37 protein-coding genes, 1 tRNA gene and 1 pseudogene are annotated in these 43,021 nt (G+C 69.9%); 16 read left to right on the top strand and 23 right to left on the bottom strand.

Annotated features, from left to right (window positions below; all coding sequences use genetic code 11):
• Positions 1-133 precede the first annotated feature (133 nt).
• The 4 genes from ACFU6I_RS30890 to ACFU6I_RS30875 all read right to left on the bottom strand — a co-directional run bounded on the left by ACFU6I_RS30890 (position 134) and on the right by ACFU6I_RS30875 (position 5,471).
• Positions 134-811, bottom strand: a complete 678-nt coding sequence (locus ACFU6I_RS30890; protein WP_384372594.1) for a CAP domain-containing protein — start codon at positions 809-811, stop codon at positions 134-136.
• A 704-nt stretch (positions 812-1,515) separates the two neighbouring features.
• Positions 1,516-2,784: an ATP-binding protein gene (locus ACFU6I_RS30885; RefSeq protein WP_384372598.1), complete on the bottom strand. Its 1,269-nt coding sequence runs from the start codon at positions 2,782-2,784 to the stop codon at positions 1,516-1,518.
• A 221-nt stretch (positions 2,785-3,005) separates the two neighbouring features.
• The gene (locus ACFU6I_RS30880; protein WP_384372592.1) at positions 3,006-3,794 is read right to left on the bottom strand and encodes a DUF72 domain-containing protein; all 789 of its coding nucleotides are present in this window, start codon (positions 3,792-3,794) and stop codon (positions 3,006-3,008) included.
• Positions 3,795-4,046: 252 nt separating this feature from the next.
• A complete protein-coding gene (locus ACFU6I_RS30875) occupies positions 4,047-5,471 on the bottom strand; it encodes an ATP-binding protein (RefSeq protein ID WP_384372590.1) in 1,425 nt (474 codons plus the stop codon).
• Positions 5,472-5,638: 167 nt separating this feature from the next.
• On the opposite strand from ACFU6I_RS30875, the gene ACFU6I_RS30870 reads away from it, so the two are divergent.
• Positions 5,639-6,379 carry a PP2C family protein-serine/threonine phosphatase gene (locus ACFU6I_RS30870; RefSeq protein WP_384372588.1) on the top strand — a complete coding sequence of 247 codons (741 nt, stop codon included), beginning with the start codon at positions 5,639-5,641 and terminating at the stop codon, positions 6,377-6,379.
• 154 nt (positions 6,380-6,533) lie between these two features.
• Here ACFU6I_RS30870 and ACFU6I_RS30865 read toward each other — a convergent pair whose 3' ends face one another.
• The 5 genes from ACFU6I_RS30865 to ACFU6I_RS30845 all read right to left on the bottom strand — a co-directional run bounded on the left by ACFU6I_RS30865 (position 6,534) and on the right by ACFU6I_RS30845 (position 13,002).
• The gene (locus tag ACFU6I_RS30865; RefSeq protein WP_384372586.1) at positions 6,534-9,485 is read right to left on the bottom strand and encodes a trypsin-like peptidase domain-containing protein; all 2,952 of its coding nucleotides are present in this window, start codon (positions 9,483-9,485) and stop codon (positions 6,534-6,536) included.
• Between the two features lie 10 nt (positions 9,486-9,495).
• Positions 9,496-9,807, bottom strand: coding sequence for a trypco2 family protein (locus ACFU6I_RS30860; protein WP_158719168.1), 312 nt, complete (start codon positions 9,805-9,807; stop codon positions 9,496-9,498).
• A 272-nt stretch (positions 9,808-10,079) separates the two neighbouring features.
• A complete protein-coding gene (locus ACFU6I_RS30855; protein WP_384372584.1) occupies positions 10,080-10,907 on the bottom strand; it encodes a glutaminyl-peptide cyclotransferase in 828 nt (275 codons plus the stop codon).
• Between the two features lie 332 nt (positions 10,908-11,239).
• Positions 11,240-12,334: a CU044_5270 family protein gene (locus ACFU6I_RS30850; RefSeq protein WP_384372582.1), complete on the bottom strand. Its 1,095-nt coding sequence runs from the start codon at positions 12,332-12,334 to the stop codon at positions 11,240-11,242.
• The gene (locus ACFU6I_RS30845; RefSeq protein WP_384372580.1) at positions 12,331-13,002 is read right to left on the bottom strand and encodes an RNA polymerase sigma factor; all 672 of its coding nucleotides are present in this window, start codon (positions 13,000-13,002) and stop codon (positions 12,331-12,333) included. Before ACFU6I_RS30845 ends, ACFU6I_RS30850 begins: the two co-directional genes overlap by 4 nt.
• Before the next feature lie 142 nt (positions 13,003-13,144).
• Here ACFU6I_RS30845 and ACFU6I_RS30840 point away from each other — a divergent pair, with 142 nt between their 5' ends.
• Positions 13,145-14,710 carry a serine protease gene (locus tag ACFU6I_RS30840; protein ID WP_384372578.1) on the top strand — a complete coding sequence of 522 codons (1,566 nt, stop codon included), beginning with the start codon at positions 13,145-13,147 and terminating at the stop codon, positions 14,708-14,710.
• 342 nt (positions 14,711-15,052) lie between these two features.
• Here ACFU6I_RS30840 and ACFU6I_RS30835 read toward each other — a convergent pair whose 3' ends face one another.
• From ACFU6I_RS30835 to ACFU6I_RS30825, 3 genes are all read right to left on the bottom strand, one after another.
• Entirely contained in the window at positions 15,053-15,451 is a 399-nt protein-coding gene (locus ACFU6I_RS30835) for a DUF4440 domain-containing protein (RefSeq protein ID WP_384372576.1), read from the bottom strand.
• A 269-nt stretch (positions 15,452-15,720) separates the two neighbouring features.
• A complete protein-coding gene (locus ACFU6I_RS30830) occupies positions 15,721-20,325 on the bottom strand; it encodes an HAD-IC family P-type ATPase (protein ID WP_384372574.1) in 4,605 nt (1,534 codons plus the stop codon).
• A 70-nt stretch (positions 20,326-20,395) separates the two neighbouring features.
• Positions 20,396-20,935, bottom strand: a complete 540-nt coding sequence (locus ACFU6I_RS30825; RefSeq protein WP_384372572.1) for a hypothetical protein — start codon at positions 20,933-20,935, stop codon at positions 20,396-20,398.
• Between the two features lie 353 nt (positions 20,936-21,288).
• Here ACFU6I_RS30825 and ACFU6I_RS30820 point away from each other — a divergent pair, with 353 nt between their 5' ends.
• From ACFU6I_RS30820 to ACFU6I_RS30810, 3 genes are all read left to right on the top strand, one after another.
• Complete coding sequence (locus ACFU6I_RS30820; protein WP_384372570.1) at positions 21,289-21,615, top strand: hypothetical protein; 327 nt, start codon at positions 21,289-21,291, stop codon at positions 21,613-21,615.
• A 309-nt stretch (positions 21,616-21,924) separates the two neighbouring features.
• On the top strand, positions 21,925-22,590 hold the full coding sequence (locus tag ACFU6I_RS30815; RefSeq protein WP_384372568.1) for a class I SAM-dependent methyltransferase: 666 nt from the start codon (positions 21,925-21,927) through the stop codon (positions 22,588-22,590).
• Positions 22,587-22,877, top strand: coding sequence for a sulfurtransferase TusA family protein (locus ACFU6I_RS30810; protein WP_384372566.1), 291 nt, complete (start codon positions 22,587-22,589; stop codon positions 22,875-22,877). The genes ACFU6I_RS30815 and ACFU6I_RS30810 overlap by 4 nt, the downstream gene beginning before the upstream one ends.
• 137 nt (positions 22,878-23,014) lie before the next feature.
• On the opposite strand, the gene ACFU6I_RS30805 is transcribed toward ACFU6I_RS30810, so the two are convergent.
• The 5 genes from ACFU6I_RS30805 to ACFU6I_RS30785 form a co-directional block, all read right to left on the bottom strand.
• Complete coding sequence (locus tag ACFU6I_RS30805; protein WP_384372564.1) at positions 23,015-23,446, bottom strand: SRPBCC family protein; 432 nt, start codon at positions 23,444-23,446, stop codon at positions 23,015-23,017.
• Positions 23,447-23,607: 161 nt separating this feature from the next.
• Positions 23,608-23,904, bottom strand: a complete 297-nt coding sequence (locus tag ACFU6I_RS30800; protein WP_384372562.1) for a hypothetical protein — start codon at positions 23,902-23,904, stop codon at positions 23,608-23,610.
• Between the two features lie 324 nt (positions 23,905-24,228).
• Positions 24,229-24,702, bottom strand: coding sequence for a carboxymuconolactone decarboxylase family protein (locus ACFU6I_RS30795; protein ID WP_384372561.1), 474 nt, complete (start codon positions 24,700-24,702; stop codon positions 24,229-24,231).
• Positions 24,703-24,828: 126 nt separating this feature from the next.
• Positions 24,829-25,035 (bottom strand): hypothetical protein, encoded by a 207-nt coding sequence (locus ACFU6I_RS30790; RefSeq protein ID WP_384372559.1) that lies wholly within the window; start codon positions 25,033-25,035, stop codon positions 24,829-24,831.
• A 38-nt stretch (positions 25,036-25,073) separates the two neighbouring features.
• Positions 25,074-25,502, bottom strand: coding sequence for a hypothetical protein (locus tag ACFU6I_RS30785; RefSeq protein WP_384372557.1), 429 nt, complete (start codon positions 25,500-25,502; stop codon positions 25,074-25,076).
• 145 nt (positions 25,503-25,647) lie between these two features.
• Between ACFU6I_RS30785 and ACFU6I_RS30780 the strand changes: the two genes are divergently transcribed.
• A complete protein-coding gene (locus tag ACFU6I_RS30780; protein WP_384372602.1) occupies positions 25,648-25,884 on the top strand; it encodes a hypothetical protein in 237 nt (78 codons plus the stop codon).
• Positions 25,885-26,148: 264 nt separating this feature from the next.
• Positions 26,149-27,507 carry a phosphatase PAP2 family protein gene (locus tag ACFU6I_RS30775; protein ID WP_384372556.1) on the top strand — a complete coding sequence of 453 codons (1,359 nt, stop codon included), beginning with the start codon at positions 26,149-26,151 and terminating at the stop codon, positions 27,505-27,507.
• Positions 27,508-27,648: 141 nt separating this feature from the next.
• Here ACFU6I_RS30775 and ACFU6I_RS30770 read toward each other — a convergent pair whose 3' ends face one another.
• Positions 27,649-28,923 (bottom strand): LAETG motif-containing sortase-dependent surface protein, encoded by a 1,275-nt coding sequence (locus tag ACFU6I_RS30770; RefSeq protein ID WP_384372554.1) that lies wholly within the window; start codon positions 28,921-28,923, stop codon positions 27,649-27,651.
• A gap of 722 nt (positions 28,924-29,645) precedes the next feature.
• On the opposite strand from ACFU6I_RS30770, the gene ACFU6I_RS30765 reads away from it, so the two are divergent.
• The 3 genes from ACFU6I_RS30765 to ACFU6I_RS30755 all read left to right on the top strand — a co-directional run bounded on the left by ACFU6I_RS30765 (position 29,646) and on the right by ACFU6I_RS30755 (position 32,362).
• Positions 29,646-30,428: a polysaccharide deacetylase family protein gene (locus tag ACFU6I_RS30765; protein WP_384372552.1), complete on the top strand. Its 783-nt coding sequence runs from the start codon at positions 29,646-29,648 to the stop codon at positions 30,426-30,428.
• Positions 30,429-30,672: 244 nt separating this feature from the next.
• Positions 30,673-31,242, top strand: coding sequence for an endonuclease/exonuclease/phosphatase family protein (locus ACFU6I_RS30760; RefSeq protein WP_384372550.1), 570 nt, complete (start codon positions 30,673-30,675; stop codon positions 31,240-31,242).
• A gap of 280 nt (positions 31,243-31,522) precedes the next feature.
• Positions 31,523-32,362 (top strand): DUF5707 domain-containing protein, encoded by an 840-nt coding sequence (locus tag ACFU6I_RS30755; protein WP_384372548.1) that lies wholly within the window; start codon positions 31,523-31,525, stop codon positions 32,360-32,362.
• 73 nt (positions 32,363-32,435) lie between these two features.
• On the opposite strand, the gene ACFU6I_RS30750 is transcribed toward ACFU6I_RS30755, so the two are convergent.
• The 3 genes from ACFU6I_RS30750 to ACFU6I_RS30740 form a co-directional block, all read right to left on the bottom strand.
• Positions 32,436-32,648 carry a hypothetical protein gene (locus ACFU6I_RS30750; RefSeq protein WP_384372600.1) on the bottom strand — a complete coding sequence of 71 codons (213 nt, stop codon included), beginning with the start codon at positions 32,646-32,648 and terminating at the stop codon, positions 32,436-32,438.
• A 133-nt stretch (positions 32,649-32,781) separates the two neighbouring features.
• Entirely contained in the window at positions 32,782-33,747 is a 966-nt protein-coding gene (locus tag ACFU6I_RS30745; protein WP_384372546.1) for a trypsin-like serine protease, read from the bottom strand.
• A 466-nt stretch (positions 33,748-34,213) separates the two neighbouring features.
• Entirely contained in the window at positions 34,214-34,732 is a 519-nt protein-coding gene (locus ACFU6I_RS30740; RefSeq protein ID WP_384372544.1) for a hypothetical protein, read from the bottom strand.
• A 146-nt stretch (positions 34,733-34,878) separates the two neighbouring features.
• On the opposite strand from ACFU6I_RS30740, the gene ACFU6I_RS30735 reads away from it, so the two are divergent.
• Together ACFU6I_RS30735 and ACFU6I_RS30730 are read left to right on the top strand one after the other, a co-directional pair.
• Positions 34,879-35,604, top strand: coding sequence for a TetR/AcrR family transcriptional regulator C-terminal domain-containing protein (locus ACFU6I_RS30735; RefSeq protein WP_384372542.1), 726 nt, complete (start codon positions 34,879-34,881; stop codon positions 35,602-35,604).
• Positions 35,605-35,697: 93 nt separating this feature from the next.
• Positions 35,698-36,137, top strand: a pseudogene (locus ACFU6I_RS30730) (site-specific integrase); the annotation flags it as partial.
• Between the two features lie 54 nt (positions 36,138-36,191).
• On the opposite strand, the gene ACFU6I_RS30725 reads toward ACFU6I_RS30730, so the two are convergent.
• Positions 36,192-36,265 (bottom strand) — tRNA-Gly (locus tag ACFU6I_RS30725).
• Positions 36,266-36,755: 490 nt separating this feature from the next.
• On the opposite strand from ACFU6I_RS30725, the gene dcd reads away from it, so the two are divergent.
• The 4 genes from dcd (at position 36,756) to ACFU6I_RS30705 (ending at position 41,614) form a co-directional block, all read left to right on the top strand.
• Positions 36,756-37,331 carry a dCTP deaminase gene (gene dcd, locus ACFU6I_RS30720; protein ID WP_037695496.1) on the top strand — a complete coding sequence of 192 codons (576 nt, stop codon included), beginning with the start codon at positions 36,756-36,758 and terminating at the stop codon, positions 37,329-37,331.
• A gap of 9 nt (positions 37,332-37,340) precedes the next feature.
• Positions 37,341-37,850: a phosphoribosyltransferase gene (locus ACFU6I_RS30715; protein ID WP_384372540.1), complete on the top strand. Its 510-nt coding sequence runs from the start codon at positions 37,341-37,343 to the stop codon at positions 37,848-37,850.
• Between the two features lie 502 nt (positions 37,851-38,352).
• The gene (locus tag ACFU6I_RS30710; protein ID WP_384372538.1) at positions 38,353-40,191 is read left to right on the top strand and encodes a glycoside hydrolase family 15 protein; all 1,839 of its coding nucleotides are present in this window, start codon (positions 38,353-38,355) and stop codon (positions 40,189-40,191) included.
• 136 nt (positions 40,192-40,327) lie between these two features.
• Entirely contained in the window at positions 40,328-41,614 is a 1,287-nt protein-coding gene (locus tag ACFU6I_RS30705; protein ID WP_384372596.1) for an MFS transporter, read from the top strand.
• A 199-nt stretch (positions 41,615-41,813) separates the two neighbouring features.
• Here ACFU6I_RS30705 and ACFU6I_RS30700 read toward each other — a convergent pair whose 3' ends face one another.
• The gene (locus tag ACFU6I_RS30700; RefSeq protein ID WP_384372536.1) at positions 41,814-42,710 is read right to left on the bottom strand and encodes a Yip1 family protein; all 897 of its coding nucleotides are present in this window, start codon (positions 42,708-42,710) and stop codon (positions 41,814-41,816) included.
• Positions 42,711-43,021: the final 311 nt, after the last annotated feature.

Here is a 43,021-nt window from a genome sequence, read left to right as displayed (position 1 = left end):
GGCCCGGCGTGCGGGAGAGTCCGCACGCCGGGCCGAGCCGCTGTTCCCTTGGCCGCTCCGTCTCACCCGCGGGTGGGCACCGCCCCCACGGACGTGAGATCCGGGGCACGGAGTGGCCGGATTTCCCGGTCCGCTATCGGGCCGTTCCGAAATCCTGTGTCCAGTAGTGGCCGGGCTGCGCGAGTCCGATGCCGATTTCCTTGTACGTGCAGTCGAGGATGTTGCGCTTGTGGCCCGGGCTGGTCATCCAGGCGTCCATCACCGACTCGGGTGTGGAGTAGCCGTAGGCGACGTTCTCGCCGTAGGCACTCCACTTGTAACCGGCTCGCGTGATCCGGTCGCCGGGCGACGATCCGTCGGAGCCCGTGTGGGACATGTTCCGGTGGTCGGCCATGTCCTTGCTGTGGTCCTGCGCGGCCTTGGTCAGCTTGGCATTGACGGTGAGGGGAGAGCATCCGACCTTGCCGCGCTCGCTGTTGACGAGCGCCAGTACGCGGGCCGTCTCCGCGGATGCGGGGGTGGCGGCGGTCGGGGCAGGTGCCGCCGGTGTGCTCGCAGACGCCGCAGGGCTCGTGGGCGCACTCGCAGTCGGCTTCTGACCCCGGGGGCCGGGCGTCCAGTGGTGCGCGGAGCTCGGGGTCTTCCAGTGGTGCGCGGAGCTCACGGTCGTCCAGTGGGCGGATGGCCGGCTGCCCGTGTCCTCCGGAGAGCCCAGACAGGCCATGGCCGCAGAGGGGATACCCACGGCTCCCGCTGCGACGACAGCGATGGCTATCGGCCGGTAGTACGTCTTCCTGCGGTGCTTCCTCATGCGTGACCTCGCTCGGTGATCGCGGAGTGCCCCGGTAGGGCAGGCTCGGTGCAGTCCTGGGCTTGAGCTGTGGAGATGCTGTGCGGCCGTCATTCTTGGAACTGCCGCGAGGCGGGGCAACACGCCCAATTACTATCGAGCCTCGTAGTGGCGGCCGGCCCTTGCCACGGTCGCCCGGCCGTGCTTGTCCCGCTCCCGGGGCCGTAAGAAGTCCTGTTGCGTCGTCAGGGTTCCCTGCATGCCGAATGAGCGGGCGAGACCACCCGGTCGTTCGGATTTCGGCCCACCTCGCAAGGGGCATGTGACGCCAAGTCGGACATATCTCATTAAGTCGTCGCGGTGATGACTACTATTCGAAGACCCTATTGCCGCACATCGATGTGGCAGATGTCACCGGCGAATGAATGCGCCTTCTCTTTGCATTTCACCCTGCGCAACTTTGCCGTTCATAAGGGCACACGGAATGGAAAGGTGTCCGAAAGGCAATAAAGAAGATCACCCGGTCGGGCGGGAAAAAAAGGGGATCACCTCGGCTGCGGCGAGGCACACCTCCGCGGGCACCGGGGCGCACCCGTCCCGCGGCAGGGCTCGCCGAGCACGGGGTGTTCTCCTGCGGCACCGGGTTTCGTACGACTCCCACGATCACACGGAAACCCCTGCCCGAGCCGTGGGCGCGCCAGGAGGATCACTGCCGGCGCGGGCCTTCAGGTGCGGCCGTAGCGGATGGTGTGGTCGGCGAACTCCAGGGCCATGTCGGTGGTGACGGTGGGACGTGTGCGTCTGATCGTGTGGAGAAAGTCCTCGGTGGTGGGCTGGGCCCTCTCTCCGGTGTCGAGGGTGCGTTCGAAGACGGCCTGGGCGACCGTGCGGGCGGCCTGCTTGATGTCGGCGGGGGTGAATCCCTCGCTGGCCTCGGCCAGCACGGCCGTGTCGGCTTCGGCTCCGGTCTTGGCGATATAGCTGGTCCACAGGGCCTTACGGGCCTCGTGGTCGGGCGGCCCGACGGGCAGGACGTAATCGAATCGGCCATGGCGCAGGAATGCCGGATCCAGGGCGGCGACCGTATTGGTGGCGCAGATGAGGAGTCTGCCGTCGCGGTCGCGGAACCGCACGATCGATTTGAGGAGCTCATTGACCACGCCGACGGACGTGGGGTCGGCGAGGTTGCGGGTGCCGGCGACTTCCTCCACCTCGTCGATGAAGACCAGCGCGTGGTCGAGTTGTGCGATCTCCTCGAAGCGGCGGCTGAGTCCGTTCGCGAGCCCGCCCTCCAGCGCGAGCCGGGAGGGGAAGAGCTCGACGAACGGCCAGCCGAGCCGACTCGCCACAGCCTTGGCGAAGGTGCTCTTGCCCGTACCCGGGGGTCCGAACAACACGACGGCCTGGGGCGGTTCGACGCCGTGCGCGTCAGCGAGTTCCGGGTTGGCCAGGGGAAGCACCAGTCGACGTTCGACGAGCCGTTTCTCGTCCGCCATACCCGAGAGCTTCTCCCAGAGCCCGGCAGCGGGCACCTTCGCCCCGAGCGAGGACAGGATCGCGGAGTCCTGGGCGGTCACCGACTGCACCTTCTCGAAGTACGTCAGCCCTCGATGCTGTCGGAACCCGGAATGGCCCAGCGCAGCGGCGCCCGTCTCCTCCTCGGGCAGAACCGCGGCGACGATCTTGGCTCCGGCGCTCTGCAGGCGCTGCTCCAGTGCGGAGAGCAGCGCCGTGCCCAGCCCCAGGTTCCGCCAGGCCGGGTGCAGGGCGATACGCAGCACCCAGGCCCGGTCGCCGTCCACCCGCCCCACGGCCGCGCCCACGAGATGTCCGTCGGCCACCGCGACGACACCGGGATTCTGCGCCTGCACCGCGGCGACGACCTCGGACAGGCGGAACACCGCGGGCTGGTCGGTCGTGGCGCTCTCGGCGTCGAGCCGCACCACCGATTCGAGATCGTCCGGCGTGAAGTCCCGCACATGCCACACCGCCATGGCCCAGCCTTCGGACGTCGCTCCTTGAACTTCCATCATCAGCCAGGTCCCGCACGGTCGCCAATCAACGGCATGCGGTCGCACCGGGGCGCCGGGCGAAGGTCCCACCGGTGCGGGCCGCCTCGTCGTGACGGGCGAGGTGCGTGCTGCTTCAAGCCACGCCCCGCGTAAGGGAATTCGCGACCCGCACCCGGAACCACCTGAGCCCGGCGGGAAAACCCTCAGGACGTGGACTGCTCCGGCAGGGCCCCGGGAGGCGTGCGGCTCACCGTCCGGCCCAACGCGGCCGCTGCGCGGGCGAATTTCACGGCGTCCACGACGGCCGCACCACCCAGGTCGTTGTTGAAGTACACATACACATCGTCCTCGTCGGGCCAGGCGTCGACGATGCGACGGGCCCAGGACGTCAACGCCTGGCGACCGTAGCGCGGCGGCGGCTCCGCCATGCCGCCGTGAAACCGTACGTACCCCCATGGCGCGGTACGCCACAGCGGCGTCACCGGACGGGACCCACGATCCGCCCAGCACAGCGCGCTGCCATGCCGCTCCAGCACCGTCCTGAGCTCCCGCTCCGCCTCCCACCACGAGGTGTGCCGCAGTTCGACAGCCACCCGAACCCGGTCGGGAAAGCAGCTCAGGCAGGCGTCCAGAGCCCCGATGTCCTCACGGAAGTTCGAAGGCAACTGGAGCAGTACGGGTCCCAGGCGGTCGCCGAGACCCTCGGCGTGATCCATGAGCCGGAGCACCGGCTCCTGGGGATCGTGCAGTCGCTTCAGATGGGTCAGGTAGCGGCTGGCCTTGACCGCCATGACGAACCCCTCCGGCGTCCTCTCCCGCCAGGAGGCGAAGATCTCCGCCGTGGGAAGCCGGTAGAAGGCGTTGTTGTTCTCCACGGTGGCGAAGTGCCGGGCGTACTCCTCCAGCCACAGCCGCTGCGGGTGCCCGGGGGGATAGAGAACGCCGCGCCAGTCCTTGTACTGCCACCCTGAGGTTCCGACGAGCATGGGCATGGTCCGATGCCTGCCCCCGAGGCCGAGGGGCGTAACGCCTCACCCGGCGAGTGCGCCGTGGTGGAGGCACGGGCGGACAGGGCCGGCGTCAGCGGCGCGGCGTGTCCGGCAGCGCGTCTCCGGTTCTGCGGGGCGATCTCGTCGTGCATTGCTCCGGGCGGTCCGAGGACGCTCCCGGCGGCAGCTGTGCAGCGTCCTGCGTGGCACGCAGGGGCACGGGCGACGCGAGGGGTGCGGGTCGCACGCCGTCCCTCATCGGTGCGTGCGCCACGCGGCGAGCAGCTCTTCGGGGCCGTAGACGGCCTGCAGCCCCGAACAGCTGACTCCGCAGCGCGAGACCGCGACGAGTGGCACAGGAGCGTCGGTCACGGCTGCCCGGTGTCTGTGCAGTGCGGCGAGATCGTGCCCGTCGAACGGCGAGGTCTCCAGCCATTTGATCGAGCCGAGGAACAGCAGCCGTTTGGCGACGGGCTGCCGGTCGGCACCCACCAGGTCGATCTCGACGTCGTTGCTGCGCGTCCAGTAGCCGCCGATGGCCGGTGCGGCGGGCAGCCGGTCATCGGGCAGGGCGCGTGCGAGCGACTCGCGGATCAGCGGCTCGACCGCGCGCCCGCGCCAGGTGGTCCAACGGTCCCTGATCCGGGCGAGCGTGAGGTCCCCGCGCAGGCGCTCGATCTCCGCCATGTGGGGTTCGACGAAGGCCAGCCAGAACCGCATGTAGGGGTCTGCCACCCGATAGCGGCGTTCCTTGGACGGGCGCAGGGAGAGCGGGAGTTCGGCAGCCACCGCACGCTTGTCGATGAGCAGTTCCGCGGCCCGGCTGAGGGTGCTGTGCGCGATGCCTCCGGCGGCCCGCGCGATGTTGCTGAAGGTCCGCTCCCCCGTGCCGATGGCGCGCAGGACTTCCCGGCCCATCGCCTGGGGCGGGAACTCCGCAGCCAGTGAGCGTTCCGCGGAGACCAGGAGGGCGGAGGTCGGGTTCTCCAGCGAGGTGGTCAGGAACTCCCACATGGAGGCCCCCGGGAGCCACTCCCGGCAGAGCAGCGGGAGTCCGCCGGTGATCAGCGTGGCGTCGAAGGCGGTGGCGGCGTCCAGGTCGAGCATCTCGGCGATGTCGGCCGGGGTGAGCGGCCCCAGCACCATGTCGCGCCCGCGCTGATGGAAGGGGCGGTCGTAGCTGCTGAGCGCCTCCATCATCGACAGATCGGAACCGATCAGGAGCAGGAACACCGGCTTGCGGCTGAGCAGGCGGTCCCAGGTTCGCTGCAGCATGCCTTCGAAGGCGTCGACGCGGTCCATCAGGTACGGAACCTCGTCGATGACGACCACGCTCGGAGTGTCCTCGGGCAGGATCTCCGCAAGCAGTCTGAAGGCCGCGTTCCATTGGGTCGGTGCTTCTTCGGAGTACAGGCCGCGCCCCGGCAGGGTGGAGGTCGCCACCGCATCGGCGAGCTCGGCGAGCTCGTCCGCGGCCGACCCGCCGGCCGCGGTGAAGAACAGATACGGCACCCCGGCACGCTGCAGGAACTCTTCGACCAGGCTGGACTTCCCGACCCGTCGCCGACCACGCAGAAGCGTGCATTGTCCAGGCTTCGCGGACCCTGCGGCAGCCCGGACCTCGTCGAGCGTCCGCCCCAGAATGCGCATCTCCCGGTCCCGGCCGATGAAGCGGTGCACGGCGGTCCCTCCTGACCATCCAGTCCAGAAGATAGTATCGCAGAAGATACTATCTCGTCCGCTAGTGAAGTCCGGCGCCGCGAAAGCGCGGCCGGAGCGTCCGCGTACCCACGGCGCCACAATGGAGATGCGGGACGCGCCTGCCGTTGCGGAGAGCGGGGCCTTCGATGCCGTACATAGCCGTCACTGCATTGAGCCACACCGGGCTCATTCGCGATCACAACGAGGACAGCCTCGTGGTCGGACCGTGGACGCTGTGCGGCACCGTGACCGAGAACCCGCAGACGCTGTTGTTTCCTCTCGGCACCCCGCTCGTCGTCGCGGTCGCCGACGGGATCGGCGGGCAGCCCGCCGGCGAAGTGGCCAGTGCACTGGTCGTCCGCCGACTCGCTTCGTTCGGTCCTTCATTGGACAGCGAGGAAGCCGTTCGTGACGCTCTGAACGCCTGCAACGATGCGGTGTACGCAGCCGCCGACGGCAATCCGGAACTGGTCGCCATGGGGACCACGGTCGCGGGCGCCGTCGTGCTGGCGGAGTCGCTGCTTGCCTTCAACGTCGGCGACAGCAGGGTGCTCGACGCGACCGGGGACGGACTCCGCCAGGTGAGCGTGGACGACAGCCCGCCGTTGGCGCCGGGACGCCGCACCACATCACTGGTCACACAGGCGCTCGGCGGTGCCCGCCGGTTCAGCGCCATCACGCCCCACGTGACGACGGCGGCGCTGTCCGCGGGTGACCGCTACCTGGTCTGCACCGACGGGCTGACCGACCCGGTGACGGAGGACGCGCTCGACAGTCTGCTGCGCGTGCACAACGACGGCAGGGCCGCTTTCGAGCTGTGGAAGGCCGCTATCGAGGCGGGAGGCCCCGACAACATCACGCTCGCGATGGTACGCATCGGCGAGTAGTGGCGAGCGGGCTGTTGCGGAGCGGGCGACGGGAGGCGAACGCGTCACCCGCTCCGAGCTCGGGAATCAATGACACCCGCAGCGATCGGGAGCAAGAACCTGAGCACGGCGCTCACGGCACCCGTCACCACCAGGGCATCCGGGTCGCCGAGCGTCACGCTTCGCCGCGCAACCGCCCCGCCTCCTCGATGAGCCAGGCCGGACGGACCATCTCGACATTGCCCCCGACGCCGTCGGCGGCCCGGACCAGCGCGTCGGCGGCCGCCTGCGGATCGGGCACCGCCCGGGCGCGGGCCGCCTCGGCGAGCGCCTCCGCCGCGGCGGCTTCCGTGGCCCCGGCGAGCTGCAGGGAGGCGGCTGCTCGCTCGGCCGTCTCGGCGGCCTGTCCGTACCCGCCGTCCGTCCAGTGGGCCCACGCCATGTTGTAGAGGCAGACACCCTCGGTGCGCGGATTCTCCATCGCCGACGCCGCCTGGAGCGCCGCCTCCAGCGATGCCAGAGCTTCCGTCACCCGCCCCGTCGCGAGCATGGCCACACCCTTGGCGTTCAGCGCGTAGTCCGTGGCTTCCTGGATACCCGCGTCCTGGTAGGCGCGCACGGCCCTGTCGCCCGCTGCGATGGTCTCCTCCCAGCGGCCCATGGTCAGCAGGGCGGTGAAGCGGGCGTTCCATGAACGGGCCTCGGTGAGCAGGTCCCCCGACGTACGGGCGAGTTCGCGCAGCCGGTCGGCACCGGCAAGGGCCGCCGCCCCGTCGCCCAGGGTGCTGTGGGCGAGGCTGAGGCTCAGGATGGCATGCACCTCGGCTTCGGCGTCGTTGTTCTCATGCGCCAGATCGCCGGCCCGGGCCAGCGGGCCGATGGCGGCGTCGAGGCGGCCCAGCTGACGGTAGGCATCGCCCAGGCCGAACATGGCGTTCTGCATTGCATGGCGGTCGTCGAGTCGTTCGGCCAGGTCGGCCGCCTCGGTGAAGAGTTCCGTCGCGTGTGCCAACGGGCCGCCGCCCAACCGGACGTGTCCGAAGCTGATGAGATGGGCGAGACGCGCCCGGTCGTCGGTCAACTGTTCCTCCAGTGTCAGGTGCATCGAGTTCGCCGCAAGCACCGAGCCGTGCCAGACCATCCATTCGCTGATGGTGGCGAGGACCAGTGCGGCCCCGTTCATGTCCCCGGCACGCACCCGGTGGTCGAATTCGCGTCGGTACGGCTGTATGTCGTCCAGACCACGCCAGTCCTCGCGGGGCGGGGCGATACTCGCGTACCAGTCGGCCGCCCGCCGCTCCATGGACTGCCGTCCCAGCGTGCCGTCCCGTGGCATGGCGCCGTGCGCGAGGTCGGCGTCCATCGGGTGCAGGGCCAAGGTGCGGCTGGCCCGGTCCACCGACAGCATGCGCATCCGGAGCAGGTGGGACAGGACCGGCATGACGTCGAGGCCCGGATCGAGACCGCCCACGATCCACTCGATCGCCTCCCGTGGCACGGGCGTGCGCAGCACCGCGAGGACGTTCAACACCGTTCGGGCTTCAGGGCCGAGCCGCTGGTACCGGTCCCCGGCGAGGCCGGCGACCACGTCGCCGCGCAGGGTGAAGTCCTCCAGCACGTCCTGCAGCGTCGGCAGCGTCAGCGTGTCGTCGGCCACGGCGCCCACCAACAGCTCCAGCGCGCGCGGGACCCCGTGGACATGGACCGCCGCCTGCAGCAGCTGATCGTCGGACAGCTGCGCCACGCCGAGGCTGCCGTCGTGGTCCAGTTCGCGCAGCAGCGCGACGGACTCGGTGGGCGGCAACCCGTCGGACAGCTCGACTTCCGCGGCGAAACGGCGTAACTCGGGTGCGAGCCGCAACGGAATCTGCGACGTGACCAGCAGCCGTGGCGTGGACCGTGCCCGGAAGAGGCAGTCGAGAAAGATCGCGAGTTCGTCGTCGTCGAGTCGGCCGTCGTCCTGAAGCCGGTCCTCGAGATTGTCCATCAGGATGATGAAGAGCTGATCTCCCATCGCGGCGAACAACTCACTGATCTTGTCCTGTACAGAGCGGTTCGTGGCCCAGATGTCCAGCAGACGCGTCTCGCGATCGGAGCCGAGCGCGCGGGCGCAGTCGAGGTAGAGGCGTTCCAGGGAGACACCGGACGTGCGGGTGCTCAGATGGACGAGTCCGGACGGAAGCGGCGCCCGGGCGTGGCCCGGCCACTCGCCCTGCTCCAGCATCGCCATGACCTTGGCGGCGACCGCACTCTTGCCCATGCCCCGTCGGCCCGTGACGGTCACCATGCGGATGGCCGGATCCGTGAGGTGACGGCCGATCATCTCGCGTGCCTCGGCACGGTCCTTGAACAACTCGAGCCCATGTGTGACGGGCAGCCCGATGACCTTCGCGCCCGCCTGCGGCGGCGGAGAGTCCGAGGCGGGCGGCTCGGCACCCACGTCGGGCAGCGCCTGTGGGTCGTCGATCACCAACAGCTCGGCCAGCTCACTCCGACGTGGCTCACCGACCCTGCGCAGGGTGTGGTCGATGCGGGCTGCTGCCAGCCGGCCCATCCCTTCCCACCGGTGGTGTTCGGCGACCACCCCGACTATGTGGCTCCCGGCCCATACGGCGGCGCCCGACATCCCCGACCAGGGCGACACCTGGGGGTCGGGGTCGGCAGCCGCCACCGGAACGGTGATCTCCAAGGTGCCGGTCCTCAGGTTGGACAGTGCCGCGACGGTCCCGTCCGCCTGGTGCAGTTCCCGGAACTGCCTCCCATCGGGGCTGCGTCGACGCTTCCACAGCGGGAATCCCGCTGCATGCACATCGATGACGGCATGGCGGTCGGCGCCGATACGCCCGAACCGTGCGGGTGTCACAGGAGTGGCATCCGGCTGGGGCGCAAAGGTCAGCACAGCCACATCGGTTCCGGTGTCCGACCAGGCCACCACCGCGGCTGCGGCCCACTGCCCCGGTCGGTCGGCGTCGAAACGCACCTGCACGTCTGCGGCCTCGGCCACCACATGGAACGCGGTCAGCACTGCCGTGTCGCCGACCCGGTACCCCGACCCGCGCCGTCCGCTGCCGGCGGTGGTGGTGACGATGACCTCCGCGATGCGGTGCGGGTCCAGCCCCTCGCTCACGGCCGCCCCCTCAGTCCTCACCGAGCAGTTCGTCCCCGGAGATCAACGCCATCTGGTCCGGCGTGTCCGTGCGCACCGGCTGCAACGTCAAGGTGAGCTTCTGAGTGACCGTGGCCGACCGCTTCGCCGTCGCGCTCGCGTCGAACACCCAGAACCGCACCTTCACCCCCGGCTCATGGGTCCGCTCCACCCCCACAGTCAGCTCCAGCTCCACCCGCTCCGCCTTGAACCGCAGGTCGGCGTCCTCACCGGCTGACATCGCCCGGCTCAGCTCCTGGCGCAGCTGCGCGATCATGTCCGCCAACTCGACCGCATCATTCACAAGGAGGACCCCCAACCGGCTCTTCTGGCCAACTACCCACTGAACTGGGCAACATCATCACGCATCAGCCCCCCGCCCCGTCCACCCCGGCAGCCGGCCCGGCGTCTCGCGCGCGGGGAAAGCGCAGGCGTCGCAGCCCGCTCAGCCGAAGTGTCCGCGTGGCGACGCCTCGTAAGCCCCCGGACAGGCGCGCACCCGGGCGCGCTCCGGGTCGTACCCGGTGTGGGTTTCACCGCGGCAGTCTTCGTGATGCCGGAATGACGGGCCGCAGTTCACCTGGGAACGAAGGTGACCCGGAACATCTTGGGCCACCACTTGCCGGTGAGCAGGAACTGATCGGTTCCGGGAACGGCAGCAATACCGTTCAGGACGTTTGCGTGCCGTCTCTCGGCTGCGCTGAGCAGGGCCGGAACCTGGATGTCTCCGGTCACCCTGCCGGTGGTGGCGTCGATACGTACGATCCGGTCCTCGGGCCAGACGTTGGCGTACACGATGTCGCCGACGCATTCCAGCTCGTTCAGCTGTCCCACAGGCCGCCCATCGGCGGTGACGGTGATCTCCCCTGTCCTGAGGAGTGTTCCGGGGTCCCGGAAGGCGAGCCGGTCGGTGCCGTTGCTCGTCACCAGCCGCCCGCGCCCGCGCTGGTAGCAGATCCCCCAGCCTTCGTCCGGGTAGGGGACCCGGCGCAACTCGGCCAGCGTCCTTGCGTCCCGTTCGACCGCGATGCCGTTCTGCCAGGTGAGCTGCAACAGCGTCGGCCCCATGACGGTGATTCCTTCACCGAAGAGCGGCGGGGGCAACTCGGCCCGGGCCACCGGGGACTTGCCCGGCGGTCCCATCCGGGCGGAGGACTGTCCGGTCAGGCCCGTGCTCTCGTAGAGCATGCCGCCGGTCATCTCCAGGCCCTGGGTGAAGGACTTCGGGTCGTGGGGCAGGATCTCCGCCACCTTGACGGTCAATTGCTCGACCCCTGCCGCCGCCCGCCCCCGCATGCCGGGGCGGCCGGGGTCCTCGGTTCCGGTGCCCGCCCCACACGAACGGACGAGCATGACACCGGCCAGGGCCGCGACCGCGAAAGGGGCGGCCAGCGCACGACGCATGACCTCACACTGGCACAGGTGTCGGGCGGAGCGGCTTTGCCCCGCCCGGCTCGGAGACGTTTGCTCACAGGGCGTTGTTGTCCCGGGGCCGGCTGCGGAAGGGGGCCGGACCCGCTGGGGGACGAGGTCGCCGAACGGCGCGCACACGGGCCGGTGCCATCCGATTCCACGGTCGTGTCCCGGCCGGGACCGGCTCCCCGTCCCGCACCGCTGCCATCGGCCGCCTCAATCGCCCATTGCGGTCTTCTCGGCTTGCCGAACGGATGGGAGCCGGTAGCTTCCGGACCCGGTGGAACCGCGATCCGGCGCGGCCCGTGTGCACGGCTGACCCTCTATGCGGTCATCGGCGCGGGAGTCTCGCCGGCACGGTCGACTGCGGCCTTGGTGAGGACCGCGGAGGTTCCGACAACGGTCCCTGCCGGGCCGGCGTCGCCGGCTTCGGTGAGGACCGTGCGTTCACCGAGGAATGCGTACGTGGTCCGGTCGAAGACCCACTGCGTCTGCTGCCCGTGCGCCGTACGGGCGACGGCAACGCCCTCGCGTCCCGTGGCGTCGGTGGCCGCATGGATCACCGTGACCCCGGGGATCCGCGCAGCGGCCTTGTAGAGCGCGGCGCTGACCTGCGGGGGTGCCCAGGTCTCGGCCAGCAGTTCGCCGATCGCGGTGAATGCGCGCTGGTCCGGGTCCTGGCCCTGCCCGCGGGTCTCGTCCCGGATCAGTTTCAGCAGGGCGTCGGGGTCGGTGGGCAGCGACGCGACGTACCGGTGGGTCGGGTTGCCGACCGACGGGCCTCTCTCGTCCAAGGTGCTCGGCCGCGGTGTCGCTCCTGGGCCGTCGAGGGTGTGGACCGGTGCGTCGGCGTCGAGCGGGGTGTCGGGCCCGCCCCCCTCGCGCAGCAGGCCGGGGCGGCTGCCGTCGGCGGACGACCACACCTGCCGCGTGTGCACGGGAGCCATGGTCACGGGGCCTCCACCGGCGCTCTGCGCGGCGTAGGCGACCTTGCTCTCGATGTACACGAACTGGTCGGCACGGACCGTCGGTTGCTTCCCTCCGGCGGCGGCGAGTGCGATGCGGTCGAGGAGTTGTGTCACTTCGGGTGCGCGGGGGGCGCCGCCACGCGTCACCGCGGTGGTGCCATGCCCAGGCCTGTCCGCGAGGTTCACGGCCACGACGCCGCAGACCGCAACGGTGCAGGCGACGGCCGGCGCCAGGACCCGGATCAGGCGCCGGCGCGGGCGCGAGGTCCGGGTGGTGCGGACGCCGGGCGGTTCGGCGAGGTCGGCCCTGTGCAGCAGTGCTTCCTTCAGCAGCAGTTCACGGTCGGGATCCAGGCCGGGGACCGGTGGCGGGGGCAGCAGGCCGGTGAGTCCGAGGCGTTCGGTCTCCTCGGACCGCTGATGCGTACGGCGCCGCGGGGAGGTGTTCATCCGTGGTTCTCCTGGGTCAACGGCCGGGCAACGGGGGTGCGGCCCGGTACTGGCTTGGCGGGGCTGGCGGAGTGTTCCCTGCTTTCCGCCGCGGCGGGCCGATCGGCTCCGGCCGGCGTGGCCTGCGAACGCGCGGCGCGGGCTTCGGCGTCGGCGAGCTCGCGCAGTCGGGTACGGGCGCGGGACAGGCGTGACCGGACGGTGCCGACCGGCACACCGAGTGCGTCGGCTGCGGCCGCGTAGTCCAGGCCGGCCCACACCACGAGCGTGAAGACCTCTCGGTCGCGGCGCCGCAGGCGGGCGAGTGCGGTGTGTGCGGCGCGCAGTTGCTCGGCATCCGCGAGGTGCGTGACGAGATCGTCGACGAAGTCCGGAATCGAACCGCGCTCCGGCACGCGGGCGAGCGCGATCTCGCGGCGTCGGCGTGCGCGTGCGTTGCGGCGCATGATGTTGGTGGCGATTCCCAGCAGCCACGGGCGCAGACTGTCCCCGTCGGGGCGCAGCTTCTCCCGGCTGCGCCATGCTTCCAGGAAGGTCGCCGAGACGACGTCTTCGGCCTCCGCCCAGTCGCCCGTCACCCGCAGGGCATAGCGGTACAGCACCTGGGCGTGCTCGTCGTACAGCTCTCCCAAGGCGTCGCGGTCTCCGCGGCGGAAGCGATTCCTCATGAGTGATTCCACACTCTGCTCTGCCACGTCCGTTGCGCCGGTTCCGGTGACGTGCGCCACACGTGCCGCCCTGGGCCGCGCCGCCGCACCCGGCGTGACACAGCTCACGGGAACGACGGCGCCCGGGAGCGCAGTGCAGGTCATGAACAGTTCTTCCGTACCCCGCCGGAGCGTCCTGCGCACTCTGGCTCTCGCCGTGGCCCTGGTCGGCAGCGCGACGCCCGCATGGGACACCACCGCCTTCGCCGCGGAGCCGACGACATACGCCCTGACGATCACTCACCTCGACCGCACCGGTCACAGGACGGGGGACTACGCCACCAACGTCACCGGAATCTCCGGCCCGGGTGCCGACGAGGCCGTCCATCCCTACGACGCCTCCGGCACGACCACCGTGCGCCTGCCCCGGGGCCGGTACCTCCTGGACAGTTCCCTGACCACCGGTAACGAAGCGGACGGGACGGACTGGATCGTCCAACCGCGCCTCGACCTCGACCGTGACACCACCGTCACCGTCGATGCGCGGACCACCGTCCCCGTCGACGTAAGGCCGCCCGACCGCTCCGCAGACTTCCTGCACAGCGCGATGTTCGTCCAGGTCACGCACGACGGCGCCACCCGGGACGCCAACCTGATCAGCTCCAGCCCGAACCTGCGCGTCGCGCATCTGGGCCCCGACAGCGAACCCGGATCGGTGAAGCAGTGGTTCGACGCGTACTGGACGACCGGGACCGTCGGCTACGCGCTCGGCTACACCTTCACCGGCCCCCGCGCCCTGACAGGGCTCACCCGGCACCCCTCCCCGGAGGACCTGGCCACCGTGCAGATCCGCGGCGCGGCCCGGCCGGGGACCGCAGGGACCGTGTCCGTCGACCTGCAACCGAGTGCCGGACCGACCGTCGGCGTCGCCCAGATGCTGGCGACCCCCGGCACCGCGACCTACCTCGTGACGCCTGAGCGCGGCACCTGGGACATCACCTGCACAGCCCCCGGTACGCGCGGCGCGGCACCGAACCGCTACAGCGCCAATGGCGTCGCGGTGCGGGCCGGGGGCACGACCACGCACACCTTCGACAACGCCGTCTTCGGCCCCGACCTCACCGGCCGCCCCGGCGTCGTGCGCGACGGCGACCGCGTCACCGTCGATGTCCCGCTGCTCGCCGACGGCGACGGCCACGTGCCGTCGTCACCGCAGTACGACAAGGCCTCGACCACTCTTCACCGCGACGGCGTGCGCGTCGGGACCCAGGCCGGCGCCCCCGGACGAGCCGCGTTCACCGTGCCGCCGGGGAGCGCGGGGTACCGGCTCACCAGCACGGTGAATCGCAAGGGCGCGCCCGGCACCGCCACGCGTGTGACCGCGTCGTGGACCTTCAGCTCGCTCACCACGACCGGCCCGACCCCGGTGCCGGTGAGCGTCGTGCGGTTCTCGCCCGCGCTCAGCCCGACCGGCACCGCGGCGGCGGACGCGACACTCCGTATCCCCGTCACGGTGCTGGGCGCCGCCGCGGACGGACGTGTGCGCTCGCTTGCCGTCTCGGTATCCGTGGACGGCGGCGCCTCGTGGACCCCGGCCCCGGTCGAGGGCGGCGCCGTCACGATCCACAACCCGCGCGCGGAGACCGGCGTCTCCTTGCGCGCGGAGCTGACCGACACCGGCGGGAACACCCTCACCCAAACCGTCATCGACGCCTACCGGACACGATGACCCCGTAATCCGGGCAGGGGAACGGCGCGTGAGACCTTCGGCTTCCGGCGCCCCGGGCGAGGGGGAGCTCCAGGGCAGCCGGCCGGACCTCTTCGACTGTGGGCAAGAGGTGGGGCATCTCTTCCCTGTGGTGTCTGCCGGCAGGCGGAAAGACCGCAGGTGACGCGTGCAGAAATTCCTTACGCGGAAAGGGAGTTGATCGGTCCGTTCCTGCTGTGCGGAGGGGCGTCCCGTCTTCATGCGGCTGCGGCGGCGGTTCGAAGGAGTGATCCGGCGACCGCGAACCGCATGAAGACGGGACGCCCTCTGCCGGACGTCCCGCCCCGACGGGATGCCGACGAATCAGGTTCGGTCGTGCCAGGCGAATGCCGTGATCCGCCAGCCGTCCGCGGTGCGGACGAACTGGATGGTCTTGGTCCCGACACCCTCGAACGGCTCACCGTCCAGGACCCCGGACTTGCGGTATTCGCCGAACCGCGACGCGATATCGCCCGCGACCTCGGTCCGCTCGGAGGTCTCCCACTCGGAGAACTCGACCAGTCGGCCGTCGGACAGCAGCCGCCGGCGGGGCTCGATGAACTCGTCCACGGTGTAAACCGTGAACTTCGGGGCGGTCGTGACGATCACGCCGCTCGGAAGGACCAGCCGCCGGATCCGGTCCACGTCGGCAGCCTTGCCGCCCCGGTTGTCAAAGGCGCCGAAGAACTCGGCGGTCAGTGCGTCGATCTCGGTCTTGGACATGGACGCGACGCTAACACCGAAGGAGCGAGGGCCCGGCTGTCGAGACCACCCGACCGGGGGCGGACGCAGCCCTCCCGACCTGCGGCGGAGCTGCCCGTGATCCGACGCCCGGACAGCCCCGGGCGGGGCTGAACGCTGTCAGTGCCGCAACGACGGCCGGGCAGCGGTCTCGACCCGTTGCGGCCCCGGAGCGTGGCCGCGCGGGTCGCCAGGTGGCTCCTGACTGCCTCTGCCGACTCCCGCCGCCGCGCTGAATCACCTTCAGGTCGTCAGTGGGCGAGCCGCACCACGGGACGCACCCGCGAGGTGAGGTCGGCCACCAGCCGGTCGGCCTGCGGGAGTACGCGGGGTCCGAGGGCGGCGGCGCCGACGGCCACGGCCACACCGGCCCACGCCAGTGGGCCCAGCGGCGTGCACCCGAAGAAGTGGCTGACGCCGGGCGTCTGGACGAGGGCGATGAGTACGGCAGCGGTGCCGAGGACGGTGGCCAGGACCAGTGGACTGTGGCGGCGTCCGACGACGGTCTGGGTGAGCTGGGCGCCGACCACACCGCACAGGGCCATCGTGCTGGTGCGCCGCGCCGAGCCCGGAGTGAGGCTGCCGATCAGCCATGCGATGGCCGCGCCGATTCCGGTGATCAGGCCACGATGGCGGATCTGGCGGGTCAGTGGCCGGCCGAGGACGGCCAGGCCTACGGGTGCGTCGTCGGCCGCGGTGGGCTCACCGGTGGATTCCGGATCGTGGGGGGTGACCGCGACCGCCATCGCCGGGAACATGTCGGTCAGCAGGTTGACCAGCAGCAGTTGACGCGTCGTCAGGGGCGACGTACCGGACAGCAAGGTGCCCAGTACGGAGAAGCCGACCTCGCCGGCGTTCCCTCCGAGCAGAATGCTGATCGCGTCGGCCACGCTCCGCCACAGGGCACGGCCCTCGCCGATGGCGTCGATGAGAACCGACAGTTCGTCGTTGGTGATCACGAGATCCGCGGCGTTGCGTGCGGCGGCCGATCCGCGCGCCGCGATGCCGACCCCGACATCGGCGGCGCGGATGGCGGCGGCGTCGTTGGCGCCGTCCCCGACCATGCCCACGACGCGCCCCGCCTCCCGGAGCGCCTCGACCACCTGAAGCTTCTGCTCGGGTGCGACGCGAGCCACCACGCCGCAGTCCCGGAGCAGGCGCGCCCGGCCCGCCCGGTCGAGTGCGGCCAGCTCGTCACCGGTGACGACCGTGACATCCGACGGCCAGCCCAGAGCGACCGCCACGGAACGGGCGGTCTGAGGGTGGTCGCCGGTGAGCATGACGGGTCGTACGCCGACCTCGCCGAGACCGGACACGAGCGGAGCCGAACTGGCGCGAGGGGTGTCGGCCAGTGCCACGAACCCGATGAGTTCCAGCAGTTCAAGGGGCTTGTCCAGAGCCTCCGCCGCCTCTTCCGCCGAGAGGCGGCGCTGGGCGACGGCCAGCAGCCGCAGACCCTGGGCGGCAAGGGCATGCGCCGTGTCGACGGCTGTCGGATCCGCATCGGGGCAGCAGGGCAGCACGACTTCGGGCGCCCCCTTGACGACCAGCGTGTCCTCGCCGTCGTCGTCGCTTCCGACGGCGGCCGCGTAGCCCCGGCTCGCCTCGAAGGGCTGGGCCCGCACGGTGGTCCACCCGGTCTCGCGCGGGGCGGCTGCCAGGACGGCCTCGTCGGTGGCGTGGGCGTGGACACCCGGCTGCTCGGCGACGCGCGGGCAGGCTCGGGCGGCGATGCGAAGGACCGGTTCCGCTTCGGGGCCCGACGCCGGTTGCTCGGCGCCGGTGGCAGTGACCACGTGGACGACCCGCAACCGGTTCTCGGTGAGGGTCCCGGTCTTGTCGAAGCACATGGTGTCCACGCGGCCCAGAGCCTCCAGGCTGCGCGGCGTGCGGACCAGGACACCCAGCCTGCTGAGCCGCCGCGCCGCGGACATCTGCGCCACCGTCGCCACCAGGGGCATGCCTTCGGGGACGGCGGCCACCGCGACTGCCAGCCCGCCCTGGAGCGCGGTGCGCACCGGGCGGCCGCGCAGCAGGGACAGACCGGCCACCGCGGCGCCGCCGGCGAGGGTGAGGGGCAGGACCCGGCGGGTCAGCCGGTGCAGTCGTGCCTGGACCCCTGCCGAGGTGGGGACCCGGGCGGCGAGGGACGCCGCGCGGCCGGCTTCGGTCTGGTCGCCGGTGCCCACCACCACGGCGCGGGCGTGGCCGGCCACCACCGTGGTGCCCTCGAACACCATGCAACTGCGGTCGGCGACGGGCGCCTGCGGTACGGCGTCCACCTGTTTGCGGGTGGGCAGTGACTCGCCGGTCAACGAGGACTCGTCGACCTCGAAGCCGCTGACTTCCAGCAGGCGCGCGTCGGCCGGCACGACGTCATTGGTGCGCAGCTCGATCACCTCGCCGGGCGCCAGTCGTTCGGCCTCGACGAGGGACGCCTCATCTGCTGACAGGTCGGGGAGGCGCCGGGCTGTCCGCCGTTGCCCGGTGACGAGCTCGGACAGTGCCTGCTCCGCGCGCAGCCTCTGCACTCCGCCGACCAAGGCGTTCCCCGCGACGGCGCCGATGACGAGGAACGCGTCCACAGGGGACCCCAGCAGCGCCGACGCGGTGGCACCGACCAGCAGGATCGGGGTGAAGGGGTCGTCGAGTTCGGCCCACACGGCGCCTGCCAGGCGTGCGCCGACCCGTGTCGGCGCGAAGGCCGGGTGAGCGGCTGCGGCGCCCACGACGTGGCCGGCCCGGGTCCGCACCACCGCCCATGCGGTGGGCGCGGCCCGCGGCGCCCTCGCCAGCCGGGCCATGACCTCCTCCGGATGCAGAGCGTGCCAGGGCACCCGCGGACCGGGGTGCGGGACCGTACGGGCGGCGACACCCAGCGCGGTGAACCAGCCCGACACCAGGGACGCGGCGGTGGCGATGTTGACAGGGCTGATCCGCAGTTCGAGGGGGAAGGGGACCCGTTGTGTCCGGGCTCCGCGGGTGAGTACCAGGAGCTCGGAGAGCGTGGCGCCCGCCTCGGCGAGGAACTTGGACCGTCGGGCGGCCGCCCGTGCAGCGGGCACCGCGGACAGCAACCGCCACGTGCCCTCCAGCCCGCGCAGCGGCAGAATGTCCGCGCCCCAGACGACAGCGCTGCGCTCGTCGGCGACGGCGACGGCGATGTCACTGCGGAGCAGCCCCTTGAGTACGTCGCGGGCGGCCGCTGTCGACGCCCGTTCCGCTGCGGCTCGGTCGTCCGGCACGCGCGCCACCGTCAGGACCGTCCGCCCGTCGCTCTGCAGGCCGGCCACCACCTCGGCCAACGGGATCCCGATAGGGACGAGTTGGTCGGCCAGTGTCCCGAACTCGCCGAGCGAGTGGTCGTCCGGCACAACAACGTGCAGGCCGGCCCGGCGCGCCGCGTCCAACGCGGCCTCGGCCATCGGGTCGACCTCCCAGCCGACCAGGACGGTACCGACGTCTTCGCCGCGCACCGACGCGATCATCAGTCCCGTGTCCGACCGTGCCGTGTGCGACGTCAACTCGTCGGGCACCGGTCGCAGGCCGAGTCCCGCCTCCCCGGACGGCACTGCCCCGCCCCCGAGCGCACTCAGGGCCGAGGTGGACTCCCGCCACAGCCGACGGTGATCCCAGCCGGCCGTGCTGGGGTGGACCTCGAGCACCGCGCGGCGAGTGCCGCGCAGCGCCTCAGGATGCAGGACCACGGTGTCCACAAGCTCCAGCCGGCGCAGCCGATCCGGGCTGCGGACCAGCACGTCCTCGCGCGCCAGGGCACTGCCGAGCGCCGCGGTGAAGGCCGCCGGGCCGTAGCGCGCAGCCTTGGGCGAACCGGCCAGTACGGTCTCGGCCGCCTCATCGAGGTTGCGGGTGAACAGGAGCGTGGCCAGGGCACCGCCCAGCATCCCGTTGATCGCGGCGTCGGCGTACTGCTCGCCGGGGCACGAACGCAGCGGCGGACGTACGACGTCGTCTCCGGCCACGGTCAGCCTGCCCGGAGCGCACAGCGTGTCGTGCAGGGCGTCGAACGTCGCGAGCTGGGCAACGGATTCCACCAACTGCGCGGTCCGCAAAGCCGCGTCGAGCAGCAGCGGACTCGACGACTGCCCGACCCCACAGACAGCCGCATGGGCCGCGGCAAGCACCAGATCGGCCATGTCCGCGCCCAGCGCGCGGCTCAGCACCGTCCGTACCCGGGAGTCCTCACGCATCACGACGACCGTGGCCACGACGACCTCCGGCACCGGCTTCAGAAAGACCGTCCGTGCCACGAGGGAGGTGGCGATGCCCGCCACGTCGCACGCAACGGCGACAGCATTGGCGCGCACACCCCCGGCTGCACCCGGGTGGGCGTGTTCCAGCGTCTGGTCACCGACGTGCACCAGCCCGTGTTCGGCGGCAAGTTCGGACACCCAGTCCATCACATGCTCGCCGATGGCATCCTCGGTGGTCTCCACGACCAGCCGACCCAGGCCGCCGTCCCAGTAAGCGATCAGCACTTCGGGGTGCTCGGCCAGCTCGACGGCCACTTTCTCGGCGGCGGCCTCGAGCCGCTCCGCGGTGGGTTCCTGCGCGTCCGGATGTTGTCGCAGTGCGAGGTGCATGCGGGAGCCGGCGTGCCAGTAACCGACGTGAGGGGTCACGGCGTTGCGGGCGACCCTGCCGACCCGCAGTGCGGTCGCCGACACCGCCGCCGCGCCGCTCACAGCGCCCCGCGCACCGGCGCTCACCAGCTCGGCCACCATCCGGGCCGTGTCGGTGGTCGGCGGGGCGATCCGGCGCGTGGCCTCGACGGGGGCAGCCAAGGCGTTCCGGAGGACCACGGCGGGCAGCCCTGTCAGCAAGCGGAGCAGCATGTTTCACCTTCGTGGGCTTGCCGCACGGGCCGGCGGCGGAACGGTCGTCGGAGCGGATGGAAGGTCGGCGTCAAGGCTTCTTCCGCCCACCTGCCTTGGTGCTCGCGGCGGCGCCCTTGGACGCGCGGGCCTTCGCCGTGCCCGAGGTGCTCGTCGACTTGGGCGCGCGGGTTTTCGCCGTCCCCGACGTGGCCTTGCCCGGACGGGTCTTCGCCTTCCCGGTGGCGGTCGACGCCTTGGCCGACCCGGCGGCGTGCTTCGCCTGCAATGCTTCGGCCCGGGCCTCGCCGGCTGTCCGGGCCGCCGCGACGTCCTTGGGACGCGGCTGCGTGAGCCACACCACGGCGGCGCCTGCCGCGACCACTGGCCACTCGACCACACCGGCCACGCCGAGCAGCCCGGCACCGGTGTAAGCCGCGACCCGCCGTGTCTGGGGCGAGACGATTCCGACGGAGTCCAGGACACCGTCGACGAACCCCTTGACCCGCTCGGCGCCAGGGACCTTCTCCATGGCCGTCGTCATCGTCTGCATGGGGTGCGCCAACGTCTCCTGGACGGGATGCTGCACCTTCGTGTCCCCTGAGCCATGCGCATGGGAACTGTCAGTCATGGTCGCTCTCCCTCCGTAGCGAAGGTGAGGCATACACGTCGATGCCGTGGCACTTCTCACCTTTCCGGCAACCTTGACCAGACCGGGCTGCTTCGGCAACTCTGGAGATGTCCGAATGCGCCGTTCGGCGTAGTCGGCGGTGCAGTCCGCTGCGCTGTGAATTCCCGGCCGAGACAAGTCCGAGAGGACCGGCGTCCCGGTCCCGGCAGAGGCCGCTGCGGATCGCTGACCGACACCCCGCGCGAGACCCGGGCCGTGAGAAGGCGACGGCATGAGTGCCCGGCTCGGTCCCGAGCCGTCATCCCGAACGCCCACCGCAGTCACCGGGCCCAACCTCCTGTGGAGGCCGCTTCATGCGCATCGAACTCACCTGGTCGCGCCCCGACGCCGACGACCGGACCCTGACCCTTGCGCTTCCCGACCTGCCCGCCCTGCGGCACGCGAGCCGACTGTGGACTCCTGCCGTCCTGCGGCGCGCCGTCGCATACGCAGAGCCCGTAGTCGCAGCCACAGCCATCGCCGCCGGTGCCGGCCCGCTCACCCGGGCCGCACTGCCGTACGCCCTCCGATTCGCCCGGCAGGCACTCGACATCGGCACATCCGCCGCCGTAGCGAGCCGGACGGCGCGGGCACTGCCGCACGGATCGTCCTCGTCGGCTCCTCGACCGCCTGCGCCCTGAGCGACGTACCGACGTACCGGAGAACGGCCATGGGGGCCAGGTCGAGCTCCTCGGCGCGAGGGCCTCACCCACGCCCCCGACGACCGCCCGCTGCGGCGGATCGGCATGGATCCAGCGCCCCTCCCGGCAAGCTTTGCCCCACGGCCTCAAGGGCCGGGGTGACCCCCTTCCGCGTTGGCCAGAAGCCCTGGTGGTTCCGGCTCCAAGCACTTTCGGCCGCCGTGCGATGGCACGCACCGGACGCCGCTCCGCACGGCACGGCCCTTAGGCTGGCCCACACGGGACCGGGCGGTGGAGAAGGGCGTCAGCATGTCGGAGCACGAGCCGGAGCTCGCCGGAGCTCAGCGGGAGCACTGGCAGCGGACATACGGCGAGCACCCCGGCATGTACGGCGAGGAGCCGTCCGAGCCGGCCGTCCACGCCGCGCGGGTGTTCCGGGCAGCCGGGGCACGCCAGGTTCTGGAGCTGGGGGCCGGGCACGGCCGCGACGCCGTCTTCTTCGCCCGTGAGGGCTTCACCGTCCAGGCGACCGACTTCAGCCCGGTCGGCCTGGAGCAGTTGCACGAGGCGGCCGACGCCCAGGGCGTGGCCGAGCGGATCGCCACCGTGGTGCACGACGTACGCGAGCCGCTGCCGCTGGCGGACGGATCGGTGGACGCGGTGTTCGCGCACATGCTGCTGTGCATGGCCCTGTCCACGAAGGAGATCCAGGCCCTGGTCGGCGAGGTGCGCCGGGTGCTGCGGTCGGGCGGCGTCTTCGTCTACACCGTCCGCCATACCGGGGACGCCCACTACGGGGCCGGTACCGGGCACGGCGATGACATCTGGGAGCACGGCGGATTCGCGGTGCACTTCTTCCCCCGCGATCTGGTCGATGCCCTCGCCGACGGCTGGCAGTCGCAGGAGGTCCACCCCTTCGAGGAGGGCGACCTGCCCCGCCGGCTGTGGCGTGTCACCCAGACCCTGCCCCGATGAGCGCCTCCCCGGCACCGGCCGCCGACATCACCGTCGACGGCACCGGTCTGCTGTGCGTCACTCTCCTGCTCCGCCTGCGGTCCCGCATCGCGGACGCCGAGCCGGGCACGGTCGTCCACGTCATCGCCACCGACCCGGCCGCCCCGCTCGACCTGCCGGCCTGGTGCCACATGGTCGGGCACGACTACCTCGGCCCCCTGCACGGCGCCGACCGCGCGACCTACGCGCTCAGGCTCGCCGCGGACGCGCGCCCCACCCGGCCCGGCGCCCCGTGGCACACGCCCTAGTGCTGCGACCGGCGCGGTGAGCACCACACCCCTGCTGTTCGCCGCGCTGAGCGCACGGATACAACGAGGGCCGCGGGCCGCGCTGTCGTCGTGCTCCCTCGCGAAGCGTGAGGCCAATCCCTATCGGTGGGGGCGCCTCACCGTTCCCGTTCCACCAACTCCTTGAAGTGCTCGAGGTCGTCCCGTACAAGCCGTTCGATCGCGGTTGCCTGGGCGAATCCCTTCGGCCCGCCGAACGCCTCCTTGAGGGTGCTCGGGTCGTACTCGATCCGGGCCTGGACTCGGGTGTGCTCACGGTCGATGGGCAGCAGTGAGAAGGTTCCCGACAGGTCGGGACCGCTCGTGGTCTGCCACTCCATCAGGTGTTCCTTGCCGCGGTCGGTGATCTCGGCTTCGAACTCCTGGGCTCGGCCGCCCGCGTCGACGTCCAGGCGCGCCCGGTGCCCGTCCTGCGAACGAGCCTCGCGTACTCCTTCGACGAATCTCGGATAGGTCTCCACCTGGTGGAGGCTTTCCCAGGCCACAGCGATCGGAACGGCAACGTCGATCTGTTCTTCGAGAGTGCTCATGGGCCACCTCAAAACTCGGTTCACCGTTTACGGGGCCACGACTCCATTGTCGCCCCCGGGGGATCGATGGGGGCCGGTGTCGGTGTCCGCGGGGCCGACGGGGCGGTGCTGTCCGTCCTCGCTCGGCGTTCCGGGACGCGGGTACAAGGACCGCGGCGGCGTCAGGCGTGCCCGACCCCGAGTTCGCGGCCGCGGTAGAAGCCTTCCCGCTCCTCGACGATGTAAGGGGCCATGGCCGCACGCCGCTGTGTCTCCGCCGCGGAGGCCCGCCAGGAGTCGCACGCTTCCTTGGTGTCCCAGAACGACACCCCGGTGATCTCTTGCCCGTCCTCGGACCAGTACGCGTAGGCGCGGCGCAGCGCCTGCGGGTACTGATCCGGGCGCCAGGCCCTCTCGAACTCCTCCAACGCGCCCGGCTTGATGCGGCGTGTCGTCACCCAGACAAAGTGCTCCACCATCGCGGCCTCCTCTGGAATGCCGGTTCGACTTGATGGCGCCTTCTCGAGCCATCGTAGGTTTGTGGCACCGCTTTCGCCCCTGCTGCGGGGGAGCACGGCAGCCCCAGGCCGCTGAGCGGGCCCCGGACGACGGCAGGAGCTGACGAGCAGGCGTCGGTGTCGTGCCCCACCATCAAGGGAAGTCGTTCACTGCTCGATCCGGCACGGATCCGGCAGGACCGCCGGGCGGACCGGAACAACACCCCGGGCCCCGGCGAGGGGCGCCCGGGGTGTGTGATGCCCCAGCCGTGGATGCACCGGCAGTCCGTGGCCGGGCACTCCTGGTTATGCGAACTGGCCGGGCCGGTAGTCGCCGGCGGGCTGCTGGATGATGACGTTCGCCCGGTTGAAGGCGTTGATGAGGGCGATCGCGCACACCAGTGCGGCCAGCTGCTCCTCGTCGTAGTGCTTGGCAGCGTTCGCCCACGCCTCGTCCGTGACCCCGCCGGCCGCATCCGCGATGCGGGTGCCCTGCTCCGTCAGCTCCAGCGCGGCCCGCTCGGCCTCGGTGAAGACCGTGGCCTCCCGCCACGCCGCGACCAGGTTGAGACGTACCGAGGTCTCACCGGCGGCGGCGGCGTCCTTGCTGTGCATGTCGGTGCAGAAGCCGCACCCGTTGATCTGACTGGCGCGGAGCTTCACCAGCTCCTGCGTCGTGGTCGGCAGCGTCGAGTCCGCGAGCACCTTGCCTGCCGCAATGATGTGCTTGAAGACCTTGCCGATGGTCGGACTGCTGAAGGCGTCCAGACGGGCACTCATGGTGATCTCCTCTGTCGTCGTCGGTGGTTGCACACTTACGACGGCACAGCTCGACAGGATGTGACATGAACGCCTGTGACCTGCGTCTCCCCGCCCGCGCCGCAGCAGGGACCACCACGACGACGTTCAGGTCGGTCCAGGTGCCGAGTTCGGCGCGCTGCCACGGCTGGGTTCCGCCAGGCCGGTCATGGTGGCGTCCGTGAGGACGGTGACGTCGTCGGTCGAGGGAGTGAGCACGGGTAGGGCGGTGTTCTCGTTCCGCGCCGTGGGGTGGTCCGGGCCGGCGATGCAGCCGTCGACGGTGGCGGCGACGTGGTGGGTCAGCTTGCACATGGGCTGCTCGCTCCTTCGGGACGAATGGGGTTACGGAATCAGTTCGCGGGCACGTCGAGCTGGAACTCGCGCGTGCGCCGGTAGGAGCGGAAACCCAGTGCGTCCGACTGCCACGCCGCGGATCTGGAAGGAACGCCCGCCCCGGCATCTCTCCCCGCAGAGGTGAACAGCCGCAGGCCTGCGACGCCGACCGGGACGCCGTCCGCCCCAGTGGCCAGCCAGGTCAGCCGTCGGCTGTCCAACGCGGGTCGGGTGAGCTGGGCGTGGATCTGCCCGGGGCCGGGAGGCGGTACTCCGGGCAAGTCGTGGGCCATCGAGGCGGTGACGACCCGATGCCAGGCGGCGGCGTCGGTGACCGAGATGCGATGGAGCGCATTGAGGTGGACGTGCCCGGACAGGACGACGACTCCCGTGATCGAGTGGATCGGACGTCCGGAGAGCCACGTGAGTCTGACGGTCCGACACATCGGTCGGCCTGACTCAGAGGAGCTACCAGGGCATTTCGGCAACGCAGCGAGCGTGCGTGCCAGGCGTCGCGAGCCGGGCGCCCAGGGTGTGAGCTGCTCTTGATGTGTTGATCAGGAAGGCGGGGGCGTTGGGTAGGTTTGCTCCATGCTGTACGGGCGGGGGACCGAGCAGGACCGGATGCTTTCGCGTGCCGATGACGGTGCGAGCAGTGCGCCGGTGATCCACGGTGAGGCCGGAATCGGCAGGACGTCACTGCTGGAGTACGCCGCCGAGCTCTTCCTGAGCCCCCGTACGGTCGGCCACCATCTCTACCGGGCCTTCCCCGGGCTCGGCATCACCTCCCGCACCGAACTCCCGCTGCTCCTGGGCCAGGACCGATGACCGGCCGGGCCGGGCGGCACGGACTGCTGAGCCGGGGCGAACGATCGGGCGACGCGTCCCATACCGCACCATGAACGAGGCGGAACCCGGAGTGTGGTCTTTCGGTCTTCCCCGTCGGGCGGGCTGCTTTTGGTGAGGGAGAAAGCAGCGCCGGCCGGAAAGTGGCGAGCGAACCCACCCTGACTTTCAATCAAAATATAGAAAATCGGCTGAAAATTGAGACATATACCATCGCGGGCTTTTTCGCGAATAAGCAGGAGGGCCATGTTCTCCGTGTGGCGTCAACCACGAATAAGACTCTGGGTCGTGGCGGGTGTCGCGGCCCTCGGATTCCTCATCGCGTTGGAGATCGCCGCACGTCGCTACGGCCTGCCGGGGCCGATCGCCGGCCAGGCGCGAGAGCTGATATTCCCTCCCAAATCAGGCTTCCTGTTGTACGCCGGCATGGCGTTGATGATGGTGGTGCTCACCTGGCGGCAACGGTTCATCGCGGCTGCCGCCGCGATCGGTATCGACGTCGCCTTCTTGGTGGTCCGGTGGGCGGTCGGCGCCAGGATGACCGGCGGCCACCCCTTCGGCAACGGTGCGTTGTGGGTTCTTCTGGGCTGTGCGGTCATCGCTGTCACTCGCCGTACCGGCCGGGAACGTGTCCTGCTGCTGAAGGGCGTCGGGCTGGGCCTGCTGCTGGTGGCGGGCCGCAAGACCGGCGACACCTGGCTACTCATCACTTCGAAGACCCGCCCAACGGTGCTCGACCAGTACGTGGCAACCGCCGATCACGCGCTGGGCAACCCGTCGTGGCTGATGGGCCGGATCGTCACGGCCACCGGCTCGATCGGCTTCAATTTTCTCGACATCGTCTACGGTCAGCTCGCGGTGGCCGCGGTCGTCGTCGCGCTGTATCAACTGCGCAACGTGGCGGTCGAGCGCCGCTTCCCGGGCCATCATCTGGTGCGCACGTTTCTGGTGATCGGCCTCCTCGGGCCCGCCATTTACATGATCTTCCCCGTGGTCGGACCGATCTTCGCCTACGGCACCGGCGCCGAGCACTGGGCGACGGTCAGCCTGTGGTCGGAAACGCCGTCCAGCGAGCAATGGGCGGTGGCCGACCTGTGGCCGGAAACGCCGCCGCCGATCAATACCCCGCACCACATGCCATTCGACGGGATCACCCCACGGAACTGCATGCCCAGCCTGCACACAGCGTGGGCCACCGCGATCTTCATTCATTCCCGGACGGGCCCGCGGCTTCTGCGATTCGCAGGCACGTTCTGGCTGATAGCCACGCTCTGCGCAACGCTGGGATTTGGCTACCATTACGGCGCGGATCTCATTGCCGGCGTGGTGTTCACGCTCACGATCGAGGCAGCTCTGCGCTCGCTCGACCACGGCTGGGATCGATCAGGGGTCCAGCTGGTCGCTTGCGGCGCAACCGTCTTCGCTGCGCTCTTGGTGTCCTATCGCTATCTACCGCTGGAGATGGCGAAGCATCCGTGGGTGTCCGGACCGCTTCTCATGCTGGCGATGACCTCAGTGGTCTACGGCTACGTCAGGACCAACGCACTGTGGAAACCGAGGACCGCGCCGGCGCGGCAACCGGAACCACAACCCGGGCTCGTCTGAACCGAGTTGCGCCAGGGTGTGGGCTGAGCGCTACCCGAGCGAGGCCGGGATGCCGGAGAACTTCCACCGCTGCTCGGTGTCGGGCCCGTTGGGCGGCCGGCGCGTGGGGCGGGGTGCCCGGTCGGCACCCCGCCTCATGCGTCAGGCGTGGGAGCCGGCCTTGCGACGGCGTACGAGGTACATCGCGCCCCCGCCGATCGCTACGGCCGCGCCGCTCGCGAGGGCAAGCTGCGACGTCGCGGAGGACGAGCCCGTGGCAGCGAGGCTGCCGCTCACCGGACGGGCCGACGTGCCGCTCTGCGCCTTGAGGTCCGAGGTGTTCGGCTTGGTCGTGCTGGGCTTGGCGTCGTCGACCTTGCCGGGCTTGCTGCCCGCGGCGGCGATCAGGAACTCGTAGCCCTCGAGGTCCGGGTTCCCGCCGCAGGTGCCGTTGTCGTTGAAGTAGTCACCGGCGACGAAGGTGACGCCGTTGCCTGCGGGGGCCGAGGCGTCGATCGTGAGGCGCATCTTGATGTCGGCGTGGGCGCCGGCCTTCAGCGGGCTGATGGCGTCCATGTAGTGCTCGTTGTCGACGGTCTTCCACTTCGAGGACGAGGCGGAGGACCACTGCAGGTGCACCAGGTCATCGATGCTGTTGAGCCCGCTCCGGTCGGTCGCGTGGACGTAGGCGAACGGAAGCACCTCGTCCATCGTCTTGTCGGTGCCGTTGGTCACCCGGAGATTGAAGGTGACCTTCGTGCCGGCGACGACGGTGGACGGCAGACCCGTGACGACCGTGGTGAGCTCGGCCTCGGGGACGCAGGCCTCACCGTCCTCGCCGCCCTCCTCCTTCGCCTTGGCCAGAGCCTCGTCGGCGGCGGTCATGTCAGCGAGCGCCGCCTTGGTGGCCTTCTGCGCCTGGTCCAGCTTCCGGGCCGCGGCGACCCGCTCGTCGTCCCGCGCGTCCAGGGCTTTTACGACCTCGGCGTCGGCGGCGGTCTTGGCCTCGTCGGCGGTCTTGGCGTCGGCCTTCGCTTCGGTGAGCTTGGTCGCGGCGGCGGTCTTCTCCTCCTCGGTGGCCGTCTCCGGGAGGGCGTCGACCGCGGCCTGGGCGTCGAGGACCGCCTGGTCGGCGTCCGCCTTCGCGGTGGCGGCCTCCGCCGCCGCGGCCTCGGCGGCCTTGGCGGCCACGGTCAGAGGACTGGTGTCGGACAGGACCGCTTTCAAGGCCGCCTCGGCGGCATTCTCGGCCTCTACGGCGTCCTCGTACGCTGCCTTCGCGATGGCGGCGGCCTTTTCCAGCTCCTCGATGGATGGCTTGTCCTGCGTCTGCGCTGCCGGCTTGTCGTCGGCGAACGCGGGGGTGACCGACAGCAGGAGAGCAGGCATGGTCACTGCGGCGGCAACAGCTGTGGCAAGAATTGGGCGAATCTTCACAAGAGCCCTTCGGTGTCCGAAAAAAGAGAAGAAGGGGGTCGCGGCGGAATGAGGCACGCAGATGCGACTTGAGGTGATCGTATGGCCGGGGCAACGGTCGACCATCATGAGTTCTTCACCTGCTCCGGTCAATACCACAGCACCGCGACCGACAGAAATGGCGAAAGGGTGCAGTTGTATTCCCTGTCCGTGCTTTCGCTGTGATCAATGCCACAGGACCCTGGGTGCGGTGTTCTGCGAGTCCCGCGGCGCCGCCCGCCCCGCGAGCGCCTGCACTTTTGCCTGCGCGTGGCCTCCCCGCTCACCCGCCGTACCCGCAACGCTCCCGGTACGCCGACGAGTGAGGCGATTCCTGCCGGGTCGATGACCCCGGTACGAACACCGTGTCGTAGTCCGCTCGTTGACGGGACGTGAGACGGTGCCGCGTCTCCGTCCCATGACCGCCGAGCCGTTAGGAGTCGGTGCGGGCGTTGACGAACAGGGACGATACGGCCTCCTTCACGGCGGCGATCTCCGCCGCGTGAGGCTGGGCCGGAGTGAGGCTGCAGCCCGCCCTGCAGCCCTCGTTGTCGTTGCGCGCCTCATCTGTCGCGGGGCTTCTACGTTTGTCGCCGGTTCTCTGCGGATTCTTCTGCGATCGGTAACAGGGGGATCTTGTAGGGGCGTTCGTATGTCTTCATGAGTGCACGGCATCGGCGGAGACAGCAAAGGGGCGGGCGGACATGGCAAGGCACAAGGGAAGGGGATGGCACGTCCGGCTTCTCGCGGCGGCGCTCGGGGTGACAGCGATGGCAGCTGCCACCTCGGTGTGGACCGCGCAGGCCGACACCGCCGGAGGGCGGCAGCCGCAAGCGCGTATCTCGGCGCCGGACGCCCGGCCTCAGGACCGGACCGTGGCCAAGGTGGCGGCGGACATCGCGCACGCCTCGGACCGCGGCGCTCGGGGCGTCAACATCACCATCGACGACGGACCGGACCCGGTCTGGACGCCGCAGGTGCTGCAACTGCTGAAGGACAGCGGTGTGAAGGCTACGTTCTGCATGGTGGGCACGCAGGCCCAGGCGCACCCGGACCTGGTCAAGGAGGTCGTGGCGGCGGGGCACCGGCTGTGCAACCACACGGTCTCGCACGACACCACCATGGACACCAAGTCCGAGGCATACCAGTCCCAGCAGATCCTGGATGCCGAACGCATGATCACCAAGGCGTCCGGAGGTGTCCGGCCGCAGTATTACCGTGCCCCCGGCGGTGCTTTCACCCCGTACAGCCGACAGCTCGCCGCGTCCCGGGGGATGCGACCGTTGGGCTGGAACGTCGACTCCAAGGACTTCGAGCGTCCGGGTGTGGACACCATGGTCGCCACCGTCAAGAGCGAGATCTCCGACGGGCCGACGGTCCTCTTCCACGACGCGGGAGGGGATCGCTCCCAGACCGTGGCCGCTCTGCGCGAGATCCTGCCCTGGCTGAAGCAGCAGGGGTACTCCTTCGGCTTCCCCGTGCGGTGAGTGAGGCTCGCCCGCACTGACATCAAGACCCGCGACGAGCACAACCGCCGACGCCGCCGCCGACTCCACCTGGCGCAGCGCTACCGCCTGTTCCGGTCGCATTCCGGCCGGCCTCCTTCCCTGCGGTCGCGGTGGTCTTCGGTGTTGCTGCTGTTGCTGTCACGAAAACGAGTGATTTTGAGCGGCGCTGCCCGACCGACGGACTCTCGCACTCACGTCCGCGCAATCATGCGAGTACGGGTCGTTGTCGAAGCTCGTCATCACCACCCCGTTCGGAGTCACCTTCAGCTTCCCGAGAGGCTGGTCCGCGGTGGACGTCGCCCTCAAGGGCAAGCCGGCACGGGTGCGGGTGGCCACCACACACCTGCAGCCGGGGGTACCGGCCATTCGAAACGCCCAGGGGCAGGAGCTGTACGCCGCGCCGGCACAGTCGCCCTATCCCGTCACCGCCCTCGGCGACTTCAACGCCCCGCCCACCGAAGTGACCGGACCGTACGGCACGTTCACCACCGGCGGCTACGACGACGCCTGGCGGACCATCCACGGCCCCGGGGGCGGATTCACCGCCGTTCAGGACCCCGATCTGCGCAACCTGCCGTCCAAGCTCAGCTCGCGCATCGACTACGTCTTCTACCGGCCCACACACCTTTCGGCTGTCTCCGCCCGCGTGATCGGAGACAAGGTGAGGGACCGGACTCCCACGGGCCTGTGGCCGTCCGATCACGCCGGCCCGGTGGTACGGCTGCGCCTCCATTGGCCGATCGGTGGCGCAGCCGGACGACTGTCGTCAGTGGTCCGCACCGGTCGTCGTTGATCGCCCTCGGACAGCCCTTGGACATGCAGCATTCCGTAACCCGTAATCTGCAATTCCCTATTTGTTAGCCATAGTTGGTCAATGGCTATGGGTGACGGACTCCGTAATGACCCGCATAAACGCGTACTCGAAGAAATTTCACGGAGTTGCACAACCATTCACTGGTGCCCCACGTCTGATCAGTGGAGTCAGCAGACTTCAGAGACTGACTGGATCGGGCGCCGCGGAAGCATGCAAGAGAGCTGTCCCGTGCGCCCCTTTTTCAGACATGGGGAAACACATGCGCATTCGTGCCTCTGTCGCCGCAGTGACAGGCGCCCTGGCCCTCTCCGCCCTCGCCGTCCCGGCGGCGCAGGCGGATGACAGCAACACCGTCTCCTCGTTCACGCAGAGCGCCGAGACCGACGCGGCGGTCAACTCGGCCGACGACGTCAGCGGAGACACCACGATCTCGAACGTGGTCGTAAACGGCGGCAAGGCCGTCGTCATGGGTGCGACCACGAAGAAGACCTTCACGGTCAGCTTCACCGCCACGGACAACTCGGGCATCGAGTGGGCGACCGCGGTGCTGTGGCACGGTTCGACCTTCGACAACCTCGACGGCGGCGTGGTGCCCAACGAGGGCGAGGCCGTCTGCACCAAGGTCAACGACACGACCTCCACCTGCAAGCACACCTTCACTGTCGACGCCAACTACGACCTGCTGAACAAGCTGGCCGGCGGCTGGAAGGTCTGGGCGATCGCTCAGGGCACGGACGCCGACTACGTCCAGAAGGACAACGCCAAGGGCTTCAGCCTGCAGCGCATGTCGAAGCTGACGGTCAACGCGTCCCCGGAGCCGGTGGTGAAGGGCAAGACCATCACGGTCACCGGCGCGCTGACCCGTGCCGACTGGGAGTCGAACAAGTACGTGGGCCTCAGCGGCCAGTCGGTGGTGCTGCAGTTCCGCAAGGCGGGCACCACGAACTACACCAACGTCAAGGGCATCAAGTCGACCACGGGCGGCGCGCTGAAGACCACGGTCACGGCGTCCACCGATGGCTATTACCGCTTCACCTACGCGGGTATCGCGTCCACCGCGGCGGTCAGCGCCGCGGGTGACTACATCGACGTGAAGTAAGTCGGCGTGAGGCAAGCCGACGTGAAGCAGCCCCTGGCCCCGTAGACGCGGGGCCGGTGACGGATAAACGGATTTACGCGGGAAAGCGGCGGTCGACCCACCTCCACACGAGCTCCAGGGCGGCCGCCGCCACCACGGCGATACCCACCGCGACCCACGGCATGGTCACCCCGACCGGCTTCAGCAGACCATTCCGGGTGATCGGCCCACAGCTGCGTTGCGTATTCGTCGAAGTAGCGGCGTTGAAGGGACGGCGGGCGATCCCCTCGACGAACAGCAGTTGCATGCCTTGAGGCAGCTGTGCCCGGGCCTTGAGGAGTCGATCGAGCACTCCTCTGCGACAGCGTTTGTCGATGAGTTTCAGCAGCGGGGCGGCGGCCCCTGGAGAGGGGTCCGCCGTTGGGGTGCGGCGGTTTCGCTCAGGCGGCGTGGCGGGTCCTGCGGCGGCGTACTGCGAGGGCGGTGCCGCCACCGGCGACGATCAGCGCGGCAGCCACGCCGGTGATCGCCGTGGTGTTGTCGTTCGTGCCGGTCTCGGCGAGGTCGGAGCCCTTGGCCGCAGTCGGCTGGGCGCTGTTGGTCTTCATGGTCTTGTCGATCCAGCCTGCGTAGGCGGGCGCGCTGGTGTAGAGGCCGGGGCCCTGCGAGCACGGCACCTTCGGGGCGCCGGGCCCCGAGGTGACGCCGATCAGCTCCCACCGGCCGTTCCGGCCCTTCTTGACCTGAGGTCCGCCGGAGTCCCCGAAGCACGCCATGGCCTTGGGCACGGTGGTGATCGTGCACAGCCGGGTCCGGTCCGCGTAGCCGGGCGCGCACTCGGACTCGGCGCCCCTACGGGTGTTCAGCTCCTGCAGTCGGTCCGGGAACTTGAACTCGGTGTCGACGGTGGTGCCGAAGCCCAGGAGGCGGGTCGGTGTGCCGGGCGGCCCGGGCTGCTCGGCGATCTTGATGGGTTGCTGGGCGACCGGGCGGTCCAGGCGTATCAGCGCGATGTCGTTCTTGTTGGCGGCCTTGTTGTCGCCGTTCACATAGCCGGGGTGGACGAAGGTCCGGTCGATCTTCCGGACGGTGCCGCCGGACTTGCGGTGGTCGCTGCCGACCCGCACGATGCCGTCCAGCTTGATGCCCTCGACCTTCAGGCAGTGAGCCGCCGTCAGCGCCCACTGCTGATCGATCAGCGATGCTCCGCAGTTCCCGTCGATCAGACCCTGGTCCGGGGCCGACTCCGGGATGGTCGCCATGAACGGGTAGCTCTCGGTGGAGTCCGACCCGTTGACGATGGCTCCGGCGCTGCCGGCCATGACAGTGACGCAGACCGCGGCCGCGAGAGCGCCGACTGCAGCGGTGCGGGCGGTACGGCGGCGCAGCGGCTTGAAGCTGAACACAGAGAGTTCCCTTTTGCTTGGTGGATCCGTATGCGTTCAGCCTCGTTGTCCGAAACCTGCTGCACCATCCGGGCAACTGGGCGGTCGATGGTGGGGCCAGCCCCCCTTCTGTACTGGGGAAATCTCGGAGGCCGGAGTGTGGCTGCCCGACGAAGGACTTCGCAGAGCGCCGGAGAGGGACCTTGCAGGGAGTCACCGGCCCGGGAGCAAGGACACAGGGACGTACGCCCTGCTCGCGCTCGTGCACGCCGTACTGGCGACCGGCTACGACACGGAACGGTCGAAGCGGCGAACGCCCCGCCGACCGCCGGTCGGACCTGCACTTCCTGGCGTCTGGTGGCTGAGCTTGCCGGGCGCTTGTTGTCGACCGCTGTTCTCCGCTCTCTCTGGTGCGCATCTGGTGCGCGTGGGGCCTGGGTGCGCCGCCGTGGTTCAGTCGCGGTGTGGCCGGGCGCCCGGTGCGGGGTCAGGCGAGAGCGAGTGCGGTGAGGGCGAGGGCGGCGGCGCCGAAGACGATGACGTGGCGGGCGTTCTGCAGGATCCAGACCCAGCGGGGGAAGCCGGACTCGGCGGCCTTCAGCAGGGCGGCCACGTCGATGCGGGTCAGCTCCGGGTCGCCCTTGCGGGCGAAGGCGGCCTGGACCGAGGTGGTGGCGGTCAGGTTGCTGTAGAGGATCACGCAGTTGATGGCCACGATCAGGCCCAGGACGATCCAACTGAGCAACCCGGCAAAGGAGTTGCCGATGAGGTTCAGCGCCGCGGTGGCGGCCAGGACGGTGGCGATGGACACCGGGGCCCAGGTTTCGTGGCCGCCGGCGTCGAAGCGCATCCCGTTCTCCTCCAGCACGGTGGTTCGCACGCCCTGGCGGCTCAGCTCGGCCTGCGCGGCGGCGGTGGCGGTTGCCCCGAAGCGGGCCCGGACGACCGGGATGCTGACGAAGGCACCGGCGACGGACAGCTGCATGGCGGCGACGAAAACGTTCACGACTGGTTCCCCTCGGGATGGTGCGCCGGCCTCGGCGCTCAGTGTCTTGAACTAAGTGCAAGTACAAGTTAGCCGAGGACTTGAACTATGTGCAAGAAGGTATTTGAACTTTGTGCAAGAGCCTGGGGTCGCTCTATCGTGAGTCCATGCCACGCAACACGCTCACCCGCGATCAGATCGTCCGCACCGCCGTCGAACTGCTCGACGAGGAAGGCATGGAAGGCCTGAACATGCGCAGCCTCGGCAAGCGCCTGGACAGCGCGGCCACAGCGGTCTACTGGCACGTCAAGAACAAGGACGACCTCGTTCTGCTGGCCGGAGACCTGGTCTGGCACGAGATCGAGCTGCCGGAACCGGACGCGGCCGACTGGCGTCGCGCGGCCGTGTCGCTCGCCGTCGACCTGAACGCCATGTTTGAGCGCCATCCGTGGCTGGTGCAGGCATTCGGCTCCCACCTCTTCTACGGCCGGGGAAAGGCGCGGTACGACGACCACTGCATCGCCCTGTACGAGCAGGCCGGATTCGCCCCCGCCGACGCCGACCAGGTCGCCGCAGCCGTCTTCACCTACGTGCTCGGCAACGCGCTCGGCACGGCGGCCATGGGTTCCCTCGACCGGCGCCTGCGCCGCGACGGCCACGATCCGCAGGAGTTCATCGCAGCCACCATGACCAAGGCGGCGGAGGTCGCCCAGGAATTCCCCCGCCTTCGTGCGCGTCTGACACAGCCCGCCGCCACCGACTACGCCGCCGCTCCCGCGCAGACCCTCGAACGCGGCCTGCGCGCCCTCCTCGCCGGACTCGAGGCCCAACTCCCTCCCCACCCGCGGCAGGTGCACGAATCGGCGGGAGCAGCTCACCCCGGGAGCACATGAACGGCCTCTCCGGAACGGCCCCCTGCTGAGAGGGCCTCACAAGTGGGCGCCCGGCAAACCTTTCCGGTCGCAGCACTGGCGAGCCGCAGGAGGGGGGCGCGGAGTTCGGGGAGCCGTTCGGTGAACGCTCGTGGTTCTGTCGGCCTTCCGGGGGCCGACCTCTGTCGGCATCTCGACCGGTGTGCGGAGAAGGGACCGGACGGACTGCTGTTCGTGGGGGAGAAGGGCAAGCCGTTCCGCCGTCCACCTTCGGGCGAAAGTGGCGTGCTGCGCGTACGAAGGTCGGTCTTCCTGACGGCTTTCGCTTCTACGACCTTCGTCATACCGGGCACACGCTCACGACCCGTTCCGGGGCGACGCTGAAGGACACGATGGTGCGGGCTGGGCAGTCGACCGAGCGGGCCGCGCTCATCCATCAGCACTCGGACCTGGAGCGGCAGCGCGAGGTGGCGGCCGGCCTCGACCAGCTCGTACGGGCTCGACGCGAAGCGGCGGATGACCAGGCACCTGGCGCGGATGTGGCACGAGACGCTTGGGCAGGTCCGGACAACAAAGAAGCCCCGGGCCGTTGGCCTGGGGCTTTTTCATGGAGCGGGTGACGAGAATCGAACTCGCGCTCTGAGCTTGGGAAGCTCATGTTCTACCATTAAACTACACCCGCGAAGCGCACTGAATGATCAGCTGCATCGTCGCACACTCTACCCCATGGCAGGCCCCCGGTGTACGAACCGGGGGCCTGTGTGTCATGCGTCGAGGATGGATACGGTTGCTGTGGGCGGGAGTTGGGGGCGTAGCGTGCATAGTCGGAGTGCCGCCTGGAGTGGCGTCCTGTTCATCCCCTAATGTGGCTTTCTCGTCCAAGGCTCGTTGGGGAAGGGACTTGATGGACTCCATGGAGCGCACCGTCGTCCGCTGTGCCGAAGGGCACATTTTCGCTACCGCTTCGTTCCCGATGCAGCAGCTCGGGGCCGGCCGGATCGGTCCCGGGCGGCTTATCCGCTGTCCGCGATGTGCCCGGTTGCGGCAGGCCGTTCCGGTGGAGTTCGAGCGGCGGTAGCAGCAGGGGGCAGGAGCGGCGGCGGACGGTCGTCGCAGAACGCGCGGGGCGGTCCGGTTGGGGCGGGCCCGCGCGTTCTGCGTATCCTCGGGGCGTGCTTCTCTCAGATAAGGACATCCGGGCCGAGATCGACGCCGGGCGGGTCCGCATTGATCCGTACGACCCGTCGATGGTGCAGCCATCGAGCATCGACGTGCGGCTCGACCGCTACTTCCGGGTGTTCGAGAACCACCGTTATCCGCATATCGACCCAGCCGTCGAGCAGGCGGATCTGACGCGCACGGTCGAGCCGGACGGGGATGAGGCGTTCATCCTCCACCCCGGCGAGTTCGTGCTTGCCTCGACGTACGAGGTCATTTCGCTGCCCGACGATCTTGCGTCGCGGCTGGAGGGCAAGAGTTCGCTCGGGCGGCTCGGGCTCGTGACGCATTCGACGGCAGGGTTCATCGATCCCGGGTTCTCCGGGCATGTGACGCTGGAGCTGTCGAATCTTGCGACGCTGCCGATAAAGCTGTGGCCGGGCATGAAGATCGGCCAGCTGTGCATGTTCCGGCTGAGTTCGCCGTCGGAGTTCCCGTACGGCTCCGAGCGCTACGGGTCGCGCTACCAGGGGCAGCGCGGGCCGACGGCTTCGCGTTCGTTCATGAATTTCCACCGGACCCAGGTGTGATGCCGGACCATGACTGACGTACGAGAGAATCTGACGTACGACGGATTCGGTCATGCCGTGCGTGAACTGGCGCAGGCCGTGGCCGACGACGGCTACGAGCCTGATGTGGTGCTGAGCATCGCGCGCGGCGGGGTCTTTGTCGCCGGCGGGCTGGCGTACGCACTGGACTGCAAGAACATTCATCTGGTGAATGTCGAGTTCTATACCGGCGTGGGCACCACTTTGGAAATGCCGGTGATGCTGGCGCCCGTTCCCGACGTCATTGATTTCTCGGACAAGAAGGTCCTGATCGCCGATGACGTGGCGGACACCGGGAAGACGCTGAAGCTGGTGCGCGATTTCTGTATCGGGCACGTTGCCGAGGTGCGCAGCGCGGTCATCTACGAGAAGCCGCACTCGCTCGTGAAGTGTGAGTACGTGTGGAAGAAGACCGATCGCTGGATCAATTTCCCGTGGTCCGTCCTGCCTCCGGTGAGCAAGTCGGGCGAACCGATCAAGGGGAACAAGGAAGCGCTGTAGCCCTGAAGGCACGGTAGGTGCCGGCATTGCCGTGCCGGAGCCGTCGGCAGGGTCGGCGATCTGTGTACGCGTGCCTTCCACTTCCGGTCCGTCCTGCCCGGACGGCAGGTCGAGCACCCCGCTTCCTCCGGTCGGTTCAACCGGATCGAGAGCGAGACATGGGCATGACACTGCGTTCGGCCCGCCACGTCGGGGCTGTGTCTGTGACCTCTGCATCTGCCGGAATCCGCAGCCCTGGCCAGTCGCCGCGGCCGGCGTCGGCGGGCTGGTTCGGCATGCGCTGAATTACGACGAGGCGCACACTGTGAATCGGGTACGCGCCGCCAGGCGCGCACCGTCTTGCCGACGTTGGTCCCCGGTCCGGGTTCGTGGACGGGGAAGGCACACGGCGCCGCGCTGTGCTTCCCCTGTGGTCCTGACGGCCGTGATCGGTACGTCTGGGTGCTCGGGTTCGGCCGGAGGAGGACGTGTGGTCAGTTATCCGGCAATCGCTGATCATGGCATGGTCGGTGACCTTCAGACTGCTGCGCTGGTGACGTCCGAGGGCACGATCGACTGGTGGTGCGCCCCCCGCTTCGACTCGCCCAGCGTCTTCGCGTCGATCCTCGACCCCGAACGCGGCGGCCACTGCCGATTCGCCGCCGACCTCACCGAGCAGAGCGGCGCGACGACGCGGCAGCTCTACCTCGCGGACACAGCCGTCCTGGTCAACCGGTTCCTGGCACCCGGCGGTGTCGGCGAGGTCGTCGATTTCATGACGCCGGTCGAGGGCGCCGGGCCCGTCGACCGGCACCGCATCGTCCGGGTCGCCCGCGTCGTCCGGGGCAGCCTGCCGTTCACGTTCAGCTGCCGCCCGCGCTTCGACTACGGCCGCGCCCCGCACACCCTGTCCCGGTCCGATGACCGGTCGGCGGTCCTCCACGGTCCCGGAACCGACCTCCACGTCCAGGCCACCGCGCCCGTCGTCCTCACCGCTGACGGTGACGACGTCATGGCCCGATTCACGCTCGGCATGGGACAGGTGGCGGCCGTGGTGCTGACGAGCGTCCCGAGCGGCGAGCCCGCCGCCGGCCCGCCGTCCCTGGACGACGTCACCCGGGAGCTGGAGTCCTGCTGGGCCTTCTGGCTCTCCTGGCTGCGCTCCTCGACCTACCGCGGCCGGTGGCGCGACATGGTGAACCGCTCGGCGATCACCCTCAAACTGCTCACCTACGCCCCGACCGGCGCGCCGATCGCCGCCGCGACCATGGGACTGCCGGAGCAGATCGGCGGCGAACGCAACTGGGACTACCGCTACACCTGGATCCGTGATGCGTCCCTGTCCGTGCGCGCCCTGATCGACCTGGGTTTCGAGGCGGAGGCCCACGCCTTCCGCCGCTGGCTGCGCGACCGCATCGAGGCCGGCGGGACCGGGACGGGGAACCCGCTGCAGATCATGTACCGGGTCGATGGCGACCCCCAGCTCACCGAGCAGGTCCTCGACCACCTTGCGGGGTACATGGGTTCGGCGCCGGTGCGGGCCGGCAACGCCGCGGCGGACCAGGTGCAGCTGGACATCTACGGCGAGGCCGCCGATGCCCTGGCGCAGGGCCACGACATGGGGGCGGTCCGCGGTTGGAAGGCGATCAGGGCCGTCCTGGACTGGCTCGCCGACAACTGGGACCGGCCCGACGAGGGAATCTGGGAGACCCGCGGCGGCCAGAAGGACTTCACCTACAGCCGGCTGATGACCTGGGTCGCTTTCGACCGCGGCATCCGCCTGGCCACCACCTTCTCCCGCCCCGCCGACGTCGACCGCTGGGCGGAGGTCCGCGACGCGGCCTTCGAGCAGATCGTCGAGCGCGGCTGGAACGAGGAGCGGCAGGCGTTCGTGCAGCACTACGAAAGCGACGTCCTCGACGCCTCCCTGCTGCTCATGCCACGGGTCGGCTTCCTCGACCCGCGGGATCCCGCCTGGCTCAGCACCCTCGACGCCATGGACCGCGAGCTGGTCAGCGACAGCCTGGTCTACCGGTACGACCCGACGGCGTCTCCCGACGGGCTGCGCGGCTCCGAGGGCACGTTCAACCTGTGCAGCTTCCTGTACGTGGAGGCCCTCGCCCGTTCCGGCCGGCTGCAACAGGCCCGGTACGCCTTCGACAAGATGCTCACGTACGCCAACCACGTCGGGCTCTTCGCCGAGGAGATCGGCCCCTCGGGCGAGCAACTGGGCAACTTCCCGCAGGCGTTCACCCACCTCGCTCTGATCGCGGCGGCCATGGCTCTCGACGAGCAGCTCGACCGCGCCGAGAGCCGGCCCGAATCCGGGGCCGGGACCGGCGGCGGCCCGGGCAGGGCGTGACGCCCCCCCGGGCGGACGTGCGGAGGCGACAACGGTGTCCGGAGCACGAACCTCACCCCAGCCGTCGAAGGCGCAGCGACGGGTCCTCGCCCCGCTCGCGCTCGCGCAGTTCATCTGCAGCTTCGCCGGCTCCAACATGAACGTGATGATCAACGACATCAGCGAGGACCTGGGCACCACCGTCCACGGCGTGCAGACCGCCATCACGATCTTCCTGCTGGTCATGGCCGCGCTGATGATCCCCGGTGGCAAGCTCACCGACCGCTACGGCCGCAAGCGCTGCCTCCTCGTGGGACTCGCGGTCTACGGCGTCGGCGCCCTGCTGAGCGCGGCCGCCCCCGGCCTGGGCCTGCTGATCCTCGGCAACTCGATCCTGGAGGGCATCGGCACGGCCCTGCTCATCCCGCCCGTCTACATCCTCACGACGCTCCTGTTCACGGACCTGACGTCACGTGCCCGCGCCTTCGGCGTCATCATGGCGCTGGGCGGCATCGGCGCGGCCGCCGGGCCGCTGATCGGCGGACTCATCACCTCGGGGATCGGCTGGCGCGCGGCCTTCGTGTTCCAGGCCCTGGTCGTCCTCGTGATCGTCGTGCTCAGCCGGCACATCGAGGACCCCCTGCCGCCCGACCCCGCCCGGCCCTTCGACACCCGTGGAGCGGTGCTCTCGGCCGTCGGCCTCGTCCTCGTGGTGATGGGCATCCTCGCGGCCGACGACAACATCTGGCTCATGATCGTCCTGCTCGCCTCGGGCCTCCTCGTCATGTACGGGTTCTTCCGCTCGATCCGGGCCAAGGAGCGGGCGGGGGAGGAACCCCTGCTGTCCACCGCGTTGTTCCGCAGCCGGACCTCCAACCTCGGGCTCATCACCCAGAACATCCAGTGGCTGCTGCTGATGGGCTCGTCGTTCACCGTCGCCGCCTACCTGCAGGTCGTCCGCGGCTACGACGCCATCGAGACCGGCGTCATCTTCACGGCCGCGACGCTCGGTCTGCTCGTGTCGTCGCTCGCCGCCGAACGCCTCGCCGAGCGCCGTCCCCAGCGGACGCTCGTCATCACGGGCTTCGTCACCACCCTCGTCGGCATCGTCGTCCTGGTCGCGCTGGCCGGCGGCTCGACGAACCCGTGGGCCCTTGCCCCCGGGCTCCTGTTCATCGGACTGGGCCTCGGCGTGATGCTGACGCCCTCGGTGAACATCGTCCAGTCGAGTTTCCCCGAGGAGCAGCAGGGCGAGATCTCCGGCCTGTCCCGCAGCGTGTCGAACCTCGGATCGTCCCTGGGCACCGCGGTCGCCGGCACCATCCTCGTCTCCGGCCTCACCCACGGAGCCTACGCAGCCGCCATGATCACCCTGGCCGTCATCGGTCTCGGTGGGCTGGCCGCGGCGGTCGCTCTCCCACGAACGCAGGCCAAGGGCAGCTGATGCCGCGCCCGGAGCCAGGCCCACGACGCGCTCGCCGCCCCGGTCGGTGCCGCGGGTCGCTTGCTTCAACGCCCGGCAGGCGGTCAGATCCGCCGTGTTGCCCTCGGCCTTTGGCTGCTTGTGTTCCACGGGCCTGTGACAGCAAAGAACCCCCGGTGTTCCGTGCCGGGGGTTTCTTCATGGTCGTGGGACGCGGTCGTCAGATCGTGCCCAGTTTGATGATCGACAGCAGTGCGATGAGCTGGATCGCGGACGCACCCAGTGCCTTGGGCCACGGCAGGTCGTGCGACTTGCTCACCATGGACGTGAACAGTGCGGCCGACGCCAGCCAGGTTATCCAGCCGAGGACCTGGACCAGGGAGTTCTCGCCGCCGAGGAAGAGCGCGAAGATCAGCCGTGGGGCGTCCGTGATCGACATGATCAGCATGGAGAGGCCCACGGTCGGCTGCCAGGCGCCGTCGCCGCCGAGCTGGCGGGCGAGGGTGTGGGTGACCGCGCCGAGGACCAGACCGCCGATGACGAAGCCGAGGCCCGTCAGCAGGACGTACGGGACGGCGGTGGAGATCGTTGCGTGGATGGCGTCGTCGCGGGCCTGGTCGAAGCCGAAGAGCGCCAGCAGCCCGTAGAGGAACGTGACGATGAGCGCCGGGCCCCAGACGGGGTAGTCGCGCATCTGCCAGAACGTCGGCCCGGGGCGCAGCACGACGCCGCTCAGCAGCTGCTTCCAGTGCAGGCGGGGACCTGCGGGCGGGGCGGGTGCCTGGCCGGCGCGGTAGGTGTTGCCGTCGCCGTACGGGTCCTCGTTGATGCTGAACGCCTGGGTGTGACCCGGGTTGTTGGCGTACGGGTCGCCCTGGTGGGGCTGGTGGTACGGGTCGCCGAAGTATTCGGGTTCGCCGTGCGCGCCGCTGTAGCCCTGGTGCCCGCCGGGGTGCCGGGCTCCGTACGGGGCGCCGTTGCCTCCCGCCGGGGGCCATGGCTGCTGTCCGTACGGCGGCGGTGGTGCCTGCGTGCCGTACGGCTGCTGCTGCGGTTGTTGGTGCCCTTGTCGAGGGGTGCGGTTGTCCCGGCCGCGTCCGATCCTGAATCCAGCCACGTAATCGAACGTACCTGGTCCGCGTGTGTGCGGTGGGTGAGCCGGGGAACCCGGCCTCCTTTGCGGCCGAGCTGTGACATCCCCTAGGGGGACCCTGGGGGGCAGGCCGGTGGGCGCGAAACCCGGGCCTGTTGTACGGGAAACAGGCCCGGGTTAGAGGCCGTAGCCCTTGCCGGTCGCAGCCCTGGGGCGTGTGTCGGAAGTCCCGCCTGCCCCGCGACGCCCGGCACGCACGCTCGCTGCGTTGTCGGGGTCGTCCACGTACGTCCAGTACGAGGACGACCCTCCGCCTTGCGATCGCACGCACCGGA

This window comes from Streptomyces sp. NPDC057486, from assembly GCF_042802415.1.
Lineage (GTDB): Bacteria > Actinomycetota > Actinomycetes > Streptomycetales > Streptomycetaceae > Streptomyces > Streptomyces yanii.
This window is presented reverse-complemented; position numbering and strand designations above follow the sequence as displayed.

Excerpts from the sequence above, each read along its gene's own strand:
- ACFU6I_RS30890 (WP_384372594.1), bottom strand. The coding sequence starts at position 811 with ATGAGGAAGCACCGCAGGAAGACGTACTACCGGCCGATAGCCATCGCT.
- ACFU6I_RS30885 (WP_384372598.1), bottom strand. The coding sequence starts at position 2,784 with ATGGCGGTGTGGCATGTGCGGGACTTCACGCCGGACGATCTCGAATCG.
- ACFU6I_RS30880 (WP_384372592.1), bottom strand. The coding sequence starts at position 3,794 with ATGCCCATGCTCGTCGGAACCTCAGGGTGGCAGTACAAGGACTGGCGC.
- ACFU6I_RS30870 (WP_384372588.1), top strand. The coding sequence starts at position 5,639 with ATGCCGTACATAGCCGTCACTGCATTGAGCCACACCGGGCTCATTCGC.
- ACFU6I_RS30855 (WP_384372584.1), bottom strand. The coding sequence starts at position 10,907 with ATGCGTCGTGCGCTGGCCGCCCCTTTCGCGGTCGCGGCCCTGGCCGGT.
- ACFU6I_RS30850 (WP_384372582.1), bottom strand. The coding sequence starts at position 12,334 with ATGAACACCTCCCCGCGGCGCCGTACGCATCAGCGGTCCGAGGAGACC.
- ACFU6I_RS30845 (WP_384372580.1), bottom strand. The coding sequence starts at position 13,002 with ATGAGGAATCGCTTCCGCCGCGGAGACCGCGACGCCTTGGGAGAGCTG.
- ACFU6I_RS30840 (WP_384372578.1), top strand. The coding sequence starts at position 13,145 with ATGAACAGTTCTTCCGTACCCCGCCGGAGCGTCCTGCGCACTCTGGCT.
- ACFU6I_RS30835 (WP_384372576.1), bottom strand. The coding sequence starts at position 15,451 with ATGTCCAAGACCGAGATCGACGCACTGACCGCCGAGTTCTTCGGCGCC.
- ACFU6I_RS30830 (WP_384372574.1), bottom strand. The coding sequence starts at position 20,325 with ATGCTGCTCCGCTTGCTGACAGGGCTGCCCGCCGTGGTCCTCCGGAAC.
- ACFU6I_RS30825 (WP_384372572.1), bottom strand. The coding sequence starts at position 20,935 with ATGACTGACAGTTCCCATGCGCATGGCTCAGGGGACACGAAGGTGCAG.
- ACFU6I_RS30820 (WP_384372570.1), top strand. The coding sequence starts at position 21,289 with ATGCGCATCGAACTCACCTGGTCGCGCCCCGACGCCGACGACCGGACC.
- ACFU6I_RS30815 (WP_384372568.1), top strand. The coding sequence starts at position 21,925 with ATGTCGGAGCACGAGCCGGAGCTCGCCGGAGCTCAGCGGGAGCACTGG.
- ACFU6I_RS30810 (WP_384372566.1), top strand. The coding sequence starts at position 22,587 with ATGAGCGCCTCCCCGGCACCGGCCGCCGACATCACCGTCGACGGCACC.
- ACFU6I_RS30805 (WP_384372564.1), bottom strand. The coding sequence starts at position 23,446 with ATGAGCACTCTCGAAGAACAGATCGACGTTGCCGTTCCGATCGCTGTG.
- ACFU6I_RS30800 (WP_384372562.1), bottom strand. The coding sequence starts at position 23,904 with ATGGTGGAGCACTTTGTCTGGGTGACGACACGCCGCATCAAGCCGGGC.
- ACFU6I_RS30795 (WP_384372561.1), bottom strand. The coding sequence starts at position 24,702 with ATGAGTGCCCGTCTGGACGCCTTCAGCAGTCCGACCATCGGCAAGGTC.
- ACFU6I_RS30790 (WP_384372559.1), bottom strand. The coding sequence starts at position 25,035 with ATGTGCAAGCTGACCCACCACGTCGCCGCCACCGTCGACGGCTGCATC.
- ACFU6I_RS30785 (WP_384372557.1), bottom strand. The coding sequence starts at position 25,502 with ATGTGTCGGACCGTCAGACTCACGTGGCTCTCCGGACGTCCGATCCAC.
- ACFU6I_RS30780 (WP_384372602.1), top strand. The coding sequence starts at position 25,648 with ATGCTGTACGGGCGGGGGACCGAGCAGGACCGGATGCTTTCGCGTGCC.
- ACFU6I_RS30775 (WP_384372556.1), top strand. The coding sequence starts at position 26,149 with ATGTTCTCCGTGTGGCGTCAACCACGAATAAGACTCTGGGTCGTGGCG.
- ACFU6I_RS30765 (WP_384372552.1), top strand. The coding sequence starts at position 29,646 with ATGGCAAGGCACAAGGGAAGGGGATGGCACGTCCGGCTTCTCGCGGCG.
- ACFU6I_RS30755 (WP_384372548.1), top strand. The coding sequence starts at position 31,523 with ATGCGCATTCGTGCCTCTGTCGCCGCAGTGACAGGCGCCCTGGCCCTC.
- ACFU6I_RS30750 (WP_384372600.1), bottom strand. The coding sequence starts at position 32,648 with ATGCAACTGCTGTTCGTCGAGGGGATCGCCCGCCGTCCCTTCAACGCC.
- ACFU6I_RS30735 (WP_384372542.1), top strand. The coding sequence starts at position 34,879 with ATGCCACGCAACACGCTCACCCGCGATCAGATCGTCCGCACCGCCGTC.
- ACFU6I_RS30715 (WP_384372540.1), top strand. The coding sequence starts at position 37,341 with ATGACTGACGTACGAGAGAATCTGACGTACGACGGATTCGGTCATGCC.
- ACFU6I_RS30710 (WP_384372538.1), top strand. The coding sequence starts at position 38,353 with ATGGTCGGTGACCTTCAGACTGCTGCGCTGGTGACGTCCGAGGGCACG.
- ACFU6I_RS30705 (WP_384372596.1), top strand. The coding sequence starts at position 40,328 with ATGAACGTGATGATCAACGACATCAGCGAGGACCTGGGCACCACCGTC.